We start from the raw sequence: 54,057 nt of genomic DNA, 5'->3' as shown, positions 1-54,057 counted from the left end.
CGTTGAATGGCTTTGGTGGGCTAAAGCCCCACCCTACGGCTGATGCCTCTGGGGTAGGGTGGGCTTCAGCCCACCACAACAACGGCCACAGCCCGAAGCTCCGAACCGCATGCTTTGAACCTCCAGCCACCATCGGCGTTGAATGGCTTTGGTGGGCTAAAGCCCCACCCTACGGTCATGCCCTGGGGTAGGGTGGGCTTCAGCCCACCACAACAGCGCCCACAGCCCGAGGTGCTGAACCGCATGCTTTGAACCTCCAGCCACCACTGGCGTTGAATGGCTTTTGGTGGGCTAAAGCCCCACCCTACGGTTGATGCCTCTGGGGTAGGGTGGGCTTCAGCCCACCACAACAGCGCCCACAGCCCGAGGTGCTGAACCGCATGCTCTGAACCTCCAGCCACCATCGGCGTTGAATGGCTTTGGTGGGCTAAAGCCCCACCCTACGGCTGATGCCTCTGGGGTAGGGTGGGCTTCAGCCCACCACCCAAAGCGCCGACAGCCCGAAGCTCCGAACCGCATGCTCTGACCCTCCAGCCACCCTCGGCGTTGAATGGCTTTGGTGGGCTAAAGCGCCACCCTACGGTTGATGCCTCTGGGAGTAGGGTGGGCTTCAGCCCACCAACCGTAAGGGTTTCATCTACTCCAACCTCAATGAAAATCCCGACTGCGCACATCCAGCCCCAGTAGCCAGTCGGTCAGGTCGACCAACCTTCCAGCGATCACGTGTTGCACACCATTGGCGGCCTCCAGATGCCCATCGATGCGCAGCAAGCGCGCTTGCAGCAGTGTCTTGCGCTGGCGCTCGGCCAGTTCCAGGCGCACCAGCACGTTGATCATGCCGAACTCATCTTCCAGGGTGACGAAGGTCACGCCGCTGGCGGTCTGTGGGCGCTGACGGCCGATGACCAGACCGGCCACGCTGACCATGCGTCCGGGCTCTACCTGCTGCAGCTCGCGCCGGCTGCGGCAGCGGGCCGCCCTGAGCTTGCTGCGCAGCAGCGATAGCGGGTGTGGGCCGAGGGTGGTGCCCAGCGTCGCGTAGTCGGTCAGCAGGTTTTCGCCAACGCTGGGGCGCGGCAGCTCGATGGCGGTTTCCCTCTGTGCCGGCAGGCTGGCGAACAGCGGCAACTGCGGCTCGACACCGGCGATGGCCCAGCGCGCCTGATGGCGATGGCCGACCAGTGCCTGCAGGGCGCCAGCATCGGCCAGCCGCGCCCGTGCGGTGTTGTCCAGGCGGGCACGCTGGCACAGGTCGGCCACATCGCTGAACGGCGCGACGTGGCGGGCGGCAGCCAGGCGCAGGGCGTCGTCCTCACGAAAACCCTTCACCAGGCGCAGGCCGAGGCGAATGGCTGGCTGCGCCTTGTCGATGGCCTCAAGGGTGCAATCCCACTGGCTGTAGCGCACGTCCACCGGGTGGATGCGCAAGCCGTGGCGGCGGGCATCCTGCAACACCTGATCGGGGTTGTAGAACCCCATTGGCCAACTGTTGATCAGCGCACAGGCGAACGCCGCCGGTTCATGGCATTTGAGCCAGCAGCTGGCGTAGGTGAGCAAGGCGAAGCTGGCCGCATGGGACTCGGGAAAGCCATAGCTGCCGAAGCCCTTGATTTGCTCGAAGATGCGGTTGATGTATTCAAGTGGATAGCTCTTCTCGAGCATGCGCTCGGTCAGCCGCTGGCGGTGGTGCTCCAGGCCTCCATGACGCTTCCAGGCCGCCATGGAACGGCGCAGCTCGTCCGCTTCACCCGGGGTGTAATCGGCGGCGATGATCGCCAGCTCCATCACTTGCTCCTGGAACAACGGCACACCCAGAGTGCGCTCGAAGACGGGCTGCAGTTCGTTGGAGGGGTAGGTGACAGGCTCTTCCTGATTACGCCGGCGCAGGTAGGGATGCACCATGTCGCCCTGAATCGGCCCCGGCCGCACGATGGCCACCTGGATCACCAGGTCGTAGAAGGTCGCGGGGCGCAGGCGCGGCAGCATGGCCATCTGCGCGCGGGATTCGATCTGGAACACGCCCACGGTGTCCGCGCGGCTGATCATCGCGTAGGTGGCCTTGTCCTCCGGGGGCAGCGTGGCCAGCGTCCAGCGTTTGCCGCGGTAGTCGGCAAGCAGGTCGAAGCAGCGGCGCAGGGCGCTGAGCATGCCCAGGGCGAGCACGTCGACCTTGAGCAGGCCGACCGCGTCGAGGTCGTCCTTGTCCCACTGGATCACCGTCCGCTCGGCCATGCTGGCGTTTTCCACCGGCACCAGCGTGTCCAGCGGGTACTCGGAAATCACGAAACCGCCAGGGTGCTGCGAGAGGTGACGGGGAAAGCCGATCAGCTCACCGGCCAGCACCAGCACGCGGTGCAGCACCTTGCTCTGCGGGTCGAAGCCGGCTTCGCGCAGGCGCTCGGCATCCGGGATACGGTCGCTCCAGCGGCCACAGCAGGCGGCCAGGGCGTTGATCTGATCCGGCGGCAACCCCAGGGCCTTGGCCACGTCACGAATCGCCCCGGCACCGTGATAGGTACTGACCACCGCCGTGAGCGCCGCCCGCTCGCGGCCATAGCGGCGGAACACGTACTGGATGACTTCCTCGCGGCGGTCATGCTCGAAGTCCACGTCGATATCCGGCGGCTCGTTGCGTTCCCTGGACAGGAAGCGCTCGAACAGCAGTTTGCTGTGCATCGGGTCCAGCTCGGTGATGCCAAGGGCAAAACACACCACCGAGTTGGCTGCCGAACCGCGGCCCTGGCAGAGGATCGACTGCTTGCGGGCGAAGCGGACGATATCGTGCACGGTGAGAAAATAGCTCTCGTAACCCAGTTCGCCGATCAGTTGCAGTTCGTGCTCGATGCGGCCGCGGATCGCCTCGCTGAGGCCTGCTGGCCAGCGGCCGGGGATACCATCCTCGACCAGCTTGCGCAGCCAGGAGGCCGCGTCATGACCGGCGGGCACCAGTTCGTGAGGGTAGTGGTACTCAAGCTCGCCAAGATCGAATCGGCAGCGCTCGGCAATATGCAGGGTTTCGGCCAGTAACCTGGGCGGATACAGCTCGGCCAGCTCCTCGCGGCGGCGCAGGTGACGCTCGCCATTGGCGAACAGGTGCGCGCCGGCTTCGGCCACCGGCAAGTGATGACGGATCGCCGTCATGCAATCCTGTAGGGCACGGCGGCCACGGGCGTGCATGTGCACGTCACCACAGGCCACCGCAGCGATACCCAGTTGCCCAGCCAGGCCCAGGCAATGCTGCAGGTGGGCCCGATCATCGGCGCCACGGTGCAAGGCTACGCCCAGCCACAGGCGCTCGGCGAAGCGTGCCTGCAGCCAGGCACCGGCTGTGGCGTCGTCACCGGGGCGTGGCAGCCAGATGGCCAGCAAGCCGTCCGGCGTCGCTGGTACGTCTTCCTCCAGCAGCCGGTAATGACCTTTCTCCGCACGCCGACGGGCCCGGGTGATGAGCCCGCACAGCGCCTGGTAGCCGCTCAGGTTCTCGGCCAGGAGGACCAGCCGGGCACCGTTTGGCAGCGTCATCTCGCTGCCAACGATCAGCGCCACCTCATGTTTCCTGGCGGCCTGCCAGGCGCGCACGATGCCGGCCAGGGTGCATTCGTCGGTGATCGCCAGGGCGCGATAACCAAGCAGCCTCGCGCGCTCGAACAGCTCTTCGGCGCTGGAGGCACCGCGCTGAAAACTGAAATTCGACAGGCAGTGCAGCTCGGCGTAGGCCACCTGGCTCATGCGAACCAGCCATGCAGCTGCAGCGGGCCATCTTCGCCGACCGCACGGAACGCCCAGCCACGCTGACCGCTGCGGGTCTCGATCAGGTAATAGTCGCGGCGCACGTCCTCGCCATCCCACCAGCCGGATTCGATGCGCTCCGGGCCGCTGAGAACGCGCAGCCCGGCTCCCTGCAGCGCCTGGGGTTCCGGCAGCAGCCAGCTGGGCCGGGCCGCGCATTGCCCGGTAACGGCACTGCTCATGGTCTGCGTGCGCCAGGCCTTCTCGGGGCGATGATCGGCATGGGCGCTCAGGCCCTGCACGGCGTCGTCACCCAGGCGCGCCCGCAGGCGTTCGCGCAACTGCTCCCAGCCCAGGGTCTGCTGCGGGCGTTCGTCGAACAGCGCCTGGTGCTGCGGCACGAACACCGGCAGATCATTGGCCACCAGGCGGATTGCCAGCACCGGCGAGGGCAGTTGCAGCTGTTCCAGGCGGCCACGGGTGAACTCCAGCAGCATCGCCGCTTCCCGTTCGGCACTGAGCAGGCCCACCGGCAGCAGGCTGGCATCCCCCTCGCGGTGTTCCAGGTGCACCACGAAACGCTGCACGCCGCAGTCCCGGCCCGCCAGGTAGGCGGCCAGGTCAGCGGTCAGGCGACGCAGCGGAAATAGCAGGGCCTGGGTCGACTCCGCTTCGAAGTGCAGCTCCAGGCGCGTGTCGAACACATCCGGCGGCCGGTAATAATCCAGCGCCAGTGGGCGCAGGCCCAGCAGGGTATCGAGGCGGCTCAGCAACTCGGCAGGAAAGCGCCGCGCCAGGCTGTCACGGGGCAGCGCCTGTAACTGACGCACCTGGCGCAGGCCCATGCGCGTGAGGGCCGTGACCAGCTCGACGGGCAGGCCGATGCGATCCAGAGGCATGGCCGCGAGCTGCTGGTGCAGGGCCTGTTCGTCCGTCACCGCCAGGCCATCGTGAAGATTGGCGAGCATGCGCGCTGCAGCCGGGTTGTGCGCCAGGGTGATGCGATGACGAAAGCCCAGCGCCGTCAGCTCCTCGCGCAAGCGCGCCTCGAAGCGCGGCCAGGGACCGAACAGGGCCAGGCTGGATTGCACCTCCAGCAGCAGGCAGCGTGGGTAGTGCAGGCTGACCTGGGAGCTGAAACCGTAGGCCCAGGCAGCGAGAAAAGTGCGCCAGCGCTCGATATCGGCAGGGTCGTACTCGGCGCTGGCGAACGCGCAGTTCAGCGATTGCGCAGCCGTGAGCGTCTGCCCCGGGCGCAGGCCAAGCGCCCGGGCCGATGGGGTTACCGCCTGCAACAGGCGCCGCTGCGGTGTGCCGCTGAGCAGCACCAGCGGCGTGTCGGCGTCTTCGCGGCCACGCAATACCCCGTCCATGGCCAGTTGTGGCAGCAGAATGCAGGCCCAGCGCATGTCATCGACCCCAGGTGCTCAGGGGAAACGTGCGTGCCGGTGGCTGTCCGCCACGGCACTTGAGCACGCGCACCTGAGCCGGTTGCGCTTCTATGGTCAGGCGCAAGGCCGCCGGCGAGGGGTTCTGCGCCTCATGCAGCGGGCGATAGGCGAAGGCCAGGGTCTGCCCGGTTTCCGCAGCGATCTGCAGGCGACGCAAGGCCCGATCATCGGCACGCTGCGGCCAGAGCACCACTGCCCCGCAACTGCCCGAGCGCAGACACTGCTCGGCAGCCCACAAGGCCTCCCGGGCAGACGCCTGGATCAGCGTCAACTGCTTCAGCTCCACCCCTGCCGCCAGCCAGGCGCCGGGGTAGGGCAGGTAGGGTGGAGCGATCAGCACCACCCGCTCACCGGCAGCGCTCAAACGTGCCAGCGTCGCCAGCAACAAACGCAGCTCGCCAATGCCCGGTGCCGCAACCAGCAGCTCGCTCAACGCCGCTTCCGGCCAGCCACCACCGGGCAGCGATGCATCCAGCGCCGCGTTACCGGTGGGCTGGTGACCGCTGGGCGCGACAACGCTCTGGCCACGCCAGATACGGCGCTCGTTGAGCAAATGATCGAGGGCTACGACAGAAGACATGGCAATCGGCTAGCAGAAAAATACTGTTCAAATGTACAGTATTTTGTTTCTCCAACAAGGGAGTATCCGCCGAGTGGAGCACCCTGCACCCCGACCGATCCCAGGCAGACGGCTTACCGGCATCAGCTCGAACAATGCCGCAATGGCCTGCAAGGCTCCGTACTCAAGGCCTGCGGCCCGGAGGAGGGCGGTTCGCTGCCAGCGAATGAGGCAAGCAATTGAAACCAAGCGAAAAAAATCGCCCGACGGGCTTCGCCAAACCGATTTCTGCTGATATCATGCGCGCCGCCTGGGAAGATGCCGGAGTGGCCGAACGGGACGGATTCGAAATCCGTTGTATCAGCGATGGTACCTAGGGTTCAAATCCCTATCTTCCCGCCATATCTCAAGCCTAAGCCCCTGAAATTCATAGAGTTTCGGGGGCTTTTGCTATCTGCGGCATGCAAAGTGTCGAAGAAGTGTCGAAAACGACTACTTACCCAAGCTTGCGTAACTGATTCACTTACGGACGAGTATTGATGGCTGAAGAAACGGAGTTCAACGGCAGAAAACTGATCATCTTGCGTCTGGTCGCAATAGCGATGGTCTTGGGGTGTGCCAAGCATGCCTATGAAGGCTATGTATCCGGGCTAATTTCAGTCGGCACAGGGAAACATTCTCTGGTGATGGCCGGTGACGATCTTTGGCTTGGCTATATTTTTCTACTGTCGACAGCAATGGTGTCCACCTTGCTGATACTTGCGAATCATAGAAAAAACAAAGCCTTTGACCGTACTGCAAAGGTGGCTGGCATGGCATGGTTTGCAGCATTTGGTGCCTGTGTACTGCAACAATACTGGTGATCCAGCGGATTGGCATTTTGTGAAGAAAGCGCTTTCCTCCAGGCTTGAGGCCCAAGCTTGACGGCATCTTGTAAATGATCCGGAGCCAAGTGCGCATACCGCATCGTCATCGCTAACGACTGATGACCATGGATTTTTTGCAAGGTCAGGATGTTGCCGCCGTTGATTACAAAGTGACTGGCGAATGTGTGACGCAGGACGTGGGAAGCCTGACCTGCAGGCAATACTAGCTTTGTAGCTTCCAGGGTCTTGTCGAAGCTGTTGAGGCGGTTCGAGAACACGCCACGAAGCTTGAAGTGCCGGTGGATCTGCGGTTCCAGCATAGGATCGATTGGGATAGAGCGGACACGTTTACCCTTGGTATGGACGAAGGTCACCAGCCCACCCCGTACCCGTTCTGGCGTCAGCGCTTGAGCCTCACCCCAACGTGCACCGGTGGCAAGACAGACAGCGGCAACCATGGCGACGTGCGGCGTCCTACAGCGTTCGTGAATCACTTCAAATAGGTGATCGACCTGGGCGTCGGTCAGGTAAGCCAGTTCCTTTTCCTGCAGGCGTAGCGGCTTCACCCTGACCAGCGGGTTGGGATAGTCGATTTCTTCGAGCTGGTGCAGCGCGTTTAAGACTGAACGCAGGTAACCGAGGCGATTATTCAGCGTCTTGGGGTTGGCACCTTGAGTAAGCTGTTTTGCTCGACACTCAGCGTATTGCTTGCCAGATAGCTTGATTGCCAAGATCCTTGGCCAGTCACTTGGAAATCCGCACTCGCAGCTACGGGAATGCGAATAGACGAGTTTTAGTTCGGCACGATTACTGACTGAATAATTGAGCCGGCAGGACTTTCCAAGATTTTCAATATGACAATGTCGCCACTGTCGAGTGTAGAAAAATAAACCTTTCGACTAATGCATGTTTCTAAAGCAAAAGCGCGATGGTTTTCAAAGTTTAAATAGTAATCGCATGTGTTATGCCTGCTGTGACCTTCATTTTTTGATCTGATTTTCTCCGCAACGGTCAACTCAGTGCCGAAAATTGCTGTGTAAACTCTGGGTGCAATGATGTATATGTGGAGGAGAGTGTAAGAATAGAATGCAAGAGGCGCAAGGAGATATATGATTAACTTGTCTTTGAATTCATTTATTTTCTTTTCTGACCTCCATGAGCCATTTTTAAATTTGGCGAAGAAAAGTAAGAACGCACCTATTGTGATAAGTGCTGTGAGCGCCAGGGATGTGTTGAATAAGGCCGGATTCGGGGAGAAGTCATGATAGCAAAGAAAGTAAATAGTCCCTGTAATAGAAGGCAGAGTTGCAAGTAATACAGCTGTTTTTTGAGAGCGACTAATGACTTTTTTCATTTTGATTGGAGTTTTACTAATTCGCGTCTAAAGGCTTTATTTGTTCGTGAAGCATTTGTCGATGGTTGGCCGCTTGACTTGACAGAAATGCTCAAGCCTTCGTGGTCAGGGATTGATCTTCATTACTAGGCGCATACCTATCCTTGAGATGCGGGGGACTTGAGGGAGCTTGATACTCACCTGGACTGGTTGTCGAGTCAATGGACTGCCCTAGCGTAAGGGCCGGGTTTGAGAAAGGAGTCGAAAAAGTGTCGGAAACACTGTGCCGCATAGCCACAAATCGACACGATGAGGCCAAGCAAAATCACAGATTGGAACGCATTGTGATGCACTGAAACCGCTCAAAAACGGGTTCAAATCCCTATCTTCCCGCCATATCTCAAGCCTAAGCCCCCGAAATTCATAGAGTTTCGGGGGCTTTTGCTTTTCAGGGTCTATCTTCTGTCGAAAAGGATGGCGACATGAGCGAAGCAAGCGACCGAACCGTAGCCTTTATCGCAAACCTTATCCCTCTCTCATACGCACATCACGGGAGGGGCGGGCCTGAGCGCAATGTGCCTTCGAGACGGCACCTTGATAATGCCTCTGGCTGATCAAACGGACCCGTTTGACGATCCGGATGAATGGGTAACCGTCTGGTGGCAGGGCGATAAAGCTCGTGCTTCAGACCTACCCGCCAATCTAGTTGCGAGTAACGCTGTCGTGGAGTTCGTGATGTTTCACAGCGTTGGCAAAGACGCAGGTTACTCGAGCAACCTGCTGACGCACTTGGCAGAACACTACGCGCACAAGACAGGTGGGAGCCTTTGCCTGCCTTATCTTGATGATGAGGAAACGCCACTGTCCAGAGCCATCAGAAGCGCTAAGCGATTCTGGCCTGATGCCGTGTGGGAGCTGCTAAAGAAAGGGACCTTCGGCTAAGCAGTCCTGCCTTTGGAGGTGCTCGCGAAGGTAGCCAGCACACTCAGCACTGCGGTTTGTAATGAATCATTCTGGCGAGCCCTGTTTCAACAGCCAGTTGCGAAACATCGCGCTGTTGATCATGCGGCGTTTGCCAAGCTTTACCGTAGGCAGCACGCCACGCATAGCCCAGGCCCGTGCCGTGTCGTAGGTGACGCCGTTGCGTTCCGCCCAGGTTTCGATGGTTTCAACGTCCTGTTGCGGGGCTATCAGCGTGTTGGTGTCCAGCTGTTCCAGTCCCATGTCGTTCCGTGCCTATTCGTGTCAATATTGGGCAATGCGACTTTATCCATAATTGAAATATCCAAAATGGATAGTCTCGAAACGGATCATGCCATTTGTGATCCATATTGGATATATTACATGTAGATCATTTGGTTATGATTAAAGAGCGAGTTATAGCGATCCTTAAAGCATCCCAAATGCGACTTCCAGAGCTGGAAGATAAAACTGGGATCAGTAGATACACTTGGAATAATCTCAAGAATCCAGCGCGGAATAGGGAGATCAAGGCGGAAGAGATTGAGGCGGTCGCTAAGGTGTTCCCCCAGTACCGATGGTGGATGTTGACCGGTGAAGTCATGCCGGACAAAGGCCAAGTCAGCCCCGACTACGACGAGGCCAACTGAAACTTGCCCAATCAGAACGCGGGATAGCGATTACAACGGAAGTAGCTAAACGGTGGTGCGCCCGTGTTGGAAGGTGGTCAGTAGATAAAAGCTAAAGATATGACGCTTTCAAAAGGATGCGGCGAATTTGCGCTGCGCCTTTAATAAAAAATTGGCTCCTGCTTAATATTTTTTAATGGAATAGATTTATGCTGGAATGGAGGCGTTATACATCAGAAGGGTATGTCCTTGCATTTATTCCCATTTTAGGGTGGCTGGCTGCTCTCGGCTACGAGAGAGGATATGCTGACTATTATTCATACCCAATAGAATTGATCGAAGTAGATTTAAAGATCGTCCTTCTGAGTTTGATGGCAATTGTTGTTTATGTGAATTTGATATTTTTGTTTCTCGATACAATAAAGAGGCTGCTTGGTTCCGAGCATGCGTTTTATAGGTCTCTAGGAACGGCTGGGGTTTTCTGTCTAGTGCCGTTGCTAGGCGCGTTTTTATTGGGGTTTGAGCGCGGGCAACTATACGTTCTTGCAATGGCGCTGGCTTCTGCATCGTGCTTTCTATATGTACCTCCATTGTTTGGGAAGGAAGGAACCTATATTGAAAGGCTAAGCAATAAAGTCGATGAGTTTAAAAGTTTTGCAGAGTTCGGTAGGCAGTTTGATATTACCAGAGATAATATATCTATTTACTCTAGATTTTCTCTTTTGCTCTGCTTTGGTTTTATTTTTTATGGGCTTTGTCATGGCGCTGGAGGATTTGTAGCTAAAAGAAAGATGGATTTTTATCTGTATGAGTTTCAGGGGGCGAAGTATGTTGTTTTGGCATCATACGGAGATCTGATGGTATATTCGCGTCTGGAAAATGATATTGTTACCGAAAATATTTTGGTTAAAGATGTTGGTTCAAATGATGGCAGTGTCTACAGAAAGATAAAGCTGGCACCCGGGGGTGGGAAATAGTATTCCCACATAATGGAGAGAAAAAGGGCGATGATTTACCTGTGAATACAAGGAGTGGTAATGAAAATTGACAAGGACGATATTCCTGATTAACTAAAGCACGTAAGAAATAAGGCCCATGGCGTATGCTGGGTGTTGGCTCTACAATCTTTTGGAACTTGGTAACAGTATTTGCAAAACCAATCGTGATCGACGTGGCGCAGCTCAAACAGGCGATCCGATTTGGCGGTGAGCCCATATTCAGCCAACAGCCCGCACAGCCTCAGCAGCCACTAGCCGAAGCGCTACAGGGCAACGATCAAGACTGGATCAGATCCAGCCAAGCCCAGCAGACCATCCAAGCCAATCGCGGGCTTGAAGAATGGTCACGCCAACGCGCCCAGGAAACCCAGGAGCGACAGACTTCGTTTAGCGATAGCAACTACAAGCCGAAGCCAATCGCGAACACCTACGCAGCCACCTATCAAGCCCAACCTGTAAGCCAGCCACAAAGGCAGCAGCGGAAAGAAGTCCGTGAGGTAAGCAAGTCCGGATACTGGTCTTGGGAAAATGGCCACGAGAAGAAGAGGGTAAGCGGAGAGTTTTCTTGGACAGAACGAAACGGAGTAATTGACCACTCCAGCGTCTGCCAAAATTATCAGAAAGGCTCTCTGATCTACCGGGACTGCAGGAAAGGAGCTAAGGTCGCATTCAAGAAAATGTGCGGCAACTACGAACCGGCCTGTAATCCCGGCAACAATATGATGCCTTGAATGGGCTGGGGTAAAGATTTGTGAACAGATTTCAAGGCTTTATCGCTTTGTTATGTTTTGTTTTCCTGTCTCAAACTCTTAGCTATGGAGTCGAAAGATTTTCTTCGTTTACGGTTACCAATTACCTGGACTCTAGTGAAAATCCCTCTCGGCATCTTTTTCAAGACGGTAAATTGGATGAAAACTATACCGGTAGCGAGGAGGATTCGTCAGCTATCTTTGAAACTGCAGGTGTAGTGGCAATGATAAAGAGATATTGCATTATTTTCGGTGTTTTTTTTACAGGTTTTGCTTGCAGTCGTTTTTTGTTTTCTTTTATTTGGGAAGCGCAGGCTGTGATTTAGAATAGGCGTAAATGAGTTTTTGACGATCCATGCTTTGCTAAATCTTTTACCTGCTCCATACATATTCAGATCTTGTCATGTTGTATTCAAAATGTTTTTCTGCAATGGGTCTGATGTAATATGTAAACAAATAAGTCGCTGCAATTAGGACGATGACCATAATAGTTGCTATTATATTCATAAATGAGCTCCCGCCAAACCTACGCTTCCAGCGGCCAGCAACAGATACAACCAAAATAAATAAAAAAGGGATGGTGCATAAAGCAATGGCAAGCCCGATAAGGGTCTTTGGCTTAGTCATCACCACTGATATGCAGACCAGTGCCATTGCAAGGGGTAAATGCTGAAGCCTTCGAGGCCAGGGGCTACTCTTCATTACGGGGCGCATGATTATCCTTGAAAGGTTTAATTCGATGAGCTGGGGCTTGAGTTTAGCTGTTTGTTGATTTTTGATCTGGCCACATAGCAAGTGAGCAGAAATGCTGCTGGCGGAAGCAGGTGCATTGAGACAATCAAAAGTATGGATGCAGCTAAAGTCTTAGCGGTTGGGCCAGACCAATAAGAAATTTCAAACAGTTTGTAGCCTGATACTTGGTTTAAAATCCCTAGTATTGCAGTCATGCTTAAGATGTAAAAAGCAAGCTGTGTGAGTCCGTACAGATATACAGGTGCGATATGGCTTGAAAAGGCTTGGTTATTTCGCATTGAGAAAACTACGAAGATAAAAATGGAAGCGCTTGTAATGATTCTGAAATAGGCTATTTCAAGCGAGAACGTTGTCAGGTATATGTGATGGAGAAAGGAGACGCTTCCAGCTTTATTGAGTGTTCCTTTCTGAGTGGCAAGCAAATAGTTAATATCGCCCCAAAATAGGTAAGCCGCAATAGTGGCTAGTAGTATCAGTAGGGCGGTGATAGTAAGAGAAGTAGTTGGCGGGTTAACACGGACTGCCGTAGAGGACTGGAGCGGGTTGGTCATGTTATTGGCTCAGTTGAATATAGCTTAAATCACTTAACCTAGTCATCGTTTTCCTTAATGCTGAATTCAGGTTTGAGCGGCGCTCGACCATGCCTGCCTTGGCGAAATCGGTAGTCGAGAAAATGTGCGGCAGCTACGAACCCGCCTGCAATCCCGGTAATAACTTGATGCCTTAGAGTGGCTTACTTAGTGCAATTGCAGTCTTTTGCAATAAGCTGCAAGTCTTGTAGGTACTGATTTGTAGCTTTGTCGACGATAGGCTTGTTTGCATCTTGAAAATGCAGTGTGAATTTTTCTAGTGCGTCTCGGGAAACCTGGATTTCCTTTTGAGCCAGAGGTGAGGAGTAAAAAGCGATAAGCTGATCGAGTTCCGATTCACTGAATGCAGGGCCGTAATGCTGACCCCAAACAGCCACCATGTCTTCAGCTGTCCAAGGCGTGACTACATTATTAAGGAACTTCTCACCCGCCTCGTTGAATCGTTTCCTGAATTCCTCATTTGGGGTCAAGTTAGCTGTAATTTTCCCCATAATCTGCTGAGCCATTACATTGTTGTATTCTTTACTGCGCTGAAGCTGCTGAGCCCAAGAGTCAACCAAGCCTTGGGCACGAAGCAAAGCCTCAATTTTTTGAGTCTTAGCATCAGCAAAAGCATGCGAGGCAACGAAGATTGAGATAGCTGCTACGAGATAACGCATTTAGTGACCTTCCTTGGTGGGTGACAAATTTCAGAGGGGCGATGGTAGCGTGGAGCAATGATCAGAGCCACAGGTAAGCTGTGAGATGTGTCGAAAACACTGTGCCGCATGGCTACGAAACGACACGCTGAGGCCCTTAAGAATCAAACAATGGCACGTATTGTGATGTCCTGAAGCCGTAAAAAAAACGGGTTCAAATCCCTATTTTCCCGCCATATCTCAAGCAAAAGCCCCCGAAATTCATAGAGTTTCGGGGGCTTTTGCTTTTCAGGGTCTATCTTCTGTCGAAAAGGATGGCGACATGAGCGAAGCAAGCGACCGAACCGTAGCCTTTATCGCAAACCTTATCCCTCTCTATACGCACATCATGGGAGTGGCAGTCTACGACCCGCTCCCATTTACCCCTGTTGGGAAGAGACCTGAGGGGCGCTACATTACTGCTGCGGGAGGATTATCGGCAGCGATGTAGCTTCATATAGCGTAACGATCCTGCTCAGCTTCGGGCGACCACCTTGGCACGGCGTGCCGCGAATGCGGCTTCTACGTCTGCATTGGATCGGCCTCGACCGGCTTCGACCGATGCTCTAGCAGCAGCGACCTTGCGCCGAACGAAATCTGCATCTTCCTTGGTTTGCTGCTGATGGCGGATGTAGTCGTGCATGAGATCGCGCATTACCTGAGAGGCCGGTAGGTGGGCAGCTTGACCGCAGCCATGTAGCTGTCACGTCATTCAAGCTCCCGTTTTAGGTTGAAGAGCGCTTCTTTGACGATGGCAGTTATACCGTTGTGTGTGTGACGCACTACCCCGGCGTTCGCGGAGCTTGTGCAACGGACGTGATGATGTTGGCCAACAGACGATGAAGGTCACTGCGGTGGCCGCTGTGGGCTGCTGAGGCATGCTCGTCCGAGGTCATCACGACGGTCAAGCCAAGTCGCGGCACGAGGTAGAGCATCTGTCCGCCGTAGCCCCAGCCGTAGCGGATGTCTTCGCCTGCGATACGGGTCAGGAACCAGGCATAGCCATGCCCGTCGCCAGTCCAGGGCGACTGCGTGCGCTGCTGCCAGGAGGCATCGATCCATGTCTGCGAGACCAGGCGCTGGCCAGACGCCGTAACGCCGCCGCGACGGTAGAGTTCGCCAAAGGCGAGCAGGGAGCGCGGGCTCATGGCCATCTCGTTGCCGCCCATGTAGATGCCCTGCGGATCGCGGGTCCAACTGGCGATCTGGAAGTCGTCCAGAGGCCCGAGCCAATCACGGGCCAATCGTAGCGTCGAGCGCCCGCTGTGGCGGGTCAGTATGGCGGAGAGCAGGTGCGTGGAGCCTGTCGAGTAGATCATCCGGCCGCCGGGTTCGTCCTCGAAGGGGCGCGCAAGGGCCGCTCGTACCCAGTTGCGGCTGCCGACCCAGGCGCCGTAGTTCCGGCCGGATGTGGAGCCCAGCCCGGCCTGCATCGAGAGGAGGTTGCCAACCGTCAGCCGCAGCAGGCGTGGATCGGGATCGGCCGGCAACTCCGCCGTCAGCAGCGATGCCACTCGCTGGTCGGTGCCCGCGAGAACGCCCTTGTCGATGGCGATGCCGACCAGCGCCGATATCACCAGCTTGGACGCCGACTTTATATTGGTGGCGGCGGTGGTACGGTGCCCCCGATAGCCGCGCTCGGCGATGATCTGCCCGTCGCGGGCAACCATCACCGTCTCCAGCGGCACCAGCGCGGCAGCTTGATCGAGGATGCCGTCCAGCGTGGTGGTTTGCGGTGCGGCCGCGGCATGCACGGGTGTGCCCAGTATCAGGGCGAGGGTGAGGGCACCGTACGTCAACACAGCACGTGCGCGGCTTGATGGGGAGGTGGTGGATACGATCATGGCTGGGCTGGCTCCGAGGCTTGCCAGGCTGTGTGAAAACTACTGCGCTCGGTTATGCGGCGTTAAAAGCCAGCTCAAAATGCTCATTTACACCTCTTGAGCTGCGCTTTTGACTCGCTACGTTCGCCCCGCGGGCCAACTGCGCTGCGTTTCGCCGGTTTGCGGGGGCGCCCAGCCCTTGCCTAACCTTCGCTCGCTACGTTTTCACACAGCCTGTTGCGGGCCCTATTTCAAGCACCGCCGCTGAATGTTGCATAGTTTCTACCATCGTCGTGACCTGTCCGGCCAGCTCGGAATCCGACGTTGCCTACCTACTCGTGGGGGGCATCGTTGCAGAGGCGCTGCAAACGCGATCATCAAACCACGCCAACGGCCAGGCACCGCTCCGTCAGCGGTGCCATGGGTTTGGTTTTTTCTCCGCCAACGGTGTGCGTCGAAGCGTGACGAAATCGTCCCAAGCGGTTTCAAGATCCCTGTTGCCCCGCCATCCCCGAAAACACAAAACCCCAGATTTCAGAACAGAAATCTGGGGTTTGTGTCTTTGGCACCAGCGTTCAGGGCGAATGTCGGCACGAAGCCTGTACGTTAGCCCGCCGTAGTGGCTTGAACGCGACGCACGCGACGACGCCAGCCGCGCCACATCGGCAGGGCGAGCATTACCGCCACGAGCACCCAGGTTCCGATGGAGATCGGGCTGGAAAACAGGATGCCCAACTCACCGTTGGAGATCGACAACGCACGGCGCAGGTTCTGCTCCATCAGGCCGCCAAGGATGAACCCCAGCAGAACCGGGGACAGTGGGAAGTCCATCTTGCGCATGATGTAGCCGAGGATGCCGATGCCGACCATCAGGAACAGGTCGAAGGTGGTCGCATGCACCGCGTAGACGCCGATCCCGGTGATGATCGCGATCACCGGCGCCAGCGCCCAGGTGGGTACAGCCAGAATGCGGGTGAACAGGCCGATCATGGGGATGTTCAGGACCAGCAGCATGACGTTGGCGATGAACAACGACGCGATCAGGCCCCAGACGATGTCGGGTTGCTGCTCGAACAGCAGGGGGCCAGGCGTGATGTTGTATAGCGTGAGCGCACCCAGCATCACCGCTGTGGTCCCCGAACCCGGTACGCCGAGGGTCAGCATCGGTACCAGGCCGCCGCACGTGGAGGCCCCGATGGCGGTTTCCGGCGCTGCCAAACCACGGATATCACCCTTGCCGAAGTTGCCGCTGGCCCCTGCAATGCGCTTTTCCGTCATATAGGCCACCGCGCTCGCCAGCGTGTTGCCGGCTCCCGGTAGCACGCCGATGATGAAGCCCGAGAGGCTGCACCGCAGGTTGACCATGGCCACCGAGGCCGCTTCCTTGAAATTGAACAGCATGCGGCCGGTCGTCTTGACCGCGACATGGCCGTGGTGGGTCTTTTCCAGCAGCAGAAGGATCTCGCTGATGGAGAACAGGCCCAGCACCAGCACCACGAACTGGATCCCATCGGCCAGGTGCACGCTGTCACCCGTGAAACGATACACGCCGCTATTGGCATCGATACCGACCGCCGAGAGGAACAGGCCGATCAGCGCTGCAACGAACGTCTTTACCGGCTTATCCCCGGCCATGCCTCCCAGGCAGACGATAGCGAAGACCATGAGCACGAAATATTCGGCGGGCCCGAAGGCCACAGCCCAGGCGGCGAGCAGTGGGGTGAACAGCACCATGCCGCAGGTCGCCAGCAGCGCGCCGATGAAGGAGCTCCAGGCCGACAGCGACAGGGCGATGCCTGCCTTGCCTTGGCGCGCCATCGGGTAGCCGTCCAGTGCGGTCATGACGGTGGATGCTTCACCGGGGATGTTCAGCAGGATCGAGCTGATCCGGCCGCCATACTCGCAACCCAGGTACACCGCCGACAGCAGGATCAGCGCCGACTCCGGCGGCAGGCCGAGGGCGAAAGCGATGGGGATCAGCAAGGCCACGCCGTTGATCGGCCCCAGGCCCGGCAGCAGACCGACCACGGTCCCGATCAGGGTACCAATCAGGGCGGTGATCAGGTTGTAAGGAGTCAGGGCAATACCGAAGCCGTGCCCCAGATAGCTCAAGGTTTCCATGGATCAGTTCTCCAGCGCGGCCAGCAGGCCAAGGGGAAGGGGGACATCCATTACACGGTCGAACAGCCAGTACAGCAGTACGCTCATGGCTCCCACCACCAGGGCGCTGGTCAGCCAGCGGCCGCCGTAAAGCCTGGCCATGGGCACGCCGATGAGTATTGAGCTGAGAATGAAGCCCAGGGGTTCGAAGGCGGCTGCGAACACCAGCAGCAGCGCGAAACAGGCGATCACCTTGGTCAGCGTCGCACTGTCCAACTCCGGCTCGTCTTCCGAGCGCGTGACGGGCGTGGGGCGAATCGCCAGGTACAGCAGCGCCACACCCATCAGGCCGAGCACCAGCAGTGGAAAGGCTCGCGGCCCCACCGGCTCATAGGAGAACGGGGCTTGATAGGGCCAGGCCATGACGGCCAGAGCCATGCACACCACCAGCAGGGAAACCGCGAAAATGCGTTGCAGGATCATGGGGAGAATCCTCGTTATATAGCGCGCAGAGCGCCCCGTGGCGGTGTTGCCTGCCCAGGCAACGGCATCGCCGGTGATCACGGGCAAGCCCGTTGAACAAGGGGGCGTACGATCGCGCTTACTGGGTCAGGCCGAACTCGCGGGCCAGGTTCTTGTACTCGGCGACCTGCTTCTTGACGTATGCATCCAGCTCTTCGCCGGTCATGGCAAAGGGATAGAGCTGGCGCTCGGTACGCAGCTTGGCGAAGTCCTCGGAGGCGAGTAGCGTGTCGAAGGCGTTCTTCCACCAGGCATAGGCCTCATCGCTAACCTTCGGCCCCAGGTAGTAGCCGCGGATTACCGGCCAGGTGACGTCGTAGCCCTGCTCCTTGGCGGTGGGAATGTCCGACACGATGGGACCTTCGAGACGCGTGTCGGCGAGCACGGCAAGAATGCGCATGTGGCCTGACTCGACATGAGGCACGGAGTCGGCAATGTCCGTGCTCGCCACCTGAATGTGCCCGCCGAGCAGGGCGGTCGCCAACTCGCCGCCACCTTCCATCGACACGTAGCGCATCTTCTTGGGATCGACGCCGCCGGCCTGGGCGATCAGCGCGGTCTGCACCCAGTCCTGGCTGCCCACGGTGCCGCCAGCGCCAATGACCACACTCCCCGGGTTTGTTTTGAGTGCGTTGATGAGATCGCCGAGGTTCTTGTAGGGCGAGTCGGAACGAACCGCGATCGCCCCATAGCTGGTGCCGACAGCGGCCAGCCACCTGACCGCGTTTTCATCGAAACGGCCAAACTTGCCCTGGGCGAGGTTCAGCAGCGAGCCGCTGGAGAAGGCCGTGATCGTGCCCGCATCAGCGGGCCGCTGGGCGACCACCGCGTTGTACGCCACGGCGCCGATGCCGCCCGGCATGTAGGTTACCCGCATCGGCGAGGAGAGCAGCTTCTCCTGCACCAGCGCGCTCTGCGCCAGCTTGCAGGTCAGGTCGAAGCCGCCACCGGGGGCCGCCGGTGCGATGCACTCGGGACGGCGTGGCTCCTCGGCCAAGGCATGTCCAGCCACCAGCGCGCAGCAGGCGGACAGGAGCAAACGACGAAACATGGGATTCATGGAACGCACCTCTGATTGTTTTTGTAATAGGAGCTAGCTACATCGCAAGCGCTGCGATGGGGGTATGCCGCGCAGCCGCGGTCAGGCAGCGGCCACGGTCAAACCGGGCGCAGGTGGCCGTGTAGGAATGGCATAGCGGGAAAAGGCAAGGGCACGAATGGCACATCGGTTGGTGACGAGCATGGGATGGCTCTCCACTGATTTTATTGTTAGGCGGCCTTTTTTTAATAGCCGTCCGCCGATGGTTCACCGGTTGCAGCAGTAATACGCCAGAAACCTTTCGTAAAGCTTTCATGGCTGCATGCACAGCGAAAAGATGTTTGTGCCGTTGAGACGCCTGATGGCGTGCCCGGGATCGTTCGAGCACTCCCCTCAAAACCCCCTGATATCCAGCGCGAAAGCCAGGGGGCTTGCATGCAGAACCCGGGTTTTGGCAAAAGCCACGCCCTCAGAGTTCGGCATCGAAGATGATCGTGACGTCGCCCTGATAGGTGCTACCCGGCTGTTTGAGCATCTCCTTCACAGCGGCCTGGGTTGCTTCAAAATGCAGTTGGGCGGGTTGGTTGAAGCCGGTCGACAGGCTTCTGAAGTGCTTGGCGGCAGCGCGCCCGACCGGCAGGTTTTCCCGGCGTACCGCGCCGCCATTGGCCAGGGCCACATGGCTGGGCAGTGTGACGGCGACATCGATCGGTACCTGGCGATTGTTCTGGTTGCGGATCGCGCAACTGCTGCCGGCGCTGTACTGGCAGTTCAGGTACATATTGAACGGGCCGCCGGACCACAGGCGAAATGGCAGGTCGCGCTGCAGCCGGGTCGGTTGCTGGCCGCGGTGTACCCAGTTGCCCCAACCGCCTTGCGGCTCCAGCACTGCACGGTCCGAGCCCGGCGGGAACTCGATCCTGACCTGGTGTTTGACGGTCAGCTCGAAGTCGATGCTGATGGTGCTTTTGCTCAGACCGGTGATGTTGTTGCCAAAGTCGAAATCACCATTGTTGCCGATGCGATAGGTGACCTGGCCTCTGTAGACACCATTGGCCAGGCCGAGCGGAGTCGGGGTGATCAGCTCATAGCCGACAGCCAGTTCGGAGACGCGCAGGTTCTTGGCGAAGCCGGCGCTCTGGGCCGTTGCGTCGACATAGCAGCCCCCAGGCGAACTGGGATTTCTGACCTGCCAGATGTATTGCGCGTAGCTCGACGCATTGCCGGTCTGGGCGTAGACACGCCAAGCGCTACAGCCTCCTTGCACGGCTGACCAGACAGGGTTGTCGAGCTGAGGTGCCGGGTCGTTTTCCGTACGTTGGCTGACTGCCGAGATGCGGAATTCGACCATGAAGGAATCGCCTGCCTCGTTCACCACACGAACCTGCCGGCTATCCGGTGCCTTGACATAGAAGCGGTTGCGCACATCGGACGCCAATTTGATCGCCCGCTTGTTAAAGGTCACGCCGCCGATACCCACCGAGAAGTATTTGTACTGGGTACAGGTCTCCGGCCAGCGCTGGCAGAAGCCTGCCTGGGGCGTGGTGTTGGTGAACCTGTTGTGCGAGGCATCCTGCAGGTTCGGATCGAAGCGCGCACTGATGGTCGCGTCGGCGGCCTGGACGCTGGTGCTCAGCAGCAGGCCGAGCATGGCGACAGGCACTAACGACCTGCCGAATAGTGTTGGGCATTTCATCGTGTAAGCCTTCTTCATCAACTGTCCGGGGTTTCAGTAGCGGAGTGGCCGGCTGCCAGGTCGTTGGCGGCGCACACCAGGTTTCCAACCAGCTGGCTGTCCTGTTCGCGTCGGTAATCACCTTTGTCGAGGCGGATCTGGCACAGCGCCTTGCCCTGCCATTGCACGTCCAGGGTCGGTGTGGACTCGCTCATTTCCACGGCGAAGAAGCCATCGGCCTCGCTGACGCTGCGGCTGGCATGGTTGCTGATCAGTGCGCCCTTGAGCGGCCGACCCTGGGCGTCCAGCAGACGGCCCATGACGGTGACGGTGTTCATCACGCGGATCTTCTGGTAGCTCACTCCGCCCTGATTGAGGTGGTAGCTCACCGCTTGCGGTTGAATGACGGCGGCAGGGGCGTCGTTACCGGCGAAGTCGAACTGCACCGTGCCGCTCTTATAAGCGGTGAGCGGGATCACGTTGCGCCCGGGCTTGAGCACGCTGCTGTGGCCGTTGATGTCATCGGCGCGCAGGGCGATGGCGGCATTGTCCGACTCGACGTCGACGATCATCCCGGCGGCATACAACTGGCTGTCGCCGCTTGCCGCCAGAGTGCCGGCCCCAAGGGCAACGGTGCTGGTGAGGTTGAGGCCACCACTCAGGGCATCGTCGTAGGAAGAGCGCTGCAGGTAGATGTCGCCGCTGGCCAGGTCGCCCTGGTAGTACGCGCTGCCGGACAGGCCGGTGCCGTAACTGTCTGCGTTCAGGGTGCCGGATACGCTGCGCAGGGCACCGTCATCGAAGCTCTGTTGGTAGGTCACCGCAGCGTTCTGTTCGCGCCCGCCATCCCGCGAGGCGCGGCTACCGAAGCTGCCGGTGATGCGTTTGCCTGGTCCGCCGAGCGCCAGGCTGAGGGTGACATCGAAACCCCGGTTGCGCGCTTCACCGGAGCTGAGCGTACCGGGGCGGTCGAATACCGAGAGTCTCCAGTTGGCATCGCTGCCCAGCAAGCTGCCGTTGTACAGCCAGCCGAGATCGACGCCGGTGCCCTGGTTGGCGCCGCTGCTATGGGCCAGGCGTAACGTCGCGCTGCTCTTGTAGGTAACGCGGTGCTGTAACGACAAGGCGCTCTGCCGGGTTTCAGCGGCCGAGCTGCGTGCGGTACGCGAGCCGTCGCCGCGCTCCAGGGTGCTGCGGCTGTGGCTGACCACCAGGCTGCCGCTGGTGTAGCTGTAGATGCCTTGCAGATCGAAGCCGTGGCCCTGGCTGCCGCTGTTGTACAGGTTGCCGTACAGATTCAGGTTGTCCAGTACGCTCCAGTCGAGGGAGGTGCCCAGTTGCGAGGTCTGGTCCACCCGTTGGGCGGAGAGGCCGAGTACGGCGCGCGGATGCAGCAGGTAGTTGGCGATGACGCCAGCGGTGAGAGCGTCCTCGCCGCGTTTCTCCCAGTTGCTCAGCAGGTCGCTCTGACGCCCCAGGTAAAGGTTGTAGCGCCAGGGTTGGTCCGGGTCATGCCAGTTGTTCGGCTTGTAGATGAATGCCGCCTCGTTGGAGGTGACCTGGCCATCCTCGACCAGGCGCACTTCCACTTCGTAGATGCCACCTGGCAGGCTGCGCGTATCGATGGCCTGCAGGCCCGGTTGTACCGGCTGGCTGTTGAGCAGTACGCCGTTGCGATAGAGCTCGACCACGCCAGGGCGGTTGGGCGTGACATAAATCGGTGTGGCGCTGGGGCTGCTGCTGTCCACGGCCAGACTGTCGCTGCTGCCGTACATCAAACCCAGTGTAGTTTGTGGGCTGCTGCCGAGCATTTGCGGTTGGCGCATGACGCCGTGGGCGTCCGGGGTGAAGTAGCCCAGGCGCCAGAAATTTCCGGCGTCCTGGCGTTCCGCATAGAGGTTTTGGGCGTAGTAGCGAAGCGGTTCCTCGCCGTTGCCGGTGGCACTTCGGTGTACTTGCGCGCCTGCGACGGTGGTCCAGTTGCCGAGGCTGCCTTGCGCTTCCAGGGCGTAACGACCGGCGGTCTCCTGCTGCTGGCCACCGGTAAGATTCAATTGGTTGTAGAGCATCAGGCCTCTGCTACCCCCTTCGGGCAGCGAGTAGTAACGCTGCTGTTGCGGGTCGGCCTCGGCCTTCGCGGTGAGGATCGACAGCTGCGAAGTGGCCAGGCTGTAGTGCAGGGCCAGCAGTCCCGATGGGCAGGATGTGTGGCACGCACCCAGTGGCTGAGCGTTGCCGAGCAGGTCGACCCAGGGTTGCCGTTCGGCCGGGGTGAAGGGGCTATCCGTGGTGTCGTTGAATTCGATAAGGCGCACGCTGTCGTCGCGTCCGAGCATCACCATGGCCTCGCCGAGCAGCCGGCCATCGAGGTCGACACGCACGGCCAGGGGTACCTCGAAGAGGTTTTCAGCGAAGTCCGCCGGCAGCCCTTGTGCCTGCGTCAGGATGCTCAGTGCCGACGTTGGCGTCGAGGTCGCCGCGACGGCTTGCGCTGTCAGTAGCGTGGCCGCACCGCAACCTAGCGACAGCAGAATGGATCGCGTCAGGAAAGACATCGAGAACATGACTCACCCCAGATTCGGAAAAGACCGCCCCTCTCGGGTCCGTGCTCGAGAAGGGGCGGTAAGGGAGTGATGCGCGAGCGCGCATCGAGCCTCAGTTGGTTGGTGCAGCCTCAGGGGCGGTAGTCTCGAAGATCATGCCGACCACACCCTGGTATCGGCCTGGGGCATAGCTGCCGGAAGCCAGCGGCTTGGCGGAAATTTCCACATCCACGCGCGCGCCGGTACGAGCCACGGCTGCCGGTACCACCTCGGTGGCAGTGGTGCTCAGGTCGATGCCGCGCAGTTTCACGTTCAGGTCGATGTTGTTGGAGCCGCTGGACATCACTGCCGGGGCGCTCAGGTAGGCACTGATGGGGCCAACGGTGCTCTTCGCTTCGAGCTGCTTGCGCACGCTGCTGAGGGCACCGTTGCTCGGGTTCCAGTACAGCTCCTGGGCATCGTTCATCCAGCTGTCGCCGGCCGGTGGTACGACATAGAAGTTTTCGGTCGGCACGGTCGCGACGACGGTAACCTGATGCTGAACCGCGTCCTCGGCGAGTACGCCGGCGCTTGCGCCGAGCAATGCCAGTGGGGCGATCATCAGAAATTTTTTCATGCTGTTTAACCTCGTGTGGGGGGTGGGTGAAAACCAGGTCGAGCTCAAGGCTTGAGCTCGATCTTCTGGGTCTTGTCGCCTTCGATCAGGTCGAAGTAATACAAGCGGCCGGCCTTGCGCTCGAACGTGCGCACGCTGTTGGGCAGCACGTGATACTTGCTCGGTACCTCGCACTGCTTGCCGTCGCTGGAGCAGTCATTGAAGTTGTCGAGCACCACGCTGCTGTTGCCGTCGTTGCGGACCAGAAAGCGTTCGGCGTGGCGCTCGATCTGCGTGGCGTAGCGGGGGTGCTGGGGGCGTACGAAAAGCAGGCTGCCGTAACCGGCGAGGATGTTGACGCCTGCGGAAAGGCTTTCCCGGTACTGGTCGCTTTCTGCCCGGGAGAGGCCGAAACCATCGTCCTGCTGCGGCAGCACGGGCTCGAAACGCAGGCGGAAATAACGCTCCTTGTCTCGCTCGCCGGTGTAGAGAATGCGCATCGCCTGCATCCCCCCGGCCGGCACGATCAGGCGTGCCGGGCTGGCGACCAGAACGCGGGTTTCCACGCTGGAGCCATTGGCGATGCTGACCGGCACTTCCCTGGCCTTGCCGGAGGCGTCATAGATCAGCTCTGCAACGCTCACCCGCACGAACGCACTGGCATCGCCACTGTTGCGCACCCGTTTGAGCAGCGTGCTCTTGCTGCCGTCCAGGTAGTCGTACATGGCACCGATATTGATGTCGGCACCCGCGTGGGCAAGCGAGGGCAGGGTGAGCAGCGCTGCGAGTAGAAGTCGTTTCATAGCCTGTGCCAGTGAGTAAATGGGTGAACCTGCCGAGTCGCCATCAGGGCCAGGGCGGGCTGAAAAAGTGAGGTGATTATTCGTTCTGGCAGGGTCTGCGACTGTCGGGCGCGGCCTGGCGGGCTGTAGGAAATTTCCTAGGCTGCCGTGCGTGCGGCGGGAATGGCTGGCCCGGCCCTGGTGTAGGCGCGTGCGCTGCAGGGGCGCTGGGAAAGCGACCCTGCGGGGTTGGGTTGTTGGGGAGGGGGGCGTATCGCCGCGGGGGGCTGCTGAGCCAGCCGTGCGGTGGCGCTGCAGCGGATGACTGCTCGCAGGCCACCGATAACAGGCAGGTCATCAGGGGGTAAAACGTGAGGAGGGAGGATGCAATACCCTTCTGTGGTTCCTATCACGGCGTCGGTTGAGCACGAGGTGGCTGCGCACCACACGCGCGGTGCGTGATCAGACGGGCAGGTATCCGGAGATGCTCAGCCAGTGCAGGAGGTCGGGGCCACTCATGGGCCTGGCGAACCAGTAACCCTGACCGATGCTGCACCCCAGCTCGATCAGGTGGCGACGTTGCTCGGCCGTTTCCACGCCCTCGATCACCAGGCTCATGTCCAGCCAGTCCGCCAGTTCCTGCGTGCTGCCGATGATCGCGGCGCTGTAGGGATCCGTGCCGAGGCCGCTGATGAAATGGCCCGGTAACTTGATCTGGTCGAACGGCAGGTCATGCAGCCGTTGCAGCGAAGAAAACCCGGTGCCGAAATCATCGATGGCCAGGCCGCAGCCCATCAGCCTCAAGCGCAACAGATTTTCCAGGCTGCTTGCCGGCGCCTTGATCAGACCCTGCTCGGTTATCTCGAAGTGCACGCCCTTGGCGCTCGAGCCATAGCGATTCACGGTCCGTTCGATCCGCTCGTACAACTGCGGCGAATTCAGCTGCGAAGGGTTCAGGTTGAACGCCAGCTCCAGGGGCAACTGCCGCTTCGCCAGTTCGCTGCGCAGCCGCAGCCCTTGTTCGAACAGCTGGATGAACAACTGGTCGAGCAGGCCGCAGCTCTCGATCATGGGCAGAAAACGGTCCGGGGAGAGCAGGCCGCGCTCGGGGTGGGCCCAGCGTGCCAGTACCTCGGCTCCCATCAGCTCCCGGCTGTCGAGCATGAACTTGGGTTGGAAGTGAGGTTGGAATTCGCCATTGCGCAGGCCACGTTCGATCTCGCGCAGGCTCGGCAGTTCGCATACCTCGGGTAGCCCGGGAAACGGTTGCGTCTGGCTGGCGCGGTAGCGTTCGAGCAGCGCCTGCAGGGTATCCAGCGGCAGCGGCTTGCCCAGGTCGCCGAGCACCTCGAGGCCGAGCAGTTCGACCATGCGCAGCGTGGCGCGACGCACAGGCTCCTCGCTTCCGCTATACAGCATGACCGCCTTGACCAGGCCTGCCTGGCTGGCATGGCGCAGGAACGCCAGGCCGTCCATGCCAGGCATGCGCAAATCGCACAGCACGATATCGGCCGGGCCGTGCTGGCCAAGCAGCCTCAGCCCTGCATTGCCATCGGCGGCGTCGAGTATGTGGCCGACGCCCAACTGCGTCATGGCACTGACCGCGACCGAGCGTTGGAACGGGTGGTCTTCCAGAATAAGCACGCACAGGTCTCGCATCTGCCTGGCTCCCGAGTTGATAAGGCGAGCCAGTCTGGCGCCGGGGGCGCGGGCGCAGAGCAGGACGCTGCCTAACGCCCTGTAGGAAATATCCTTTGTCGTGCGCGCAGGGCTCGTCTGCCATTGCGTAAAGTGCCGCTATCTTTCAGCATGGGTGACGGAGCATTCGCCCCGTGTACTGGGCAGTTTCGGGCCTTGGCGGATAAATGAGAGGTCGTATGAAAACAGTGCTCATCGTCGACGACCATCCGGTGATCCGCCTGGCAGTTCGCCTGCTGCTGGAACGCGATGGTTTCCAGATCGTCGGCGAAACCGACAATGGCGTGGATGCTCTGCAACTGGCTCGTGAGTTCGCCCCGGATCTGGTGGTGCTGGATATCGGCATCCCCCGGCTGGATGGTCTGGAAGTCATCGCCCGCCTGGATTCGCTTGGCCTGCCACTGCGCGTACTGGTACTCAGTGCCCAGCCCAGCAACCTGTTCGCGCTGCGTTGCCTGCAGGCGGGGGCGGCTGGTTTCGTCTGCAAGCAGGAAGACCTGGGCGAACTGCTCGGCGCAGCGAAAGCGGTGCTGGCCGGTTATAGCTACTTTCCCAAGGACGCCCTGACGACGGTTCGCCACCGAGATGCCCTGGCCAACGACCAGGAACGCATCGACAGCCTCTCGGACCGCGAAATGATGGTGCTGCAACAGCTGGCCAGCGGCCTGAGCAACAAGCAGATTGGCGACAGCATGCTGCTGAGCAACAAGACCATCAGCACCTACAAGACACGCCTGATGCAGAAACTGAACGCCACGTCGCTGGTGGAACTCATCGAATTTGCCAAACGCAACAGGCTGACATGACGAGCGGGGCGTCGTGTACCTGGCTCGGTCGGGCGCTGTGCGGTTTGTGCCTATGGGTGGCCGGGGCGGTTGCCCTCGCCGCCGAGGTACAGCCGGACACCTTGCAACTGCTCGGGCGTTCCCAGGCCGAAGTGCAGGATATCCAGCTCGACGAAGCCGACTGGCGCTGGCTGCGCCTCAGGCACGAGCTGCGTCTGGGCGTTTCGGCGCCGGACTACCCACCCTTCGACATCAGCGACAGTGGTCGCGACTACGAAGGACTGACGGCCGACTACGCGGACCTGATTGCGCAACTGCTCGATACCCGCATCAGTGTGCGGCGTTACCCCAACCGAACCGCGGCTCTGGAGGCCCTCAGCGCAGGGGAGATCGACCTGCTGGGCAGCTCCAACCAGTTCGAGGTGGAAACGGCGGGTGTCGCCCTCAGCGTCGCCTATTGCGACGACCAGTCCGTGCTGATCAGCCGTATCGGCGAGTCGCATACGGCGCAGACGCTCGCCGGCCGCAAACTCGCCGTGGGCTACGACTACCTGCCGCTGTCACGTATCGAGGCACGTTATCCGGGCGCCATCGTCGAGCGCTACGCTGCCGAGGAACAGGCCATGGCAGCCGTAGCCTTCGGCCAGGCCGACGCCATGTTCAGCAACGCCAACGTGGCCCAGTACCTGATCCAGCAGAACTACTCCAACAGCGTGCGCATCGCCCAACTGGGGCAGCCGGAAGCCATCGGTTATGGCTTCGCACTGCGCCCCGATGACCTTGTGCTCAGGCGGATCGTCGATACCGCTCTGGCAGCGATCCCCCTCGATCAGCGCCAGAGCATCCAGAAACGCTGGAGCGGCGGGCAGTCGCTGAACACCGGCGGCCTGCGCCTCAGTGCGGCCGAGCAGCGCTGGCTGGCGCGCAATCCGGTGGTGCGGGTGGCGGTAGACAGTGGCCTGGCGCCGCTGTCCTATGTCGACATCGACGGTCACTACCGCGGCAGCACCGCCGATCTGCTGGCCCTGATCGAGTTGCGCAGCGGGCTGAAGTTCGATATTCAGCGCAAGGTCGGTATCGGCGAACTGCTGCGGGCGGTACGCGACGGCAAGGCGGATATGCTGGCTGATTCCACGCCCGACGCCGAGCGCGAGGAATACCTGCGCTTCAGTCGCCCTTATCTGGTCAACCCCTTCGTTCTGGTCACCCGCAAGCAAGCGCAGGCGTTGGACGGCCTGGCCTCGCTTAACGGCAGGAAGCTGGCGATCCCGAGGGGGCACACGCTGCTTGGCGAGTTGCGCCGCAATTACCCGCAGATCGAACTGCTGCAGACCGGTAGCGCTCTGGAGGGGTTCACGCTGGTCCGCGACGGTGTGGCGGACGCCACCGTACATGCCCTGAGCAGCGCGAACTACTACATCCGGCGCATGTACGACGAGCAATTGCGCGTTGCCGCCGCTATCGACTTGAAACCCTCCCAGGCTGCCTTCGCCGTGCGCAGGAGCGAAACCGAGTTGCAAGGCATCCTCGACAAGGTGCTGCTCGACATTCCGCCAGACGAGCTCAATGCGCTCAACAACCGCTGGCGTACCAATGCCGTGGTCTCCACCCAGTCCTGGCGAGACTACCGTGACCTGATCTATCAGATAGTCGCCGTCGCCGTGCTCCTGCTGCTGGTCTCGCTGGTATGGAATTTCTACCTGCGCCGGCAGATCAAGCAGCGCCTGCTGGCCAAGCAGCACCTGGCCGATCAGTTGCGTTTCATGGAGGTGCTGATCAACGGAACGCCTCATCCCATCTATGTGCGCGACCGAGCCGGGCGCATGTTGATCTGCAACGACAGCTACCTGCAGGCCTTTGCCGTCGAGCGCGAAGCCGTGATCGGCAAGACCCTCGCCGACAGCCTGCCAGCCGGCCTGGATACCGACAAAGGCGACACCTACCTGGATGATTATCGCTGGGTCATGGATAACGGGCTGGCGCTGATCCAGGACCGCGAGCTGCGCATCGGCACGCGCATGCTGACCATCTATCACTGGCTGTTGCCCTACCAGGACAGCCATGGCGACGTGCAGGGCATCATCGGCGGCTGGCTGGACATCAGCGAGCGCCAGGCCATGCTGGAAGAGCTGCAAAGTGCCAGAGAGCGGGCCGATGAAGCCAATCGCATCAAGAGCACCTTCCTCGCCACCATGAGCCACGAAATCCGCACGCCGATGAGTGCAGTGCTCGGCATGCTGGAATTGGCTCTCAAGCATGCCGAGCAAGGCCAACTCGATCGCCAGGCCATCGAGGTCGCCTATGAATCGGCGAAGGACATGCTGGCACTGATCGGCGACATCCTCGACATCGCCCGCATCGAGTCAGGGCGTCTTGGCCTGGCTCCCGAGCGCGCCAACCTGCGGGTGCTGGTGGAATCGGTCGCCCGGGTATTCGATGGCGTGGCGCGGCAGAAGAACATCGGCCTGCTGCTGGATATCGATGCCAGCGTGAGCCGCGAGGTGCTGATCGACCCGTTGCGTTTCAAGCAGGTGCTGTCCAACCTGATCAGCAACGCCATCAAGTTCACCGACGCTGGTCTGGTAAGCGTGCACATCCACGGTCAGGCCGTTGGCGAGGAGCGCATAGCGGTCCAGTTGCTCGTGGAGGACACCGGCATCGGCATTTCCAGCGTCGATCAGGCACGCCTGTTCCAGCCGTTCGCCCAGGCCCGCCAGAATGGTCTGAGCAGCCGCCACGGCGCAGGCCTGGGGTTGGTCATCTGTCGCTCGCTGTGCGAGATGATGGGCGGCAGGCTGACATTGAGCAGTACACCGGGCCAGGGCACCAGGGTCGAAGTCGAGCTGAACCTGGCCACCCTGGAGCCCGCTGCGCTGGACACGCAACCTGTCCGTGAGGAAGTGCCAACTGCGCGCAGTCATCTACGGGTGCTGGTGGTCGATGACCATGCCGCCAACCGTCTGCTGCTCTGCCAGCAATTGGCGTTCTACGGGCATGAGGTCAGCGAGGCCAGTGATGGCGCATCGGGGCTGTCGGCCTGGAGCGGCGGACACTTCGACCTGCTGATCAGCGACTGCAACATGCCGGTGATGAGCGGCTACGCGTTGGCCCGCGCCATCCGCAGCGAAGAACAGGCGCAGGGTCTGCCGCCCTGCAGCATTCTCGGTTACACCGCCAATGCTCAGCCGGACGAGCGCCAGCGTTGCCTCGACAGCGGCATGAATGACTGCCTGTTCAAACCGATCAGCCTGGTCGCGCTGGGCGAGCGCCTTGCGTCGATTCGCGCCATCGACCGTGCTGCAGAGGCGGAGCAGGGCTTCGCCGAAGCCTTCGACCCGAGCGCTCTGGATACCTTGACCGGAGGGGATCCGGCGCTCGCCCGCCGTTTGCTCGACGAGTTGTGGTCGAGCACCACCGAAGATCTACGGACGCTGCAGGAACTGGCGGCCACGGAGGACCGCGATGCCCTGGCCGAGCTGGCGCATCGCATCAAGGGGGCCGCACGTATCGTCAGCGCGCAGCCGCTGGTGCAACGCTGCGAAGCACTGGAGAACGCTTGTCGACTGGAGCCCGCCGAAGCACCCTTGCACCCGGCCATCCAGGCGCTGGCCAGCGAGATGCAATCGTTGTGCGGGGCGCTTGAGCGACACGCTGCTACAGGGGGCGGTGGCCCCCTGTAATCAGTTCAGGGCACAGTCGCAAACCGCTGTCTGTCAGGCCTTTTCCAGATCCGAAGCCTGGTGCCGCTCGGGCACTTGCTCGGCTTCGTCGCCCCAGGTGCGGTTGACCCGCTTGCCACGCTGGACCGCGTCGCGTTTGGCAATTTCATCGGCCCAGCGCAGCAGGTGCGGGTATTCATGAGCGGCGAGGAATTCGGCCGCCGAATACACGTTGTTCCTCACCAGCTCGCCGTACCAGGGCCACACGGCGATATCGGCGATGGTGTAGGTGTCGCCCGCCAGGTAGCGGTTCTCGGCGAGCCGCTGGTTGAGCACGTCGAGCTGACGCTTGGCCTCCATGGTGAAGCGGTTGATCGCGTACTCGAACTTTTCCGGCGCATAGGCATAGAAGTGCCCGAAGCCGCCACCCAGGTAGGGCGCCGAGCCCATTTGCCAGAACAGCCAGTTGAGGGTTTCGGTACGGCCAGCTGGATCTTTCGGCAGGAACGCGCCAAATTTTTCCGCCAGGTAGAGCAGGATCGAGCCGGACTCGAACACGCGGATGGGGGTATCCGTACTCTGGTCGAGCAGTGCAGGAATCTTCGAGTTGGGGTTGACCCCCACGAAGCCGCTGGAGAATTGGTCACCTTCGGAGATGCGGATCAGCCAGGCATCGTACTCGGCACCGCTGTGGCCCAGTGCGAGCAGTTCCTCGAGCAGGATGGTCACCTTCACACCGTTCGGCGTGGCGAGCGAATACAGTTGCAGCGGGTGCTTGCCGACCGGCAGCTCCTTGTCGTGGGTCGCGCCGGCAACGGGCCGGTTGATCCTGGAGAACTGGCCACCGGAAGCCTCGAGGTGCTTCCAGACCTTTGGCGGTACGTAGGTAGATTGGGTCATCGATTCCTCCCTGTCACTGTCATGAGCAATGCATTCGACGCCAAGGCTATCCGGATTACGCCCGGCATTCGAATGCGTTTCATGCATGTGGATCATCGAGTCGACTGATGTTTCTTACCAGGGGCCGGGTGATCGCAGATCAGCCTGTGACCCTATCTCGAAAGGCGCTTCCCGGCCGCACCCGGCTCGCACGGCGGCGTGATGGTTTACAGCGCTTGTAAAGTTACGAGCATTGCCGCCGATAGATTTTATGAAATGTTTGGTTACGTTCGCCGGGCGCGACACGTCTCGACGAGTGACTCCCGTCCAGCGTTGGTGGAGCGCTTTTATGAAGCAAACCGAGTCCAGGCGGCATGTGCACTAACACGGTAGCTGCGTTACGCATTTGCCTGTTCTGCCTCCAGCAATCTTTGGTTGCAACTTTATTTATGGGTTAGATGTCACAGTGATATCAGAGTGATGGCTTTTGGCTATTTCTCGCGGTCGGCCGTTTACAAGAGGCTCGTCAAAGTGGCCACAGAAGCCACGTTACCCCCGAGAAACGGATTGTTCTCACCCCAAAAACATTCAAATCGACCCGTTCGGGCTCTGAGAACCTTATGAACATTCTTGCTCCTGCCATACATATAACGAGCCGGCTCCGTTTCCCGGCAAAATTCGTACTGCTCGCTGTGATAGTCCTGATTCCTTTGACTCTGCTTGGCGTACGAGTCCTCGACCAGCTCAACAACAGCATCGATGGGATCCGTGCCGAGCAGGTCGGTCAGCGCTATCTAATGGATGTCACCCCCGTCCTTCGATTGTCGATGTTGCAACGGGCGCTCACCAACCGACTGTTGAGCGGTGATCAGACGGCTCAGGCCGACCTGGCGGCCAACCAGACGAAGCTGCAGGATGCGTTCTCGAAACTGGAAATCACGGACAGGCAGCTCAACGCGACTCTGGAAACCGGCGACCGCGTACAGCGCCTGCGTTCGGGCGTGCAGCAACTGATCGAGCGGGCCAAAGGCAGTCCCGACCAGGCACAGATGTTCGATGCCTGGAACGATCAGCTCTCCCAAACACTTAATTTCGTCTATCTAGTCAGCGCCACTTCCGGAATGGTGCTGGATGAAGACTATGCCTCGCTGTTCATGATCGATCAGAGCACCTTGCGATTGCCGCGACAGATCAACGTCGTCGGCCAGCTTCGTGGTCTGGCTAGCGGCCTGCGTGAGGGGCAGCCCTTGACCGATGGCACGCGCGCTTCGCTGAGCGCGCTACTCAAGCAGGAAAGCCAGATCCGCCAGGATCTCCAGCAGAGCCTTGGCCTGTTGCGTCGTAGAGAGCCCGCGCTAGCCGACAAGATTCAGTCGCCGGTATCCAGCTCCCTTCAGGCGCTGGATGGCTTCCGTGCCGACCTCGACATGCTGCTCGACTCGACGCGTGAAACCATGAATGGCACCCAAGGTTTGGCGGCCAAAGGCAACGCCGTGGTAGCCGACTTGTACAAGGCTCAGGACGTCCTCCAGGACGAACTGCTGGCCGCGCTGGATCGAAGGGTTCATGACCGGGAAGCCGAGAGGCTTTTCATCCTGGGTATGTTCATCTTCATGGGGTTGCTGCTGGTATACGCCTTCTGCGGCATCTACGGCTCGATGCGCAGAGCCATCGGTGACGTGTTGAGTGCCACGCGTCTCATCGCCCAGGGCGATCTTACTGCTCGCGTTCAGGTGCGGGGCAAGGATGAAATGGCGGATGTGGGCACGGGCCTCAATCACATGGTGCAGGCGTTCGGTACTTCGCTGGCCCAGGTCGAGCGAAGCTCGCAGATGGTATCGGATGCAGCCCAGCGCCTGGGCCTGTCCATCGATCGTGCGAAGCAATCGATGAACGCGCAGCAAGGGGAAACCGAGCAAGTCGCCACCGCGATCAACGAGATGACCGCAAGTGTTGCCGACGTGGCACAGAACACCGAGGGTGCTGCGCGCGCGGCCGGACAGGCGAGTCAGGCTTCGGCCCACGGTCTTGAGGTCATGGCGGGCACCCGCATGACCATCGAAGCCCTGGCCAGCGAGGTCGATCTCAGCGCGCAAAAGGTCTCGGCCCTTGCCGTGCACAGTCAGGAAATCGGCGGGGTCATTGAAGTCATCCGCAATATCGCGGATCAAACCAACTTGCTGGCCTTGAACGCAGCGATTGAAGCAGCCCGTGCCGGTGAGCAGGGGCGTGGCTTTGCCGTGGTTGCCGATGAGGTTCGAACGCTGGCATCGCGTACGCAGGGCTCGACCGAAGAGATCCGCCGAATCATCCAGGAGCTGCAGCTCGCGATGTCGGCCGCCGTGGAGCAAATGAAGACGGGCAAAAACAGAGCGCAGGAGTGTGTGCTGTCTGCCGATCAGGCATCAACTAGCCTGGGAGCGATCAACGATGAGGTCGAGCGAATCGTCGGCATGAATACGCAGATTTCCAGCGCAGCCGTGCAGCAGCATGCCGTAGCGGAGGACATCAACCGTAACGTTACCGAAATCCGTAATGGCAGCGTCGTGTTGATCGAGGGGATAGAGGAGAACGCCCTTACCGCTGATGAGCTCTCGCAGCTGGCAGGCGAGCTGCGAACGGTAGTCTCCCGGTTCAAAATCTAACCAGGTCGTTCCGGGGCTCCGCGGCATCTAGGCCTGCCGCGGTTGCTCAGTGCAAGCAACTGTTTGCAGCAGGCCGCTAATCGTTCGCTAACTGATCGGCAAGAAACTCGACCATTGCCCGCACTCGGCGGCTTGGGTTGCTGGTCGCCGTCACGGCGTACAGATCGACGTGGGGCAGGGCGAAGTCGTCCAGAGCCGTTTCCAGCTCGCCGCTTTCCAGCTCCCTGCGCACCTCCCAACGATTCTTGATCATGATTCCGTAGCCCTGCATGGCCCAACTACGCAGCACGCCACCGTCGTTGGCGATGCGGTTGCCGGTGACGCGGATCGAGGCGGTCTTGCCGTTGACCAAGAAGGGCCAGGTGGAGAACGCCACGCCCGTGCGGTGCAGCAGTAAGCAGTTGTGCTCGACCAATTGCTCGGGGTGCTCCGGCTTGCCCCTGGACTGCCAATAGCCAGGTGTCGCGCAGATGATTCTTTGGCTTCGAATCAGCCCCCGAGACACCAGGTTCGAGTCCACCAAGGGGCCGTTGCGTAGGGCTATGTCCAGGTTGTTTTCGATGAAGTCGACCACTCCATCGCCCAACAGCAAGGTGACCTGGATATCGGGGTGCAGCTCCATGAACCGGTCAATGATGGGAGCCAGTTTCAGGCGCCCGAAATCACTGGTTGCGGTGATGCGTATCGGTCCTCTCAGCGAACATTCCGGACGTATGGAGTCGATGGAGTTGCTCCAGTCGATCAGCAGTCGCCTGGCGTTGGCCAGGAACTGTTCACCCTCGTGGGTGAACGTCAGCTTGCGTGTGGAGCGGATGATCAGTGGCGTACCTGTCTGCTCCTCCAGTTGCTGCAGGGCCAGGGTGACCGTCGAGCTGGCTACCGAGTTTCGACGGGCGGCGGCACTCAGGTTGCCTGTTTCGGCGATGCTGACGAACAGGCGTAGTGCATCGAGAGTGTCCAATCCCTGTGAGCCTCGAAGAAAGGTAGATGCTGCAAGACCATAGTTCGAGTATCTCGAAAAGTCATCTTGAGTCTGCCCCGGTTATCGAGAGGGGAAAAATGCGCCAGCATGAGCCCATCAACTAGATCAGGAGTTTCAGCAATGAATATCGATTTTACCGGTCGCAATGTTCTGGTCACCGGCTCCACCAGCGGCATCGGCTTTGCCGCCGCTAAAGGTTTTCTCGAGGCGGGCGCGCGGGTGGTCATCAATGGTCGAAGCGAGGCGAGCGTGCAGTCCGCGCTGCAGCGGCTGGGGCCATTGGCGGCCAACGCCAAAGGCTTCGCCGCCGACCTGAGTCACGATGAAGCCTGCCAGCAACTGCTGGCTGAACATCCGAGTTTCGATGTGGTGGTCAACAACCTGGGCATCTTCAACCCGCAGGATTTCTTCGAAACACCAGACAGCGAGTGGCAGCGTTTCTTCGAAACCAACGTGATGTCAGGCGTGCGTATTTCCAGGGCCTACGCGCCCGGGATGGTGGAGCGCCAATGGGGCCGCATTGTATTCGTTTCATCGGAGTCGGCCCTGAACATTCCCGCTGACATGATCCATTACGGCTTCAGCAAAACCGCACAGCTGGCGATAGCCAGAGGCTTGGCCAAGCGCCTGGCGGGGACTGGCGTTACGGTCAACTCCGTGCTGCCCGGCCCCACGCTATCGGAAGGTGTCGCCGAGATGCTCAAACCAGCGGTGGAAAGCTCGGGCGAGAGCCTGGAGAAAGTAGCGGCGAACTTCGTCGTTGCCCATCGCGGCTCCTCGATCATCCGCCGTGCATCCAGCGTGGACGAGGTTGCCAACATGATCATCTACGTCAGCTCCGAGCAGGCTTCGGCCACCACTGGCGCGGCGTTGCGCGTGGATGGTGGCGTCGTCGACAGCATCGTTTGACGCCAAGCTAGCGCGTTCCACTTCACTTCAATCAAGAACCGACGCTGCCCGATCCGGGGCGGCGCCGTCTCGCCCGGAGTTTGTTATGAATACATCGATCATCAAGGCAATCGAAGAACGGCAGACGATCAACCTGTTCGACGCCTCGCGCTGCATCGACGATGCCCAGATCCAGGAACTGGTTCGGCTGGCTACTACCGCGCCCACCGCATTCAATCTGCAGAACTGGCGCTTCATCGCTGTGCGCAGCGCCGAGGCCAAGGCACGTCTGCGCGCTATGGCCTGGGATCAGGCCAAGGTTACCGAGGCTGCAGTGACCTTCATCCTCTGCGGGCAGCTCGCTGACCATCGCTCCCTCGAGCGCCGGCTGACGCCCAGTGTCGAGGCGGGCTTCATGCCCGAGAGCATGCTGCCGCTCTGGGAGTCGGCGGCGAAGGGGCTGTATTTCGAGCAACCCCAGCGCCAGCGTGACGAAGCGATACGCACCGCCACCTTCGGCGCGGGTACCTTGATCCATGCAGCCAAGGCGATGGGCCTGGGTTCCTCGCCGATGATCGGCTTCGATGCCGAAGCGGTGGCGCAGGCGTTTTCCCTCGCCGAGGATGAAATACCCGTGATGCTGCTGACGGTAGGGCACCCGTTGCCCGGCAACTGGCCGCAGAAACCACGGCGCCCAATCGAGGACGTGCTGACCCTGGTCTGACGTGCCGCTCAAGGAGAACCTGGCCCTGGCTGAACGGCCTCCTGAACCGCAGCCAAACCACCAGGTGAGGTGGCAGCTGTTTTGCGTTCGAATCTCGGCAGTTGGCTGGAGTACGCAGCATCACGCATCAGCGCAAATGCCGTTCGATCCATTGCGCGACGTCGACGGTATCGATCTTCGCTCGTGCGTTGTAGCTGTCCGCCTTTGGCCATGCGACGCCCTTGCCTTCGGCGAACACCGCCCGGTACTTGCGCAACGAGTCGTCTGGCGCTGCCGCCAGCTCGGCCTCGAGTGCGGGCAGCGTCCATTCCACGCGCTGGACCTGGCGGTCGAGTAGCCGATCGACGGTGTCCGCCAGTTGCCGGTAGGTGAGGGTGTCGCCCGCGGTGAAGACGACCTGATCGACCCGCTCCGGTTCGAACAGGATGGCAGCGGTCAGACGGCCGATGTCTTCCGGCGTGGTGACCGTCACGGCAGTTTCCCAGCTGCCCAACGCGCGCACGGTGTTCTGATCCAGGTCCACCACGCCGAACGCCGGCTCGAACAGAAAGCTGGTGAACATGCCGGTGGAGATGATCAGCCATTGCACCTTTGACTGACTGCGCAGCAGTTGGCGCACGTCCAGCTGTTCGTCGAACAGATTCTGCGGGCTGCCGCGGCCGATCACGTCGTAATCCACACCGAACTGCCAGGGTACAAAACGCTTCACATCCGACATCAGCGCTGCCCTGGCCAGCTTGCGCTGTATGCCTGGCCCGGCGGCGAACCCCAGGCAACTGACCAGCGTGTCGAAACCACTGAACAAGGTGGCGAGCGTCTCTTCGGCGTCGTTTGCGGCATCGGCCGACACGACCTCGATGCCCAGGTTGTCGAGTTCCTCGAGCGTCTGGCGTTTGCTTGGCGAGGTGGTGTCGAGGGCGGCTGCTCGCAGCATGACCGTTACCCGCGCTGCCGGCTGGGCGGCCAGTTCGCGCAGTACGGCCATGCCGAGTTCGCCGGCGCCGAGGACGAGAATGTTGTCGGTTTTAACGGGAGACTGTGGTTGCATCGGTTACTCGCAGTGAATGGTCAGTGATGTTTTTATCCTGTCACCATTGGCGAACATTCAGAAGAAGGCACACGAGTGATACCGCATGAACGCAATGACCGAAGAAGAGGTGATTCGCCTGTCTCAAGCCACCTGCGACGCACTGAGTGACGAGGACGACGGGCTCAAGCGCGAAGTCCTGACCCATGCGGGCAATCGCTGGTCACTGGGCATCGTCCATACACTGGGGGTAGAGGGAAAACTGCGGCACGCGGAAATCGGTCGCCGCCTGGCGGGTATTACCCAGCGCATGCTGACCCGTAGCCTGCGACAACTTGAGCGGGACGGATTGATCGCCCGTTGCGACCACGGCGAGGTGCCGCCACGTGTCGATTACGAGCTGACCCCGTTGGGGCGAAGTTTTCTGGTACGCATGGTGCCGCTGTGGACCTGGCTGCTGGAGCACGCTGAAGACTTTCGCGCAGCGCGTGTTCGATTCGACCAGGTGTGAGCGTGCCGGGGCTTATCGACGCTGGTGGTGTTTGCTGCGCCTGACTGATCGAGGTGGGCGCCGGTCACTCAAGGCGTGACCGGCTCGCCACGAAAACGCTGCAACTCTTCACGGGTCACCCGGCGGTCGCCATCCGTGTCGGCGAGCAGCATCAGATCGACTGCAGCTTGCGCGTACTCCTGCTCGGTCACCTTGCCGTCGCGGTTGCCATCCCAAAGCTCGAGCGTTGCCTGTGCCACCGACGCCAGCACCTGGGCAGGCCAGACCATGTCAGGGTCACCCTCGGCGACCGTATAGGCCGCGATATCCTCTGCCGTGACGATACCGTCACCATCGCGGTCGATGCTGCGGAAGGTCGCTGGCGCCGCGGCTCGAGCTTCCTCGACGGATAGCGCGCCATCGCCGTTGCTGTCCTGCTCACGGAAAATCTCGTCGATCCCCGCTGCGGCCACGTTGCTGGCTGCGAGCGCTAGAAGCAGGCCGCTGGCGAGCGTGCGGGTAAGCGATGGCATGTTGAACTCCCTGTAGGTCGATATGAGAAGGCGGCACGGTGGGCCGCTTCGCTCGGCACCCTAGCCGCGGCCGCGCTCATGTTCCATAGCTCACATGTGCTAGTCGGTGGGGTCGACCTGGCTGGCGATGCATAACGCCGCCTGCGCCGTCAGGTGCTGGCGCGGGCATTTCTCTTCTGCAGGATCATCGAGGCTTCGTTGTAGGCCGCCTGGAACGTATCGCTGCCGATCCACTGCACTGCCGTGTCTTCGTCTTCATCGTGAAAGATCGCGCGGTAGACGATCAGCAGCCCCATCATGAAGTCGGTTGCCGGGTCTTCCTCTTCCTCGGCGATCACCAGCTCCAGCACCGGGTATTGCAGGAACACCAGGCTCATTGCCAACAAGCTGATGCCCTCGGCCATTTTCATGGCCTGGAACAGATCATCGAAATGTGCCGGGTCGAAACCGTTCTCCTGAATATCCTTGAAATCGAAGGTGCTCAGGTCGATGTCGACATCATCGAAGGGTTCGTTGATCAGCGGGTTGGCCAGAACCGGGTGCAGGAGATTGGGCTTCGGCTTGCCCATACGGTTCTGCTTGGCCTTGGCTTTGGCCCGCTGGGCGCGTTTTTGCTGTTTGTCAGGGGAGGCCATGGGGGCGAGGTCCTTGTCCGTGCAGCCAGGATAATCGGGCGCCCATTGTATTCGGTCTCCCGCGCACCTGGCAGCCGCTATCGACCTGCCAGGCGCGAATGGCGGTTCGCGGTGTGGCCCGCGCGTCGATTGGGCAGAGGATCACGATGGCCGATCGATCAAGCCTTGCAGGTTCACGAGAATCGAGGCGGCATCGTAGGGCTTGCGAACGATGCAGACGTCTTTCAGTTCGTCGGGAAGAGCGATGCTGTCGCCGTAGCCGGTCGCGAAGATGAACGGGATCTGCAGGCGCTGCAGTTCCTCGGCGACGGCCAGCGATGTGCCCGTGCCCAGATTGATGTCCAGCACTGCCACATCCGGTCTTCGGCTGGTGAGCAGTCTCAGTGCCTCGACTTCCGAGCTGGCCGTGATCACGTCCTCGACCCCGGCGTCGGCCAGGATCTGTTCGAGACCGACCGCAATCACCAACTGGTCCTCGAGTATCAGCACGCTGGAGTTGGCCAGGTCCTTGAGGTCCAGGGTCGGCAGGGCGATGAGCGCTGCCGGTTGCTCGGTCTCGGCCGGGTCTGCGAGAGAAAGATGTTTGGCCGGAATCTTGAAATGGCCCCTGAGGCCCTCAGGCAAAAATTCCAGGGCACTGGTGCCACCGAGGTCGAACGGGATGCTACGGTCGATCAGCACGGAGCCGAAGCCGGTATGCGCCGGTGCTCTGACGGGCGGGCCGCCGGCTTCTGTCCATGCGATATCGCAAGCGCCGCCAGCATCGACTGACCAGGTGACCACCAGCTTGCCGCTCGCGCGAGACAGCGCGCCGTACTTCGCGGCGTTGGTCGCCAGTTCATGGAGAACCAGTGCCATGACCGAGTAAGCCCGGGCATCGAGCACCACATTGGGCCCGTGCAGCTCGATCGCATCGGCGGACGTGCGGTAAGGCGACAGTTCGGCATTGAGCAGCGCCGCGAGACTGCCACCGCCGTCGCCACGCACGACCTGATCGTGTGCCAGCGCCAGTGCCTGGATGCGGCCCTTCAAGGTCGCTACATAACCGCCGAGGGTTTGCGCCTCCGCGGTGGGGTGGGCCACCAGGGCGCCGATCAGCGCGAGGATATTCTTGACCCGATGGTTCAGCTCCTCGTTGAGCATGCGCTGGCGCACGTCCGCCTTCAGCCGCTCGTTGGCGAGCAGCTCGCTGTTGTGCAGCACGACCTCGACGATCGCAACGCGAATGGCCTCGCCGAACTGGCGGTCCTGCTCGGTCCAGGGCAGTGACTGGTGATGCACCGTCTCTTTCCAGATGGCGAAGCTCCTGCGAGGCGTCAGGCGTTCACCAAAGGATCCGCTCTCGTAGGTCTTGTTCGGGTCACCCGCCCAGTCCAGGGTTTCGACCACTTCCTTGCGGAACAGGATCAGGTAGTCCCTTGGGTGCTGAGACATGGGAATGACCAGCACGCCCGAGACATCCGAGGCGTAATCCTGGGCAGACACGTGCGCCATGGAAAGGCGATTGGAGGCCCAGGTACGGCCCTGCGCGACCCCTTCGATGAAGCTCAGCAATGCCGGAGCGGCGAGCTTGGGCGGGGTCAGCCCCTCCTCGGACCAGCGGCCCTGCAACAACATGCCGATCCCGTCGCAGGGGATCAATGCCTTGAAATCCGTGATGCGCGAGCGGAAGAACTCTTCCATGTCCGTCGCGCTGTTGGCATCGAGCAGCAGGGTATCGAGCACCTGACGGGTCTGGGCAACGGCCTCCAGCTTCTGCCGGGCGCGCAGCGTCTCGATATGCATGGAAAGAAATTCGCCGAACATCTCGGCCGCCACCCGCTGCCCCATGGTCAGCGTGCGCGGTGCGTAATGGTGGCAGGCGATCAGGCCCCAGAGCGCCCCATCGATGATGATCGAGATCGACATCGATGCGCCCACACCCATGTTGCTCAGGTACTCGCAGTGAATCGGCGAGACACTGCGCAGATGGGCGTAGGACAGGTCCACCGGCTCGCCCGACAGGTCCAGTGCGGGCAGCACCGGCACGCTCTTGAACCTGACATCCGAGATGATCCGGATCGGGTTGCGCAGGTACAGGGCGCGGGCCTGCTGAGGGATATCCGAGGCCGGGAAATACTGCCCCAGGAAACTCTCCAGGTCGCTGCGCTTGGACTCGGCAATCACCTTGCCGGCACCGTCGGCGCCAAGCTGGTAGATCATCACCCGGTCATAGCCAAGCATGGCGCGGACCATGCGTGCCGAATCGCGAAAGAGTTTGTCGGTCCGATCGATCTCGCGGACTTGCGCGATGAGCGTGCGGGCCAGCTCGATCGGTTCGGCGATGCTCGCGCCGCAGGGCTCGAACTCGATGATCGCGGTGCCCTTGAACAGATGCGCCGCGATGTCGAACGTCCGGCCCGACGCCAGCGTTAGGCCGAATGTCAGCACCGGGCGCGAGCCTTCCCGGGTACGGGCAAGCGAGTTGCGTATCGAATGAGCGGCTTCTACCCCGACCACCGCTTCCAGTCGCTGGTCGTTCAGATCGCCTGCCGCACCGAGCATGTCCGGGGCATTGGCGGAATGACGCAGGACGATGCTCGCCGATGCGTTGCAGGCCAGCAGGCAGCCGTGCGGCTGGATGCTGCCCGGAAATTGGATCGCCTCGCGATCACAGTTGGTCAGGTTAACGCGAGGTTCGAGAGTCATTGGCACTGCCGGTTGATGGAAGGCCGGCTGCCTGAGTGGCTACCGAAGGAAATCGAGCGGTGAAAAACACCGCAAAATCAGTTTATAGGGCAATCCAGCGTTCGTCACTGCAGGACAACTCAGGGCGGTATCGCCGAGGTTCGGCGTGCTTGCACGACATTCATGACGATTGGCTGCACCCTCACCCTCCTTGGCAAAGAACCGGAAACAGTCGCTGGCCATGGCCTTTGCGGGGCCCGTACAGCGTTGGCCATGTCGGTACTGTTCATGAGGAAGCGAGCGCGATGAACGAGTACGAGAATCCAGATCACTCGGATGTGGCAGCCCGGCACTACCAGCAGACAGCCGAGCCATTCACTGCGCACTTTGCACGGGCGGCTGCACGAACGGGGGCGCAGGTGATGGACGGACAGGCACTCGACCCCGTTCTACGCGACGTGCTGTCGAGTCTGTTCGCTTCGTCAGCCACCGCGGCGTTCAGGCTGCATGCAGCACCGCCGCCATCCACTGGCGAGCCATACCGGCAGGCCGTTCAACGATCTCCTGTCAACCGGTCGTTGAGGTTCCGGTGAGGTACGCAGGTTGCGTGTCGTGAAGCGGGCGCGCGATATTCAGGGCGTGTTTGACGGCCTGGAGTTCCTGAGCGGTGAAGCGTTTTCTGCCCAGACCGTAGTGGGTTCCGCCAGGGGTCATGTGCGATGAAAAGAGCCCGGTCAGCTCCTCGCCAGTCTGCTCCAGAAGCAGCTCCATATGGGCCTCGTTGCGAGTGTTCGCCACGAGATAGGTCAGCCCTTCCACGGTCGACTTGCCACACCACGACACCTCATCCCAGGCCAGCATGCTTCCTTCTTCGGTCCATATCGTGTGCAAGCTCCAGGTAGAGGTGCCCTGCGCCAATCCTTCGAGTGCGGGGATCAGGCGCTCGCGCGAGAGGATCTCGAGTTGATACCTCTGCGTGTGGATGAGGGCGAAATTCGCATCCTCCGCTGTGCGCATGGCAGCTGAGCCGGGGCTGATTACCCTGGCTGTCAGAAGATAGCTCGAGGCGATTTCCGAGGGTTGTTCGCTCCAGCCATTCAGGTCGGAAACAGGCGGGCACCATATGAGGCGTATGGTTTCTCCCATGCAGGGCTGATCATCTTTATCGAAGTGCGCGAATGCGGTGCCGGGTACGCTCGGCAAAAGGGCTTCGAGGGCAACGGTAGGAGCGCGGTGATCGATGTTCGGGCTATTGGGCCAAAAAATCGGGCAGTAGGTCTTCACGGATTGGCTGTCCTTCGCAAACCGGGTTGAGGCGTTGCATTATCGCCGTAAGGCACTGGGGAGCGCCCATGCAGTTCGGGTGACCGTCATATGCGCTGCGGTCGGCTCAAGGCGGCTCTCAGTCATGGCGGGTCTTGAGAATTTCATCGCTTACGAAACCTATCCCGCATCGGTCGCAATACAAGCCACCGACCAGTTGTTCGAGTGGTGGTGGCTTCAGCGAATCGAGATTGCATTCATCGACGGCAAGCTGATCCGTACGTCGATAGCCCGCGCGTTCTTCACCATCGAAGCGCGCGTTCGGACTCAGCGCTCCTATCAGGATGTCTTTGGGCCTCACGTGCTGTGGCGATCCACAGCGAGGGCAGCACTGATTGTCTGGGGTCATGGCAGGGCCTGATTCGATCTGCTGGCAGCTTCGGCATGTTGAGGCCTTTATCTGTTCTCGAACGGCTACTGGCCTTTATGCCGGTCGTTCAGGTACGTGGCCATTGCGGCAAAGCGTCTGCGGGTTTCGGTCTCGAAGAGCTTGTTGACCATCGGATTCAGCAGCCCCCCCAGCCATTGTGGACGCAGGCGCAAGCTGAACGTGTAGGTCAGTTCGGACTTGTCGTTGTCGAGGTCCCGATGATGCAGCGAGGCAGCCCACTCCTGGAAGCAGCCTTGAGGAGCCACCAGCACCGCGGCCGCTAGTTGAGGGGGCTTGTAGTTGACGAAGCGCGTACGCATGGCAAACAGGCGCTTCCAGCCACGGCCCTGATTACAGGAGATGGCACCTACGTAGGGATGGCTGCTACCGTCCTCGACTGCAGCGTGGGACAGCAGGCTATCCCAGTGCATCCGCACCCGATGATCGTGAAAGGCTTCAAAGACCACTGCCGAGGGGCAGGGCATGATCAGCTTTATTTTGCGTATGGCCATGCGTCAATGCTCGTCCGTTGGGCTTGCGAGGCGCCTACCCGTACTCTATCGCAACCTGCTCTGGAGCGTTCGCTTCGGGCAAGGGTGCTGCGCTGTGTATCTGGACGCGCGATGGCAATTTAGACCACCTGAGCAGGAGTGGCTGCCCTCCGTATTCGCTTTCGCATCCCAATGCTTCACCAAGATTTAGCAGAAACGTCCCTTCATCGACGCGGTCGGTTGAAAGGCAGGCTGCTCGCGTGCTGATTATCCGCTGCTGAGCTTACTTGCCAGACGAAGATGTGAATGACGGAGGACGTGATGTTTCAGAATCGCCACGGTGTTGGCCGGCAGGGTCGAAACGCAATGGTCTGCATGGCGCTGTTTTCCGCGCTGGCCCTTCAAGTGGGGTGTTCGGCGGAGGAGGAGACGGCCCAGGCCAAGGCCAAGGCCGTCACGCCGGGGGCATCCGTCGAGAGCGGGGCATCGACCAAGCTGGCGCCCTTGAGCGAGCAGGACATCACCGGGGCCAAACTGCCGGGTGAGTTGGTGTGTTCCTTCTCGGTGGCGGGTAATGCCTATCTCCATGTAGCGGGCAACGTTGCCAGTACGGCCGATGCGCAGGGCGTGGCGAAGCTCGGTGACCGTGTCGAGGCCATTCAGGCACCTGATGGCTTCGACGGCATGCTGCACGGCACGACGTTCAAAGGCGATCGACTGGCGATCGAGGTCAAGCTCAATGGCGACGCGGAGGGTGGTGGCGGCGGTGAGTCGCCTCACCATGCCGCTACCGCGACCTACCTGCTCGAGGACAACCCGAGCCGCACCCTCGAGGGGCGCTGGCAATGCGGACCTTGAACCAGCCGAATCGGTCGCTCGTGTAGAGGCTCATGGCGATGCGGCGAGGACCACGATCGCTACCGGGTGATTCGTGGCCTGTTCGGGCCTTCAGAGCATTCTGAAGGCCCTGCCCATGACCCAGGGCGTTGCTGTTCCTAGCGAAGGTCCAGTGCCACACGGCTGACGGCCTCGACCACTTGCCTTGCGCCTTGCTGAATGTTGGTGATCGCGACGCCCGCCTGTTCAGCCAATTCCAGGCCTTTGCCGGCCTGGTCGCGGCTCTGTTGGATATTCACGGCCGCGCGCTTGGCCAGCTCCTGATTCTGATCGACGACGTTGACGATCTCCTGAGTCGCGGAACTGGTTCGTGCCGCCAGCTTGCGGATTTCATCCGCGACGACGGAAAAACCGCGCCCTTGCTCGCCTGCCCGCGCGGCTTCGATCGCCGCATTCAGTGCGAGCAGGTTGGTCTGTTCGGCGATGCCACTGATGGTTTCCACGATGGCGCTAATCAACACCGATTGCGAGCCGAGCGCGTCCATGCTCTGGGTGACGGACTGCATCTGCTCAGCGATCTTTTTCATGGCCACCACGGCCTCTCCGACCACGGCAGTGCCGTTTTCCGCGCTTACATCGGTGCGTTGCGATACCTCGTAGGCGACCTCGGCGGCATGTTTGACTTCGTTCTCTTTCTCGACCTGATCGGTTACCACGCTGGCGAACTTGGCCACTTTGTAGAGCTGGCCTTTGCCATTGACGATAGGGTTGTAAGTGGCTTCAAGCCAGACGGTCTTGCCCTTCTTGTCGATACGCCTGAATCGCCCGGCGACGAAGTCGCCACGGTTGAGTTGGTTCCAGAACTCGGTGTAATGGGGCGAGGCGATGTCTTCGGGCGTGCAGAACATTCGATGATGCTTGCCTTCGATTTCATTGAAGGCATAGCCCATCGAGTTGAGAAAGTTCTGGTTGGCCGAAAGAATGCGGCCATCGAGCGAGAACTGGATGACGGCAGTGGATTTGGTCAGCGCGGCCGAGAGTTCGAGGCCATCGAGTGACTCGATGTCCAGACCATCACTGAATACATAGCCCAGTATGGTTCGCTTCCCATTGTCGGTTCTCGAATGGAACCAGCGGATATTCAGCTTGGTGCCAGCCCTGCTGGCGCCGTGATAGTTGCATTGCAAGGGCAGCACATCTTGCGGGTAAGGTCCCGCAGCGAGGCCTTTCAATTTGGTTTTATCCAGTTCGCCAATGCAAAGCAGATCGAAAATGCCTTTTCCCAGCAGCTGTTCACGGGCGAGGCCCATCAAGTCGCACAGTGCATCGCTTACCGAGATGACCCTGCACTCACCGTCGAGCTTGATCGTCGGGCACTGCACTTCCAAAAGCTCCATGGCCTGCTGCAACTGCTCAAGATCGTTAGCCAGTTTCGTCAGATCATGCTTCAGATGTCGATTGAACATGCTCGCTCCTAAAATGAGTGAAAGTGCCTACTCAGGCGTCTATCTGGCTCTGCACATATGCATGATGCAGGTTGCAGCTTCTCTCGCGGCTGGAGTGCCATCGCGATGCTTGGGGTTGGTTTGTCTGCGCCTGCAGTGAGTTTTCGTTTGAACTGAACTGGGTGAACGCAACGTACGGCCGCGCAAGAATCGCTGTAACGGTTGCACCTGCGGCGAAGAAACTCAGCAGGTGGTGCTGACTCTGTTCTTTCCGGTGTGCTTTGCCCGGTACAGGCATCGGTCACCGCGCACGAGGATTTCGGACAGCGGCTCTCCCTTCGCGAACGGGACCAGCCCAGCGCTGATCGTGAAGCCCACGGGAGACCTCTCACCGTGCCTGACTGCATCCAGCAATCGTTGCGCATAGGCCAAGGCGGTCTGCTCGGAGAGCGTATCGATGACCACCGCGAACTCTTCACCGCCAATGCGCCCGTAGACAGCACTTCCCTCTACGGCCCGAAAGCAACTCGCCATGGCACAGAGCACTTGATCGCCCACATCGTGGCCATGGGCGTCATTGATCTTTTTGAAGTCATCGACATCAATCATCAGAAAGAAGCCCCCGGGCCTGGTTTCCGTGAAAGTCTTCAGCTTTTCCATCAAGGCACGCCGGTTGTAGATCGAGGTCAGGTAATCCGTTTCGGCAATCATTCTGTAGTGCGCCTCGCCCGCCAGCGTGTCTTCCAGTGACTGCCAGTAAGTTCGGTTATTGATCAGCCCTAGCGAAATGGAACTCACGAAGAGAACGGCGATGTAGGTCTGGTCTGAACTGCCTGACAAATTCTCGGTTAACGGAAAGACGATGGCCCAGGTTGCAATGGCCGCGATCACGAAGTCTATTTTCTTCCGAATCAAAAGCGATTCACCTGTCACGCAGATGATTGAGAATGCAAGAGAGAAATGGGTGTGCAGGTAGGGCTCCCTGTCGAATAAAAATTTATAGCTGAGTACGAATACGGCAACGAACAACAGGCCGCTGAAACGCCACGCAACTATCGATTTCGCGTACGCCTGCATGAGAAGAAGAAAAAACAGGGCCACCAGGGGAAGCAACGTGAACGCCGAGAAAAAATCCGCGCCACGAATCAATTGCACAATCCCCCAACTCATTATTGCCAGTAACTGAGTAGTGGCGATTCCTTTGCGCAGCAACGCGATCGTTCGTTGCTGATCCAATGTCAGGGTAATCATAGTCACTCATCAAAGGAGCCAAGCTCTTGAACCTCACCCAGTTCTACGCTGACGAGAGTGATGGCAAATGTGCAGGCCATCATCGTTCGCACGAAAGACTCGAACTTCGGGGTTACTTCGACGATATTTTTATGATTTTTGAAATAACCTCTGGTTTCGCCCTCTCGAACCAGTCGCATCAGGTGCGTACTGGATACGCATAACAGTGAAGACAATGCCGCGTAGGTTGAGGATTTGTAACCACCCTGTTCGTTACGGTTCTTCGACATGTCGATGTACAGCGCAAGTACCAACATGTAGCCGCCATCTCTGTTCAACATCCAATGCGCGTCCGGGACGATGATATCCAGCGTGCATCTGGCATCGAGAAGCTGTGCGAAGCCTCTCAGGAAGTGCTCGGACCTGCATGACGAGTTGGAGGTAGTGAGAAACCTCAGATTCTCCATGCTCAATGACGCCAGGGGTAGCAAATGGGTGTCCAGAATCGCTTTCGTTTCGGCCAGAGCCTGAGCCGATGGTTCGTATACGCGCAGGCGCCCATTGCTGGGATGGGTAATTATGGTCATGCGCTTGGTGATCAGGAAGAATGAAAAGTAGGACTCCAATGTATTCTTTGACAAATACCCACGTTCTTCACAGAAAGACCTTACGACGGAAAGCGTCATGCCTTTGGTCGAATAGAACTTCGACAGCAAGGCCAGCGCCACCATGTAGCGATCGCTCTTGAAAAGTGTTTTATAGAACAGAGGGTTTAATTTGTACCTGGCCATCATCAGGTCGTAGTGATCGTTGATGACCGCTTCGATATCGCTATTCAGTAATTGTTTAGTGATACGATCTACACGTTCCCGAATGCATGCGTGTTTCATATAGGCCTCAGGCCACACGATAATTCATAGATGTCATGTGGCTATCATTGAGGGCTCACTATACACAGGCTTCGGAGTAACGCCACGATTACCCAGAAATGTTCCAGAAATCGCTGCTACCCTTGAAGAAATAGGGCGCGCGCCCAAAAAACGCGCCAAGCTGAACCGGGTGGGGCGCCGCTTGTTCATGCGCAAGGATTATCAGGCGCTGGTTTCTGTTGGCTGCAAAGTGATTCCCGTGCGCGCAACAGGCTTCTTTCGAGATCGAGCATCACCTGCATGACCAAGAGCCTGTTTCTGAGTTGCCCGTCACTGAATACACGCACGGCAATGACGTTTCCATCCAGGTCTTCGCAGACAATGGTAAGTCGGTCGGGCTGCCGCTCGGTGTTGACGTTGTAGATGCCTTGGAAAGTACGCGTCAGTGATTTAAGAAGAAGGTTCATAGGCACTCGATTGATTCCTGACAAAATCCGCAACCCGCGCGAATAACTCGCGGATTCGAATAAGTGCAGGCTACGCATCCACTCATGGCATATCCATGCTGCCCGAGTAACCATTTCTGGGTGATTCAGCATCTACCATGTTGAACGCCGGCATGAAACGGGGAACTACGAAAGATTATTCGACCCGATCTTCAAAGGCGATAGATGTATCGAAGTTGATCAGCAGATAACTACAGTTTGTATAGGGATATATCGATGCTTATCAGGCCTCCTGTTGCGCATTCAGGCAGGAGAGAATCACTCGATTGATGGCGTCGAATAACTGTTGGTCCATGCGCAGCATGGCTTCGCCAGCCAGCAGAATACTGAAGACCGAACCCAAGGCGATGCCGATCACCAGCGGGCAGGCCCAGTTACCGAGCACCTTCGCCAGCGGGCGCTCAGACCCCGTGCGCATGGCTGGCATGGCCTGCTCGAACATACCCCAGGGCACGGCGCAGTGCGTTGCCGCGGCGCTGGCGGGCGCAGCGATCCAGTACCTCGGCCGCAGCGGGCCGGGCATGGGTTTCGCGCATCAGCAGGTAGGGGTAGCAGCGCAACGCCCATTGCCCTCGCAGGGCGGCACGCGGCGGGACCGGGTGCATGGTATGCACGGGAAGGGCGCGCGCCTTGCCGCTGCGGCTTTTGACCAACAGGCAGAGCAAACCTAGACCACGGTAAAGGCCAGACGCGGGTCCCTGCCCGCCGCTCATGATGACCACTCCTGCCCGAGCAGCCAGCGCCTTAGCATCGCGCTGTTCACCAGGCGCCGTTTACCGAGTTTTACCGTAGGGAGTACACCGCGCATGGCCCAGCTGCGGGCGGTGTCGTAAGTGATGCCATTGCGATCTGCCCAGGTTTCGATGGTTTCAACGTCCTGTTGCGGGCCTATCAACTTGGAGGCGTCCAGCTCTTCCAGTCCCATGTCGTTCCGTGCCTATTCATGTCAATATTCGAAGCAGCGAACTTGCCTCATGGATTAAGTCCATATGGATATTATCCATAGAGGTTAATTATGGCAATATTCCATAAATGGTATTTCTCAATGGCTCAAGGTATGGCCAATAGAGCGCATCAATTGTTGAACGCAACCAGCCTCAAAGAGCTGGCTGAAGTGAACAGCAAGGACTACGTGCGCTGGCAGAGCATCAAGCGGGGCAAGGCTCGCATTGGTGCTGATGAGGTGGAGCATCTGGGGAAGATGTATCCGCAATATCGATGGTGGCTCATGACCGGTGAAGCCATGCCGGACAAAGGGCAGATCAGCCCTGAGTGCAACAAGGCTGACCCGGACAAGGATGATCAGGACACGCCTTAATCATCGAAGGTGTGGCAGCAGCGTGACGCGGCCGATTGATTTGCCATGGCGGGTATTGGAGTGCGAGCTGATGGGACGATTTCGCATCGAGAATCCCGCGCAAATTTCTACCCCCATCACACCGCGAAAGGCCCGAACCGAAAACACGTGGCTTTTCTCGTTCGGTAACTTGGCAAACCAACCCCCCGGCTCTAGATTGCCCGCTGCGCAACCCGCGCCTCGTAGAAGGATTTATGACCCATGCTCGGTCGCAAGACGCTTCCGTTGTTCCTGCTGTGCAGCATCCTTTCCGCGCAGGCGCTGAGCCAGGTGTACACCTGGGTGGATGAGAATGGGCAGAAGCATTTCGGCAGCCAGCCCCCTGCCTCTGAGCGGCATGCCGAGCCGGTGAACATCAACCATGGGTATGTGGGCGATGGCCGAGCGGCTGCCCCTGCATTGCCGGCCCGCGGTGCTGGTGCTGACGCCGCTCCAGCCAAGGTCTCGAAGCGAGAGATGTGCAAGAGCGCCATGCGCTGGACGGCCATCGATATCGAGAACCTCAAGGAGATGGCCCTGGAGCGCAAGGAAGCCGGGCGAATCACTGCCGCCGAGTACGCGGAAGGGCAGAAGAACTTCGCCGGCATCGAGGAGCGGATCAGCATGCAGAACTGCGTCACCAGTTCGGGTGAGGACCAGCAGCGCTACGAATGCCTGTCCCGCGGGGCCGGCGTGATGGTCTGCTCGGGCCTGGCCGCCGCAGCGATGGAGGAGGGCATGGAAGAGGCCAGGAAGAAGATGAACAAGCGCTGACGTTCAGCTACGCCGGCGCCGTATTGGGCGCTGCTTGCCAAGACGCGCGTACATTCTTCATCGCGCTCGCGAACAGTCGGAGGGCATCGGCGGCTGGGTGATTTTCTGCGCAGTGCCGTGCGCCTGACCGCCGGTTACCGCACTGCAACATATCCGTAACACAGCCTTCATAAAATCATCGCACTTCCCCCTCCTGTTCGAGTTTTCCATGAGCCTTGGTCGTTCGCTGCGTGCCCAATTGGTGTTGCTGATTGGCGGTGGTCTGGTGTTGATGTTGTTGATTGCGCTGGCGGGTTTCGCGCTGTTGTCGCGGCAACTGGATGGCTATCAGGCGCTGCTCGGTGGCCCTCTCGAAGAGGCGCGTCAGGTGGATGCCGCCAACCTGGCGTTCAAGATTCAGGTGCAGGAATGGAAGAACGTCTTGCTGCGCGGCGCTGACCAGACTCAGCGCAACCGTTACTGGCAGCAGTTTCAGGAAGAAGAGGGGCGCGTACAGGCGCAGATTGGTCACCTGATCGAAACCGCAGGCAGCGCCGAGCTGCGCCAGCGATTGAGCGAACTGCGCCGTGCACATGCCGAAATGGGCCAGGCCTATCGTCGTGGGTATGAGGCCTTTGCCGCGGCCGGGTTTTCCGCTCAGGCCGGCGACGCGGCAGTGAAGGGCATCGACCGGGCGACCACCGAGCAGTTGTCGTTGCTGGTCGACGAGCTGCACGAGCGCAGCCAGGCGAGCGCCACGCAACTGAGCGAGATAGCCCGGCGCAGCGTGCTGTTCGGCAGCCTGGCGATGCTTGGGCTGGGAATACTGCTGGCGCTGTTCAGTGCCTGGCTGGTTAACCGGCGCATCACCACACCACTGCTGCAGGCCACCGGGCAGCTCGATCTGCTCAGCCGTGGGCAGTTCGGTGAGCGCCTGAGCGAAGGCCGTGAGGATGAAGTAGGGCACCTGGCCCAGGCCGCCAATCGCCTGCGCGAGTTCATGCAGGCGCTGTCCCAGCAACTGCGCCGCGGGACCAGCGAGCTGGATGCTGCCACCCACGACCTGAGCAGCGTGGCCGGGCATATCGGCCACGGCATTCGCGAGCAGTTTTCGCGTACCGATCAGGTCGCCACGGCCATGCATGAGATGAGTGCGACGGCTGATGAAGTGGCGCGGCATTCCGCTGCGGCGGCCCGTGCCGCTGACGAAGCCGATCAGGCTGCCGGGGAAGGCGAGGCGACCATGGCCAGCACCATCGCCACCATCGAGCAGATGCACAGTGAGATCACCCGTACCTCTGAGGTGATCACCCGCCTGGAAAGCGACAGCGAGCGCATCGGCAGTGTGCTGGATGTGATCCGCGGCATCGCCGATCAGACCAACCTGCTGGCCCTCAACGCGGCCATCGAAGCCGCCCGGGCCGGTGATGCGGGCAGAGGCTTCGCGGTGGTGGCCGACGAAGTGCGCAATCTGTCGGTCCGCACCGCGAGCTCGATCAGCGAAATCCACCAATTGATCGCCAATGTGCAGAGCGCTTCGAAGGAAGCCACTGCGGCCATCAATGCCGGTGCCCAGCAGAGCGCCGCGGGCCGTGCTCAGGTCGGCATGGCCGGCGAGCGTTTGCACAGCATCACCCAGGCGGTGGAGGCGATCCGTGACATGAACAGGCAGATCGCTACCGCTGCCGAGGAGCAGACCTCGGTCGCCGAAGACATCGCCCGCAACCTGGCGGAGATCGTTTCCATCGCCCAGAGCAACGAGGCCGACCTGCAGCGCAGCGAGTCGGCAAGCCGCGCCATGCAGGGGCTGTCCGGCGACCTGTCGACCCTGGCCGCGCGCCTCCGGGACTGACCGCCGCTCCTCGCCGCATGCCTGCCATCGGGTGTGCGGTGAGCGCTTGCCCGGGTGCCATCAGCCGATCAGCAACAGGCCCAGCATTCCCAGTGCCAGGGCGATCAAGACCAGCCCCGAGAGCCGTTCGAGCAGCGGCAGCGCGCGCTGGAAACGCTGCAACACGCGCCCGTTGCCAATCGCCAGTGCCACCAGCAGGTCCCAGCCGAGCACCACGGCGAACATCCACGCACCATAGAACAGCTTCCAGCCGGCGCTGCCGTGCGCGTTGCCGAGCATGCTCGCCAGGCTGACGTAGAACAGCGCGTTCTTGGGGTTGAGGATGCCCGACAGAAAACCCATGCCGGCCGCCTGCATCCAGTTGATTGGCCTGGCCGCTGCGGTGCCTTGCGCTGCCTGCAGCACGCTACTGCCCGCGTGGCGAATGAACAGCACGCCGAGGTAGAGCAGATACAGGCAGCCAACCAACTGCAGCACGATGAAGGCTGCGCTGCCTGGCTGCAGGGCCGACACTCCGGTAAACGCCGCGACGATGAACACCGCGTTGGCCAGCGCGATGCCCAGGCACGCGCCACTGGCGACCCGCCAACCGGCGGACAGCGACGTACGGGCCACCAGGAAGAAATCCGGGCCGGGGGAAAGCAGCGCCAGGAAGTGGGCGGCGGCAATGATCAGGAACTGCTGCATGGCGGGCATCGCTTCTCGAGAAAAGATGCCGGAAGTTTGTGGGGCACGCGATGGGGCGGTATTGAAGGAAATCGTCAACGGTGCCCGCCCCGTCACCTGATAGCCACTGGCCGCGGCTAGTCAATAAATTGGCTTTCTTGCTAGGCTAAAAAACGACCACGTCCATCGGAGTATGGACGGCCGGTCAACCAGGCCACGTTCGCTGAGGTTGTGAATCACGACACATGGCCGGGTTGGAAGGTGTGCAACAGGTCTCAGGTTGATGGCAAAGGTGGTGGCAAAATGCCTCGCCTCAAGGATGAACTTATTTTCCAGGTATGGATGTCATGCGCTCGTATTTCCCGTTGTTTTTCGCCGCCGTGCCGTTCATGGC

Annotated in this window: 46 protein-coding genes, 1 tRNA gene and 2 pseudogenes; 15 read left to right on the top strand and 34 right to left on the bottom strand. The window is 60.1% G+C overall.

What is annotated here, in order from left to right:
* Positions 1 to 648: 648 nt before the first annotated feature.
* From ACT9T4_RS22215 to imuA, 3 genes are read right to left on the bottom strand one after another with little or no spacing between them, the layout of a single operon-like run.
* Positions 649 to 3,729: an error-prone DNA polymerase gene (locus ACT9T4_RS22215; RefSeq protein WP_499118966.1), complete on the bottom strand. Its 3,081-nt coding sequence runs from the start codon at positions 3,727 to 3,729 to the stop codon at positions 649 to 651.
* Entirely contained in the window at positions 3,726 to 5,138 is a 1,413-nt protein-coding gene (locus tag ACT9T4_RS22210) for a Y-family DNA polymerase (protein ID WP_499118964.1), read from the bottom strand. Before ACT9T4_RS22210 ends, ACT9T4_RS22215 begins: the two co-directional genes overlap by 4 nt.
* Before the next feature lies 1 nt (position 5,139).
* Positions 5,140 to 5,760: a translesion DNA synthesis-associated protein ImuA gene (gene imuA / locus ACT9T4_RS22205; RefSeq protein WP_499118963.1), complete on the bottom strand. Its 621-nt coding sequence runs from the start codon at positions 5,758 to 5,760 to the stop codon at positions 5,140 to 5,142.
* 291 nt (positions 5,761 to 6,051) lie between these two features.
* Here imuA and ACT9T4_RS22200 point away from each other — a divergent pair.
* A tRNA-Ser gene (locus tag ACT9T4_RS22200) sits at positions 6,052 to 6,141 on the top strand.
* 364 nt (positions 6,142 to 6,505) lie between these two features.
* Here the strand turns inward: ACT9T4_RS22200 and ACT9T4_RS22195 are convergent.
* Positions 6,506 to 7,336, bottom strand: a complete 831-nt coding sequence (locus ACT9T4_RS22195) for a phage integrase (protein WP_499118961.1) — start codon at positions 7,334 to 7,336, stop codon at positions 6,506 to 6,508.
* A gap of 1,610 nt (positions 7,337 to 8,946) precedes the next feature.
* On the bottom strand, positions 8,947 to 9,162 hold the full coding sequence (locus ACT9T4_RS22190; protein ID WP_499118959.1) for a DNA-binding protein: 216 nt from the start codon (positions 9,160 to 9,162) through the stop codon (positions 8,947 to 8,949).
* A 574-nt stretch (positions 9,163 to 9,736) separates the two neighbouring features.
* Between ACT9T4_RS22190 and ACT9T4_RS22185 the strand changes: the two genes are divergently transcribed.
* The 3 genes from ACT9T4_RS22185 (at position 9,737) to ACT9T4_RS22175 (ending at position 11,600) form a co-directional block, all read left to right on the top strand.
* Complete coding sequence (locus tag ACT9T4_RS22185; RefSeq protein ID WP_499118957.1) at positions 9,737 to 10,504, top strand: STM1630 family protein; 768 nt, start codon at positions 9,737 to 9,739, stop codon at positions 10,502 to 10,504.
* A gap of 125 nt (positions 10,505 to 10,629) precedes the next feature.
* Complete coding sequence (locus ACT9T4_RS22180; RefSeq protein ID WP_499118956.1) at positions 10,630 to 11,256, top strand: hypothetical protein; 627 nt, start codon at positions 10,630 to 10,632, stop codon at positions 11,254 to 11,256.
* A 20-nt stretch (positions 11,257 to 11,276) separates the two neighbouring features.
* Positions 11,277 to 11,600, top strand: a complete 324-nt coding sequence (locus tag ACT9T4_RS22175; RefSeq protein WP_499118954.1) for a hypothetical protein — start codon at positions 11,277 to 11,279, stop codon at positions 11,598 to 11,600.
* Positions 11,601 to 12,005: 405 nt separating this feature from the next.
* Here ACT9T4_RS22175 and ACT9T4_RS22170 read toward each other — a convergent pair whose 3' ends face one another.
* From ACT9T4_RS22170 to ACT9T4_RS22115, 12 genes are all read right to left on the bottom strand, one after another.
* A complete protein-coding gene (locus ACT9T4_RS22170) occupies positions 12,006 to 12,578 on the bottom strand; it encodes a hypothetical protein (RefSeq protein ID WP_499118952.1) in 573 nt (190 codons plus the stop codon).
* A 182-nt stretch (positions 12,579 to 12,760) separates the two neighbouring features.
* Positions 12,761 to 13,276: a DUF2059 domain-containing protein gene (locus ACT9T4_RS22165; RefSeq protein ID WP_499118951.1), complete on the bottom strand. Its 516-nt coding sequence runs from the start codon at positions 13,274 to 13,276 to the stop codon at positions 12,761 to 12,763.
* A 493-nt stretch (positions 13,277 to 13,769) separates the two neighbouring features.
* A complete protein-coding gene (locus ACT9T4_RS22160) occupies positions 13,770 to 13,937 on the bottom strand; it encodes a hypothetical protein (RefSeq protein ID WP_257026787.1) in 168 nt (55 codons plus the stop codon).
* Positions 13,938 to 14,076: 139 nt separating this feature from the next.
* On the bottom strand, positions 14,077 to 15,138 hold the full coding sequence (locus ACT9T4_RS22155) for a serine hydrolase domain-containing protein (RefSeq protein WP_499118949.1): 1,062 nt from the start codon (positions 15,136 to 15,138) through the stop codon (positions 14,077 to 14,079).
* Between the two features lie 585 nt (positions 15,139 to 15,723).
* Positions 15,724 to 17,238 carry a tripartite tricarboxylate transporter permease gene (locus tag ACT9T4_RS22150; RefSeq protein WP_042552082.1) on the bottom strand — a complete coding sequence of 505 codons (1,515 nt, stop codon included), beginning with the start codon at positions 17,236 to 17,238 and terminating at the stop codon, positions 15,724 to 15,726.
* Between the two features lie 3 nt (positions 17,239 to 17,241).
* Positions 17,242 to 17,700: a tripartite tricarboxylate transporter TctB family protein gene (locus ACT9T4_RS22145; RefSeq protein WP_042552083.1), complete on the bottom strand. Its 459-nt coding sequence runs from the start codon at positions 17,698 to 17,700 to the stop codon at positions 17,242 to 17,244.
* A 118-nt stretch (positions 17,701 to 17,818) separates the two neighbouring features.
* On the bottom strand, positions 17,819 to 18,799 hold the full coding sequence (locus ACT9T4_RS22140; protein ID WP_042552084.1) for a Bug family tripartite tricarboxylate transporter substrate binding protein: 981 nt from the start codon (positions 18,797 to 18,799) through the stop codon (positions 17,819 to 17,821).
* Between the two features lie 448 nt (positions 18,800 to 19,247).
* Entirely contained in the window at positions 19,248 to 20,441 is a 1,194-nt protein-coding gene (locus tag ACT9T4_RS22135) for a hypothetical protein (protein ID WP_499118946.1), read from the bottom strand.
* A gap of 50 nt (positions 20,442 to 20,491) precedes the next feature.
* Positions 20,492 to 23,017 carry a TcfC E-set like domain-containing protein gene (locus tag ACT9T4_RS22130; protein ID WP_499118944.1) on the bottom strand — a complete coding sequence of 842 codons (2,526 nt, stop codon included), beginning with the start codon at positions 23,015 to 23,017 and terminating at the stop codon, positions 20,492 to 20,494.
* Between the two features lie 91 nt (positions 23,018 to 23,108).
* Positions 23,109 to 23,612 (bottom strand): CS1 type fimbrial major subunit, encoded by a 504-nt coding sequence (locus tag ACT9T4_RS22125; RefSeq protein ID WP_042552085.1) that lies wholly within the window; start codon positions 23,610 to 23,612, stop codon positions 23,109 to 23,111.
* A gap of 44 nt (positions 23,613 to 23,656) precedes the next feature.
* Positions 23,657 to 24,394 carry a molecular chaperone gene (locus ACT9T4_RS22120; RefSeq protein WP_499118942.1) on the bottom strand — a complete coding sequence of 246 codons (738 nt, stop codon included), beginning with the start codon at positions 24,392 to 24,394 and terminating at the stop codon, positions 23,657 to 23,659.
* Positions 24,395 to 24,835: 441 nt separating this feature from the next.
* Positions 24,836 to 26,032: an EAL domain-containing response regulator gene (locus ACT9T4_RS22115; RefSeq protein ID WP_499118940.1), complete on the bottom strand. Its 1,197-nt coding sequence runs from the start codon at positions 26,030 to 26,032 to the stop codon at positions 24,836 to 24,838.
* A 218-nt stretch (positions 26,033 to 26,250) separates the two neighbouring features.
* Between ACT9T4_RS22115 and ACT9T4_RS22110 the strand changes: the two genes are divergently transcribed.
* Both ACT9T4_RS22110 and ACT9T4_RS22105 read left to right on the top strand, forming a co-directional pair.
* Positions 26,251 to 26,877: a response regulator transcription factor gene (locus ACT9T4_RS22110; protein WP_179537625.1), complete on the top strand. Its 627-nt coding sequence runs from the start codon at positions 26,251 to 26,253 to the stop codon at positions 26,875 to 26,877.
* A 44-nt stretch (positions 26,878 to 26,921) separates the two neighbouring features.
* Positions 26,922 to 30,536, top strand: a complete 3,615-nt coding sequence (locus ACT9T4_RS22105; protein ID WP_499118938.1) for a transporter substrate-binding domain-containing protein — start codon at positions 26,922 to 26,924, stop codon at positions 30,534 to 30,536.
* A gap of 33 nt (positions 30,537 to 30,569) precedes the next feature.
* Here the strand turns inward: ACT9T4_RS22105 and yghU are convergent, their stop codons facing one another.
* Entirely contained in the window at positions 30,570 to 31,415 is an 846-nt protein-coding gene (gene yghU / locus ACT9T4_RS22100) for a glutathione-dependent disulfide-bond oxidoreductase (RefSeq protein ID WP_499118937.1), read from the bottom strand.
* A 599-nt stretch (positions 31,416 to 32,014) separates the two neighbouring features.
* Here yghU and ACT9T4_RS22095 point away from each other — a divergent pair.
* Positions 32,015 to 34,039: a methyl-accepting chemotaxis protein gene (locus ACT9T4_RS22095; protein ID WP_499118935.1), complete on the top strand. Its 2,025-nt coding sequence runs from the start codon at positions 32,015 to 32,017 to the stop codon at positions 34,037 to 34,039.
* Positions 34,040 to 34,115: 76 nt separating this feature from the next.
* Here the strand turns inward: ACT9T4_RS22095 and ACT9T4_RS22090 are convergent, their stop codons facing one another.
* Entirely contained in the window at positions 34,116 to 35,000 is an 885-nt protein-coding gene (locus ACT9T4_RS22090; RefSeq protein ID WP_499118933.1) for a LysR family transcriptional regulator, read from the bottom strand.
* A gap of 141 nt (positions 35,001 to 35,141) precedes the next feature.
* Between ACT9T4_RS22090 and ACT9T4_RS22085 the strand changes: the two genes are divergently transcribed.
* Positions 35,142 to 35,930 (top strand): SDR family NAD(P)-dependent oxidoreductase, encoded by a 789-nt coding sequence (locus ACT9T4_RS22085; protein WP_499118931.1) that lies wholly within the window; start codon positions 35,142 to 35,144, stop codon positions 35,928 to 35,930.
* Positions 35,931 to 36,015: 85 nt separating this feature from the next.
* Positions 36,016 to 36,633: a nitroreductase family protein gene (locus tag ACT9T4_RS22080; protein ID WP_499118929.1), complete on the top strand. Its 618-nt coding sequence runs from the start codon at positions 36,016 to 36,018 to the stop codon at positions 36,631 to 36,633.
* Between the two features lie 127 nt (positions 36,634 to 36,760).
* On the opposite strand, the gene ACT9T4_RS22075 is transcribed toward ACT9T4_RS22080, so the two are convergent.
* Entirely contained in the window at positions 36,761 to 37,681 is a 921-nt protein-coding gene (locus ACT9T4_RS22075; protein ID WP_499118927.1) for an aromatic alcohol reductase, read from the bottom strand.
* A 94-nt stretch (positions 37,682 to 37,775) separates the two neighbouring features.
* Here ACT9T4_RS22075 and ACT9T4_RS22070 point away from each other — a divergent pair, with 94 nt between their 5' ends.
* Entirely contained in the window at positions 37,776 to 38,171 is a 396-nt protein-coding gene (locus tag ACT9T4_RS22070; RefSeq protein WP_042552121.1) for a winged helix-turn-helix transcriptional regulator, read from the top strand.
* A gap of 68 nt (positions 38,172 to 38,239) precedes the next feature.
* Here ACT9T4_RS22070 and ACT9T4_RS22065 read toward each other — a convergent pair whose 3' ends face one another.
* The 4 genes from ACT9T4_RS22065 to ACT9T4_RS22050 form a co-directional block, all read right to left on the bottom strand.
* Positions 38,240 to 38,683 carry an EF-hand domain-containing protein gene (locus ACT9T4_RS22065; RefSeq protein WP_042552098.1) on the bottom strand — a complete coding sequence of 148 codons (444 nt, stop codon included), beginning with the start codon at positions 38,681 to 38,683 and terminating at the stop codon, positions 38,240 to 38,242.
* Positions 38,684 to 38,832: 149 nt separating this feature from the next.
* Positions 38,833 to 39,318: a hypothetical protein gene (locus ACT9T4_RS22060; RefSeq protein WP_042552099.1), complete on the bottom strand. Its 486-nt coding sequence runs from the start codon at positions 39,316 to 39,318 to the stop codon at positions 38,833 to 38,835.
* A 141-nt stretch (positions 39,319 to 39,459) separates the two neighbouring features.
* A complete protein-coding gene (locus ACT9T4_RS22055) occupies positions 39,460 to 42,006 on the bottom strand; it encodes an HWE histidine kinase domain-containing protein (protein WP_499118925.1) in 2,547 nt (848 codons plus the stop codon).
* A 546-nt stretch (positions 42,007 to 42,552) separates the two neighbouring features.
* Positions 42,553 to 43,269 (bottom strand): hypothetical protein, encoded by a 717-nt coding sequence (locus ACT9T4_RS22050; RefSeq protein WP_179537636.1) that lies wholly within the window; start codon positions 43,267 to 43,269, stop codon positions 42,553 to 42,555.
* Between the two features lie 124 nt (positions 43,270 to 43,393).
* On the opposite strand from ACT9T4_RS22050, the gene ACT9T4_RS22045 reads away from it, so the two are divergent.
* Positions 43,394 to 43,669, top strand: a complete 276-nt coding sequence (locus ACT9T4_RS22045; RefSeq protein ID WP_179537637.1) for a hypothetical protein — start codon at positions 43,394 to 43,396, stop codon at positions 43,667 to 43,669.
* A gap of 53 nt (positions 43,670 to 43,722) precedes the next feature.
* On the opposite strand, the gene ACT9T4_RS22040 is transcribed toward ACT9T4_RS22045, so the two are convergent.
* A complete protein-coding gene (locus tag ACT9T4_RS22040; RefSeq protein WP_499118922.1) occupies positions 43,723 to 44,190 on the bottom strand; it encodes a hypothetical protein in 468 nt (155 codons plus the stop codon).
* 300 nt (positions 44,191 to 44,490) lie between these two features.
* On the opposite strand from ACT9T4_RS22040, the gene ACT9T4_RS22035 reads away from it, so the two are divergent.
* Positions 44,491 to 45,027 carry a hypothetical protein gene (locus ACT9T4_RS22035; protein ID WP_499118920.1) on the top strand — a complete coding sequence of 179 codons (537 nt, stop codon included), beginning with the start codon at positions 44,491 to 44,493 and terminating at the stop codon, positions 45,025 to 45,027.
* Positions 45,028 to 45,164: 137 nt separating this feature from the next.
* On the opposite strand, the pseudogene ACT9T4_RS22030 reads toward ACT9T4_RS22035, so the two are convergent.
* The 8 genes and pseudogenes from ACT9T4_RS22030 to ACT9T4_RS21995 all read right to left on the bottom strand — a co-directional run.
* Positions 45,165 to 45,599, bottom strand: a pseudogene (locus ACT9T4_RS22030) (methyl-accepting chemotaxis protein); the annotation flags it as partial.
* 102 nt (positions 45,600 to 45,701) lie between these two features.
* Positions 45,702 to 46,403, bottom strand: a pseudogene (locus ACT9T4_RS22025) (PAS domain-containing protein); the annotation flags it as partial.
* Positions 46,404 to 46,694: 291 nt separating this feature from the next.
* Positions 46,695 to 47,702, bottom strand: coding sequence for a GGDEF domain-containing protein (locus ACT9T4_RS22020; RefSeq protein WP_179537641.1), 1,008 nt, complete (start codon positions 47,700 to 47,702; stop codon positions 46,695 to 46,697).
* Positions 47,703 to 47,704: 2 nt separating this feature from the next.
* The gene (locus tag ACT9T4_RS22015) at positions 47,705 to 48,571 is read right to left on the bottom strand and encodes a hypothetical protein (RefSeq protein ID WP_042552106.1); all 867 of its coding nucleotides are present in this window, start codon (positions 48,569 to 48,571) and stop codon (positions 47,705 to 47,707) included.
* 185 nt (positions 48,572 to 48,756) lie between these two features.
* Positions 48,757 to 49,017 carry a hypothetical protein gene (locus ACT9T4_RS22010; protein ID WP_179537642.1) on the bottom strand — a complete coding sequence of 87 codons (261 nt, stop codon included), beginning with the start codon at positions 49,015 to 49,017 and terminating at the stop codon, positions 48,757 to 48,759.
* A 262-nt stretch (positions 49,018 to 49,279) separates the two neighbouring features.
* Positions 49,280 to 49,474 carry a hypothetical protein gene (locus ACT9T4_RS22005; protein WP_197076947.1) on the bottom strand — a complete coding sequence of 65 codons (195 nt, stop codon included), beginning with the start codon at positions 49,472 to 49,474 and terminating at the stop codon, positions 49,280 to 49,282.
* Positions 49,458 to 49,661: a hypothetical protein gene (locus ACT9T4_RS22000; RefSeq protein ID WP_156152640.1), complete on the bottom strand. Its 204-nt coding sequence runs from the start codon at positions 49,659 to 49,661 to the stop codon at positions 49,458 to 49,460. Before ACT9T4_RS22000 ends, ACT9T4_RS22005 begins: the two co-directional genes overlap by 17 nt.
* 104 nt (positions 49,662 to 49,765) lie before the next feature.
* Positions 49,766 to 49,981 carry a helix-turn-helix domain-containing protein gene (locus ACT9T4_RS21995; RefSeq protein WP_042552109.1) on the bottom strand — a complete coding sequence of 72 codons (216 nt, stop codon included), beginning with the start codon at positions 49,979 to 49,981 and terminating at the stop codon, positions 49,766 to 49,768.
* A gap of 90 nt (positions 49,982 to 50,071) precedes the next feature.
* On the opposite strand from ACT9T4_RS21995, the gene ACT9T4_RS21990 reads away from it, so the two are divergent.
* The 3 genes from ACT9T4_RS21990 to ACT9T4_RS21980 all read left to right on the top strand — a co-directional run bounded on the left by ACT9T4_RS21990 (position 50,072) and on the right by ACT9T4_RS21980 (position 52,997).
* Positions 50,072 to 50,374 carry a DNA-binding protein gene (locus ACT9T4_RS21990; protein ID WP_257026789.1) on the top strand — a complete coding sequence of 101 codons (303 nt, stop codon included), beginning with the start codon at positions 50,072 to 50,074 and terminating at the stop codon, positions 50,372 to 50,374.
* A gap of 240 nt (positions 50,375 to 50,614) precedes the next feature.
* Complete coding sequence (locus ACT9T4_RS21985) at positions 50,615 to 51,166, top strand: DUF4124 domain-containing protein (RefSeq protein WP_179537644.1); 552 nt, start codon at positions 50,615 to 50,617, stop codon at positions 51,164 to 51,166.
* A 208-nt stretch (positions 51,167 to 51,374) separates the two neighbouring features.
* Positions 51,375 to 52,997 carry a methyl-accepting chemotaxis protein gene (locus tag ACT9T4_RS21980; RefSeq protein WP_042552115.1) on the top strand — a complete coding sequence of 541 codons (1,623 nt, stop codon included), beginning with the start codon at positions 51,375 to 51,377 and terminating at the stop codon, positions 52,995 to 52,997.
* Positions 52,998 to 53,057: 60 nt separating this feature from the next.
* On the opposite strand, the gene ACT9T4_RS21975 is transcribed toward ACT9T4_RS21980, so the two are convergent.
* Positions 53,058 to 53,684, bottom strand: a complete 627-nt coding sequence (locus tag ACT9T4_RS21975; protein WP_179537645.1) for a LysE family translocator — start codon at positions 53,682 to 53,684, stop codon at positions 53,058 to 53,060.
* Positions 53,685 to 54,057 lie beyond the last annotated feature (373 nt).

Source organism: Pseudomonas sp. SZ40 (assembly GCF_052958135.1).
This window is presented reverse-complemented; position numbering and strand designations above follow the sequence as displayed.

Excerpts from the sequence above, each read along its gene's own strand:
- ACT9T4_RS22070 (WP_042552121.1), top strand. The coding sequence starts at position 37,776 with ATGACCGAAGAAGAGGTGATTCGCCTGTCTCAAGCCACCTGCGACGCA.
- ACT9T4_RS22210 (WP_499118964.1), bottom strand. The coding sequence starts at position 5,138 with ATGCGCTGGGCCTGCATTCTGCTGCCACAACTGGCCATGGACGGGGTA.
- ACT9T4_RS22180 (WP_499118956.1), top strand. The coding sequence starts at position 10,630 with ATGCTGGGTGTTGGCTCTACAATCTTTTGGAACTTGGTAACAGTATTT.
- yghU (WP_499118937.1), bottom strand. The coding sequence starts at position 31,415 with ATGACCCAATCTACCTACGTACCGCCAAAGGTCTGGAAGCACCTCGAG.
- ACT9T4_RS21975 (WP_179537645.1), bottom strand. The coding sequence starts at position 53,684 with ATGCAGCAGTTCCTGATCATTGCCGCCGCCCACTTCCTGGCGCTGCTT.
- ACT9T4_RS22155 (WP_499118949.1), bottom strand. The coding sequence starts at position 15,138 with ATGATCGTATCCACCACCTCCCCATCAAGCCGCGCACGTGCTGTGTTG.
- ACT9T4_RS22190 (WP_499118959.1), bottom strand. The coding sequence starts at position 9,162 with ATGGGACTGGAACAGCTGGACACCAACACGCTGATAGCCCCGCAACAG.
- ACT9T4_RS21990 (WP_257026789.1), top strand. The coding sequence starts at position 50,072 with ATGGCAATATTCCATAAATGGTATTTCTCAATGGCTCAAGGTATGGCC.
- ACT9T4_RS22130 (WP_499118944.1), bottom strand. The coding sequence starts at position 23,017 with ATGTTCTCGATGTCTTTCCTGACGCGATCCATTCTGCTGTCGCTAGGT.
- ACT9T4_RS22170 (WP_499118952.1), bottom strand. The coding sequence starts at position 12,578 with ATGACCAACCCGCTCCAGTCCTCTACGGCAGTCCGTGTTAACCCGCCA.
- ACT9T4_RS22060 (WP_042552099.1), bottom strand. The coding sequence starts at position 39,318 with ATGGCCTCCCCTGACAAACAGCAAAAACGCGCCCAGCGGGCCAAAGCC.
- ACT9T4_RS22045 (WP_179537637.1), top strand. The coding sequence starts at position 43,394 with ATGGCGGGTCTTGAGAATTTCATCGCTTACGAAACCTATCCCGCATCG.
- ACT9T4_RS22110 (WP_179537625.1), top strand. The coding sequence starts at position 26,251 with ATGAAAACAGTGCTCATCGTCGACGACCATCCGGTGATCCGCCTGGCA.
- ACT9T4_RS22005 (WP_197076947.1), bottom strand. The coding sequence starts at position 49,474 with ATGCGCACGGGGTCTGAGCGCCCGCTGGCGAAGGTGCTCGGTAACTGG.
- ACT9T4_RS22095 (WP_499118935.1), top strand. The coding sequence starts at position 32,015 with ATGAACATTCTTGCTCCTGCCATACATATAACGAGCCGGCTCCGTTTC.
- ACT9T4_RS22120 (WP_499118942.1), bottom strand. The coding sequence starts at position 24,394 with ATGAAACGACTTCTACTCGCAGCGCTGCTCACCCTGCCCTCGCTTGCC.
- ACT9T4_RS22185 (WP_499118957.1), top strand. The coding sequence starts at position 9,737 with ATGCTGGAATGGAGGCGTTATACATCAGAAGGGTATGTCCTTGCATTT.
- ACT9T4_RS22055 (WP_499118925.1), bottom strand. The coding sequence starts at position 42,006 with ATGACTCTCGAACCTCGCGTTAACCTGACCAACTGTGATCGCGAGGCG.
- ACT9T4_RS22115 (WP_499118940.1), bottom strand. The coding sequence starts at position 26,032 with ATGCGAGACCTGTGCGTGCTTATTCTGGAAGACCACCCGTTCCAACGC.
- ACT9T4_RS21995 (WP_042552109.1), bottom strand. The coding sequence starts at position 49,981 with ATGGGACTGGAAGAGCTGGACGCCTCCAAGTTGATAGGCCCGCAACAG.
- ACT9T4_RS22040 (WP_499118922.1), bottom strand. The coding sequence starts at position 44,190 with ATGGCCATACGCAAAATAAAGCTGATCATGCCCTGCCCCTCGGCAGTG.
- ACT9T4_RS22010 (WP_179537642.1), bottom strand. The coding sequence starts at position 49,017 with ATGAACCTTCTTCTTAAATCACTGACGCGTACTTTCCAAGGCATCTAC.
- ACT9T4_RS22080 (WP_499118929.1), top strand. The coding sequence starts at position 36,016 with ATGAATACATCGATCATCAAGGCAATCGAAGAACGGCAGACGATCAAC.
- ACT9T4_RS22145 (WP_042552083.1), bottom strand. The coding sequence starts at position 17,700 with ATGATCCTGCAACGCATTTTCGCGGTTTCCCTGCTGGTGGTGTGCATG.
- ACT9T4_RS22065 (WP_042552098.1), bottom strand. The coding sequence starts at position 38,683 with ATGCCATCGCTTACCCGCACGCTCGCCAGCGGCCTGCTTCTAGCGCTC.
- imuA (WP_499118963.1), bottom strand. The coding sequence starts at position 5,760 with ATGTCTTCTGTCGTAGCCCTCGATCATTTGCTCAACGAGCGCCGTATC.
- ACT9T4_RS21985 (WP_179537644.1), top strand. The coding sequence starts at position 50,615 with ATGCTCGGTCGCAAGACGCTTCCGTTGTTCCTGCTGTGCAGCATCCTT.
- ACT9T4_RS22125 (WP_042552085.1), bottom strand. The coding sequence starts at position 23,612 with ATGAAAAAATTTCTGATGATCGCCCCACTGGCATTGCTCGGCGCAAGC.
- ACT9T4_RS22215 (WP_499118966.1), bottom strand. The coding sequence starts at position 3,729 with ATGAGCCAGGTGGCCTACGCCGAGCTGCACTGCCTGTCGAATTTCAGT.
- ACT9T4_RS22000 (WP_156152640.1), bottom strand. The coding sequence starts at position 49,661 with ATGCACCCGGTCCCGCCGCGTGCCGCCCTGCGAGGGCAATGGGCGTTG.
- ACT9T4_RS22150 (WP_042552082.1), bottom strand. The coding sequence starts at position 17,238 with ATGGAAACCTTGAGCTATCTGGGGCACGGCTTCGGTATTGCCCTGACT.
- ACT9T4_RS22165 (WP_499118951.1), bottom strand. The coding sequence starts at position 13,276 with ATGCGTTATCTCGTAGCAGCTATCTCAATCTTCGTTGCCTCGCATGCT.
- ACT9T4_RS22020 (WP_179537641.1), bottom strand. The coding sequence starts at position 47,702 with ATGATTACCCTGACATTGGATCAGCAACGAACGATCGCGTTGCTGCGC.
- ACT9T4_RS21980 (WP_042552115.1), top strand. The coding sequence starts at position 51,375 with ATGAGCCTTGGTCGTTCGCTGCGTGCCCAATTGGTGTTGCTGATTGGC.
- ACT9T4_RS22140 (WP_042552084.1), bottom strand. The coding sequence starts at position 18,799 with ATGAATCCCATGTTTCGTCGTTTGCTCCTGTCCGCCTGCTGCGCGCTG.
- ACT9T4_RS22160 (WP_257026787.1), bottom strand. The coding sequence starts at position 13,937 with ATGCACGACTACATCCGCCATCAGCAGCAAACCAAGGAAGATGCAGAT.
- ACT9T4_RS22035 (WP_499118920.1), top strand. The coding sequence starts at position 44,491 with ATGTTTCAGAATCGCCACGGTGTTGGCCGGCAGGGTCGAAACGCAATG.
- ACT9T4_RS22085 (WP_499118931.1), top strand. The coding sequence starts at position 35,142 with ATGAATATCGATTTTACCGGTCGCAATGTTCTGGTCACCGGCTCCACC.
- ACT9T4_RS22075 (WP_499118927.1), bottom strand. The coding sequence starts at position 37,681 with ATGCAACCACAGTCTCCCGTTAAAACCGACAACATTCTCGTCCTCGGC.
- ACT9T4_RS22015 (WP_042552106.1), bottom strand. The coding sequence starts at position 48,571 with ATGAAACACGCATGCATTCGGGAACGTGTAGATCGTATCACTAAACAA.